A 57,671-nucleotide genomic window follows, 5' to 3' on the forward strand; every position below is an offset into this window, starting at 1 on the left:
TTGTCGGCGATCGGCGAACGGCGCGAGTAACGTTTTATCCTGTTTTTTCTCGGGTCGCCGGGCGCGTCGCTGAGCTCGTCACTGAGCGCGTTACCGGGCGCGCCGCGCCGATAAGGTGTTGGCCGAAGACCCAGGCTTTGTCAATCAAGAGGCACCATGTCACTCGAACCTTTCATCAACTCGGAGCCGTTCACCTTCGGCGTCGAACTCGAGATCCAGGTCGTCAATACCCACGACTACGACCTGACGAAGGCCGCCTCCGATCTCATGCGGCTCGTCAAGGACGAAAAAATCCCCGGCAACATCACGCCGGAGATCACCGAAAGCATGATCGAGCTGTCCACCGGCATCTGTACGACGCACGAACAGGCCGTAACGGACCTCCACGCCATTCGCGACACCTTGGTGGCCGCTGCTGACCACCTCAACGTGGGGCTGTGTGGCGGTGGCACGCACGCGTTCCAGCAGTGGAGCGACCGCCAGATCTTCGATACACCGCGCTTTCAGTACCTTTCCGAACTCTACGGTTACCTCGCGAAGCAGTTCACGGTGTTCGGCCAGCATGTGCACATTGGCTGCCCGGATCCGGACAGCGCGTTGTTCCTGCTGCATTCCATGTCGCGCTTCATTCCGCATTTCATCGCGTTGTCGGCTTCCTCGCCGTATGTGCAGGGCGTGGATACCGGCTTCCATTCCGCGCGCCTTAATTCTGTATTTGCATTCCCATTGTCCGGCCGCGCGCCGTTCACGCTGACATGGGACAGCTTTGAGGAATATTTCTCGAAGATGGTCAGCACCGGCGTGGTCAACAGCATGAAAGACTTCTACTGGGACATCCGGCCAAAACCAGGATTTGGGACGATCGAAGTCCGTGTGATGGACACGCCGCTGTCCGTCGATCGCGCGGCGGCGATTGCTTGCTACATCCAGACGCTCGCGCGCTACCTGCTGCTCGACAAACCCCTTACGCTCAAGGAAGACGATTACCTCGTCTACACGTTCAACCGGTTCGAGGCATGCCGCTTCGGCCTGGAAGGCAGTTGCATTGATCCGCAGACGGGCGAGCGCCGCACGATCGCCGAAGATATCCTGGCAACGCTCGATGTGATCGCGCCTCACGCAGACGCGCTCGGCTCGAACGAAGCGCTGCGCCAGGTCGGCGATATCGCGCGCAGCAATATGAACGACGCGACCTGGCTGCGCGGCGTTTTCGACCGCGAGCGTTCGCTGCATGAAGCAGTTCGCCAGCAGTGTTTGCAGTGGCGCGAATGAACCGGACGACCGCGATTCGTGCGGTTTGAGCCGGTCGCAGAAAAAAAAGAAATCCGCTTACCGGCGGGTTTTTTTTCGTCACATTCTTTCTGACCGATGCCGATAACCTGTCTCCAAGGTTTACTGTTATGAAGTCGTATACATACGTAATAGTAGTTAACAAGCATCGCGCGATTCTGTGGACAACCGATAAAATCGTCGCAAACTCAATGATTTGGAGTGCGCATAACCGTGGTGCCGGGCCTTGCATCGAGCGGGGCAACGCGGGACAACAAGCGGGCTGTTTTTGACGCGGGGGGGTTATCAAGAATCGGCGCACATCGAATAATGCGGTTATCCACCCCCTTATCCACAATGTTTTGTGAATAACTAAGGTGTACGTTTGTTCCGGGTCGCTTAGAATGTCGGTTTTACCGGTAGGGAGAAGCAGAGCCGGTGAACAAACGAAGCGCTCGACGGTCTAGAACAGGCGCCACGGAGAAACATAGATGTCCTGATCCGGACGACGAACTAGCCGCATCGGTTCGATCGCCTGAATTTTGAGACGGTAGTTGATACGAAAGGATTCGTCGGTCGGATACGTCGGCGATTAAGCCTGCAGCGACTTGGGTAAAACGAGCGGGGTCTGACGTTTTACCGGTTTCAAGCCGTTGCTGAACCATCAGATAAGCATCAAGAAAGACGAAGCGAACGACTATGAGCGAAGGCGTATATGGAGAGCAGGCCACAGGGCGGGTGACCCACGGCTTGCTGCGGTTGAGCACGGCGATGCGTAGCCAGGCATGGGAATGGGCTGAGGGTGCGGGCTTGACGCCGACCCAGGGCGAAATTCTCGTGTTGCTGATGCAGCGACGCGGTCCAATGCGGCTTGGCGAGATCGCACGGGAAACGGCCTTGACTGCCGCGACCACCAGCGATGCCGTCAGCACGCTGGAAGGCAAGGGTCTGGTCGAAAAGCGCCGGGCGCTTGACGACGGCCGAGCGCTGGCAGTGCGCCTGACCGCGCGCGGAAAGACGGCGGCCAAGAAGGCGCTGGTCTGGCCGGAGTTTTTGTCGAAGGCAGTCGGGACGTTGAAAGCCGATGAGCAGACGCAGTTGTACCGCAGCCTGCTCAAGACCATTCGACAGCTCGAAGTGGTGCAGCAGATTCCGCCGCATCGCATGTGCCTGAGCTGCACGCACCTCGAAGCGAGCAAGAACCCGAAGAAAACGCCGCATCACTGCACGTTGCTGAACATCGACATGGCCGATACCGATCTGCGCCTCGATTGTTCGGTATACGAAGAAGGCGATCTGTCCAAGCAGAAGAAGAACTGGAAGATTTTCGCGCAGCTCGCATAAGCGCCGCTGCGTAAATCTCTTCTTTCGCCGCTCGTGCTTCGCGTTCTGAACGCGAAGCACGCGAGTGTCGGTTAGACTATTCGAGCCGCGCGCCCGTTGGCGGTGCGCTGGCTGCTCGACTGTGCCTCCGCTTTCCGTGCGCCGCTTGATGCCGCGCGCTCCGACCTCAGCTTGCCGGCTATCCTGGATGACCGCCGATGAAACGTGAAGTCCTGGCGATACGCCACGTCTATTTCGAAGATCTCGGCAGCCTGGAACTGGTGCTGGGCGATCGTGGCCAACTGGTGCGTTATCTCGACGTGGGCCGTGCTCGCATCGACGCTCCCAATCCACTCGACACTTCATTAATGGTTGTCCTCGGCGGCCCGATCGGCGCCTATGACGACGCGCTTTTTCCCCATTTGAATCCATTGCTTGCGATGCTGGAAAAGCGCATTGCGGCCGGCTTGCCGACTATCGGCATCTGCCTGGGTGCGCAGTTGATTGCCCGCGCGCTGGGTGCGAAGGTTTATCCGGCGCCGCAAAAGGAAATCGGCTGGAAGGCGCTGACGCTGACCGAGGCGGGACGGGCATCGGCATTGCGGCATTTTGAAGCCGATGGTCAGCCGACACCGGTTCTTCACTGGCACGGCGATACCTTCGATCTCCCCGATGGCGCCACCCGGCTGGCTTCCACAGACCTTTGCGAGAATCAGGCTTTCAGTTGGGGCGATCACGTTCTAGCGCTGCAATGCCACCCTGAAGTTCTCGTCGACCGGTTCGAAACCTGGCTGATAGCGTACCCCGGCGAAGTGGCGGCAAGCGGCACCGACGTGCCGACCTTACGCGCCGATACCGCCAAGCATGGCCCCGCGCTCGAACGTGCCGCGCGCAAGATGTTTGGCGAGTGGCTCGACCGCTTTGAGCCGGCTAAATAAAGGTTTAGAGAACGCACTGAAGGTAACGCACCATGAATCCTGTTATCGATGCCGTCCTTGCGGGCGTAGTCGCACCGCTTGGCACGCAGGGAAAATACAGCGCGATTCACAAGGTGCCGGTGGCGGTGCGGGTTCATGTCGGAGAAACCGGCATGGAAGGCGACCACCAATTCGAGCGCAAGCATCACGGTGGCCCCGAGAAAGCGCTGCATCACTACAGCCGCGACCACTACGCCGTCTGGCGCGACGAATGGCCTGAATCATCAACGGGTTTGACGCGCTTCGATACCCCCGGCGCATTCGGCGAAAACATCTCGACTCGCGGTTTGAATGAAGCAGATGTTTGTGTCGGCGATATGTATCGTCTTGGCACGGTGATCGTGCAGGTGTCGCAGCCGCGCCAGCCGTGCTGGAAACTGAACCTCCATTTTTCCCGCGATGACATGTCGCGGCGCGTGCAGGACACGCGTCGTACCGGCTGGTATTACCGCGTGCTGGAACCCGGTGAAATGGGCGCCGGCGATGTCATGGAGCGGCTCGCGCGACCGCATCCCGAATGGAGCGTCGAACGTCTGCTGCGGGTGCTTTACGTCGATCGCGACGATCAGGCATCGCTGGAAAAGATGGCGATGCTCGAGGCATTGACGCCGTCATGGAGAAGTACCGCGGCGAAGCGGCTCGATACCGGCAAGGTCGAGTCCTGGGCGTTGAGATTGAATACGCCGGAGGGCGAGAAGTAGGCGTTGATGTTATCGGTGGGGCAATCGCGCCGGCTATCAGCAGGGAGAAAACCGAAGTGCTATTCTAAAACGCCCTTTTCCCTCCCTCGGAAACTCTCCCATGAGCGCTCTGTTTTCGCCATTCACGCTGCGGAGCGTGACGATTCCGAACCGCATCGTCGTCTCGCCGATGTGCCAGTACTCAGCCGAACGCGGCGAGGCCACCGCGTGGCACATGATCCACCTCGGACACCTCGCGCTCTCTGGCGCCGGCATGCTCTGCCTCGAAGCCACCGCAGTCGAACCCGATGGCCGCATCACGCCTGGCGACCTCGGCCTCTGGGACGACGCCACTGAAGCGGCGCTCAAACCGGTCATTGGCGCAATCCGGAAGTATTCGCACGTTGCCATCACGATGCAACTTGGCCATGCAGGCCGCAAAGCGTCGAGCGCGGTGCCATGGGAAGGCGGTCAGCTGATCGCTGTGTCAGATGGTGGCTGGATGCCCTCGGCACCGTCGGCGATCCCGCATAAGGAAGGTGAAACGCCGCCGCTCGCACTTGATGCAGCCGGCTTGATCCGCGTGCGTGAAGCTTTCGTGGCAACGGCGAAACGCGCGGCGCGCCTGGGGTTGGATGGGCTCGAAGTGCATGCCGCCCACGGTTATCTGCTGCATCAGTTTCTTTCGCCGCTGGCAAACCAGCGCACCGACGAATACGGTGGTTCGCTCGAAAATCGCATGCGTTTTCCGCTCGAAGTCTTTGACGCCGTGCGCGCTGCTTTTCCCGCCGATAAACCCGTCGGCTTGCGGGTGTCGGCATCGGACTGGGTGGAGGGCGGCTGGGATCTCGAGCAGACCATCGCGTTCGTGAAGGAGTTGCAGAAACACAAGGTGGACTGGATCGATGTCTCGTCGGGCGGCGTATCGCCGTTGCAAAAAATCCCGCTGTCACCCGGTTATCAACTGCCGTTTGCAAAAGCCATCAAGGAAGCAACGGGCGTGAACACAATGGGCGTTGGCCTGATCACCGATCCGCAGCATGCCGAAGAGATCATTGAGTCCGGTCAGGCGGATATGGTCGCGCTCGCGCGTGCGCTGCTCTACAATCCGCGCTGGCCGTGGCACGCGGCCGCGCAGCTTGGTGCGACTGTCGAGGCGCCGCCGCAATACTGGCGCTCGCAGCCGCGTGACCAAAAAGCGTTGTTCGGCGATATCTCTTTCGGCCAACGCTGAAACACGCAGCATGAATAAAGAGAGCGGTTGAATTCGTGCGCGCCTAACGTGTACGATGCCGATGTTCGCCTGCGTGGTTTCAACCGTGCAGGCAGCAAAACGAAGGACAGCAACGCGGCGGCGCCTCGCATTCAGGCCGCCGCGTTTTTTTAATCCACGTTCCGGTTCGTCACCGTTCGCGTGAAACCGGGACGGGGCGAAGTTGAAGCGTCTGCCAAGCCAAACCGATTCGTTTTAAAGGATTCATTCGATGAGTTCACGGAGGGTCGCCGTCCGCCGTTCGGGCATACACGGCAAGGGCGTTTTCGCCGCGATGCCACTCGCCAAAGGCGAGCGGATTATCGAGTACAAGGGCGAACGCATTTCGTGGAAAGAGGCATTGCGCCGTCATCCGCACAACCCGGACGAGCCGAACCACACGTTCTATTTCGCGCTCGAAAACAGCAAGGTGATCGACGGCAAAGTCGATGGCAATAGCGCGCGCTACATCAACCATTCGTGCGCGCCGAATTGCGAAGCGGAAGAGAAGGAAGGGCGCGTGTTCATCCACGCGCTGCGTGCGATCAAAACCGATGAAGAGCTGTACTACGACTACGGTCTCGTCATCGACGGTCGCATCACGAAGAAGCTCAAGAAGGAATACGAGTGCCGTTGCGGCGCCAAAAAGTGCCGCGGCACGATGCTGGCGCTGAAGAAGAAAAAGTAAGGCTTTCGTACTGAAGTAAAAAAACGCCGCGGCAGGTCTCTGCCGTGGCGTTTTTCTATGCCACTTTCAAAGGCATCCGCACGATGAAACGCGCGCCGCCTTCGGGCGCTGGAGCATCTTCATAATGCACGCTGCCGTCGTGCAGCGCCATGATGTCGTGGACGATCGCCAGACCCAGTCCAGCGCCGCCTTCCACGCCGTGGCCGTCGCCGCGGAAGAAGCGTTTGAAGAGATCCTGCTGCTGTTCAAGCGGCACGCCGGGACCGTTATCTTCCACCACGATTTCGCCCATCCTGAGGCCATTTTCATCGACGGTTTGCGTCACCGTGACCGTCACACGTGCACCTTCGAGTCGCGACGTGGGCACGTATTTCAGGGCGTTATCGATGAGATTGCCGATCACCTCACGCACCAGCACGAGATTGCCGCGCACGATCAGGGGATGCTCATTATCGGGATCGTCGAGACGCTGAAAGCCCATGTCGACACCCGCGGCCAGCGCGCGCGGCACCCATTCGGCGCCGGTTTCGAACGCGAGCGCGGCGTAATCGAAATCGGTGAAACGCGCAGCCTGTTCGCCCGGCTCGGCGCGCGCGAGCGAAAGCAACTGGTTTGACAATCGCACAGCCCGATCTGCCGACGCCCGCAGCTCCTTAACCGCTTCCAGCACCTTCGCCGGATCCTTCGCGCTCGCCGCTTGCTCGGCGTGCAGCTTCACGGCGGTGAGCGGCGTGCGCAACTGATGCGCGGCATCGGCAATAAACTTGCGCTGGCCGTCCAGCGCCATCTTCAGGCGCTCGAGCAGGGCGTTCATCGCGCTCGTGAGCGGACGGATTTCGATGGGAACGAAGGATTCATCGACCGGTTCCAGCGACGTATGGGTCTGCCGGTTGAGGGTATCGGCGAGATCGGTCAGCGGGTTGAGTTGCTGGTTCACGACGCGCCACACGATGACCCAGCCCGCCAGCAGCAGGAGCAGCAGCGGCATCATGATCGCGACCATGAACTCGACGGCGATCCTGTAGCGCGAACCCACGCGCTGCGCCACTTCCACAACAATTGGATTGCCGTGCAATTGATCGACGCGCACCTGTGCCGCGCGCACGCTCGTGCCCTGGTAGTTGGTCTCGAAGACGTAGGCGTAATGAATCCGGCGCACGTTCGTGCCAGTCAGCGGCAGATCGGGTTCGCCGGCGATTTCGTTTTCACCGTCACTGATGCGGTAAATCAGTTGTTCGACGGGATCGGAAAACATCGCGCGGGCGAGCGGCGGCACGGTCAACGGTGCGTCGACGCCAGCGAGCTGGATCTGCTTCGAGATAGCCGTAGCGAGATCGGCAAGCGAGCGGTCGACCACATGCTGCGTGTATTGCCACGCGAGCCAGTACGCCATCAATCCGCTCATCAGCGCGAGCAGCGACAGCGGCGCAGCTAGGCGACGCAGCAGCGAGCGCCGCAGGCTGGGAGGCACGCGCTCAGACGTAGTTGCCGTCTGCGCCAGATGCAGCCAGTCGGCGCGATCGAAACGTTCGTCGGGTGTGCGCCGGGGAGGGAATCGCAAGGTGCTGGGTGACCGCTCGTCAGGCTGGTTAAGCCGTCGACAAACCGCTTACGCGGCCTGCCGGATTTCCTGCAGCAGGTAGCCGAAACCTCGCACTGTCACGATTTCCACGCGGCAGTTTTCGAGTTTCTTGCGTACCCGGTGCACATACACTTCGATGGCGGTGTCGCCGAGATCGCCGCCGAAGTGCGTCAGGTGATCCTGCAACTGCGCCTTGCTGACCACGCGGCCATGACGCAGCAACAGCATTTCGAGCACGGCGAATTCGCGCGGCGACAGTTCGAGCGGTTTTTCGTCGTTGAAAATGCGGCGATCCACACCCGACAGACGCAAGCCGCCCAGCGATACTTCCGGACGCGGTACATCGCCGTGCGGGCCGCTTCGGCGCATGACAGCGCGAATCCGGGCTTCGAGTTCGGTGGGTTCGAACGGCTTGAGCATGTAGTCGTCGGCGCCACTGTTCAGGCCCTGGACGCGGTCATGCAGTTCGTCACGTGCGGTCAGAATGATCACCGGCGTATGACGATTGCCCTGGCGGAAACGCGACAACAGCGTCATGCCGTCGATACCCGGCAAGCCGAGATCGAGAATCACCAGTTCATGGCGATTTTGCGTGAGCGCTTGCTCCGCGAAAATGCCGTCATGGACCATATCGACGGTAAAGCCGGCTTGTTCAAGGCTACTTTGAATGCCGCGCGCGATGGGGCGGTCGTCTTCGATCAGAAGGATTCGCATGGAAGTCGCTCTTATACGATGGGTTGGGCTCGATTGCGCGTCGCGGCCGCCAGCCGGAATTGCTCTACCTTTCTTTGCCGCGGCGCCGTCCGAGTCATATCAGCAATCCTTTTACGCCAAACGCTGCACCGCGCCTCGCCGTGCAGCGATTCTCCTGCGGCTGGACCTGCCCGAATTCCCAATCCACGGACGCCACGCCGAGATCGGGTTCTGGCATGCCCGCTCGCCCCGTGTGGCGACGAATTCAGTCGCGGCAAGGGGTTGATAGGCTGTCCAAACCGTATGCGCTGCTGATTGTACAGTGTCGGTCTGTCCCGCCAATGGACCGGCGGTACTGGAGTGCCCGAGTCGTTAAGAAAGCTTGCACATGTATTAATGGTTTGCTTTCCAGCTGAAAGGCTTTGTTGTCAAAGACTTGCAATTACCTTTGTTTCTGCTTTCGAACAAGCGCGTTCGGGCTGTTTCCGGGCAGCTTATTGCGATTTTTGAATGTTATTGTTTGTAATACGACTGTTACGCATTTGTCGCAGTAGTCAGCTTGGTAAGCGGATTTCATGCCGTTGATGTGATTGAATCGATGAATCTTGCGAGTCTCGCGTCGCGTTCCGTCAGGCCATTTGCCGCGTGCGTCGAGAGCGTGATTTCCACCTTGTCGTACACGTTCGACCATTCGGGATGGTGATCCATCTCCTGCGCTTTTATCGCCACTCGCGTCATGAAACCGAACGCTTCGTTGAAGTCCGCGAACTTGAAACTTCGGTGAATCGCATTGCCATCTTCGCTGAGTTGCCACTGCTTTAACTCGCCGAGAAGTTTGGATAGTTCGTCAGGTGCAAGTTTTTTGATCATGGCGGGATCTCCTTCCGTACGCTCGGACACCGCATGAGATTAGCCGAACACGCGGTAAACTTGCATCTCTCCGCTTTTTTCGCAGGATTCCCACATGGTTGACCTCGATCACTTCGATCTCGCGCTGCTCGACGTCTTACAACGGTTCGGCCGCGCGACGCATCAACAACTGGGTGAGGAAGTACCGCTGTCGCCGTCGCAGATTGGCCGGCGCCTGCAACGTCTGGAAGCAACCGGCGTGATCGAGGGTTATCGGGTCGTGCTGCGCCCCGAAAAGCTCGGGCTTGGCGTAACCGCGTTCACGAGCCTCAAGCTGAAACATCACGGCGATACGGTCATCGACCAGTTTCAGCAGCAGATCGACATGCTGCCAGAAGTGCTTGAATGCCACGCGACGGTTGGCGACGCCGATTATCTGCTGCGGATCGTCGCGCCAGATTTGAACGCGCTGTCCACGTTCGTCATGAAAAAGCTGATGCGCGTTCCCGGTGTAGACAGCGTGCGCTCCAACATCGTGCTGACTACGTTCAAGCGCAACGGACCGCTGCCGCTCGGACATCTCGCGGAAAATCTGAAGGATTAAGCCGGCTCGCTCAGCAGATCGACATACGCGACCGGCACCAGGTCGCTCGACACCACGCCAAGCCGCTCGAACCATTCCTCAGCTTCTTTTTCACCGTCGGCTTCGTCGTCATCCTCGGCGAGCAGCACTTCCAGTTCGATGAAATCGCCCAGGCCGTCCACGCGGTCCAGATTAATCCGCGTCCGCCCGACGATATACACGTGCCGCTCCTTATTCACGATACCGCGCGTGTCCAGCGCTTGTGCAAGCAGCGTGTGCATGGCTTCGGGGTTCGTTACCGGGCTGCGCGAATAGTACGAAACCTTCGGGCCGTCGCGGTCGTCACGTTGATAGAAGATCAGTTCGGCCGGCGTGTTGTCGTCGAATTGACGCAGTTTCAGGCGGCCGTTCGGCACATCGTAGAAAAAATCCTGCTGGCGGTAGATCAGCGGCGGTTCAGTCGCAAGCGCTGCCGCGCGCGCCAGAAGCTGGTCGAACTGATGCGCGCGAGCCTTGATTTCGATATTGCGTGCCATGTTGGAGTTTCCTGTTCACGTGGGCGCCAGATGCGCGACCCTCAGACTAACAAAATTTGATGACCGGAAGATTCATTGGCTTCGGTTCCTTGCCTTCCTTTCGCTGACTAGGTCGCCCATTGATCTTCAATCAGACGTAACGCTGCGGCGATGCCCGGTTCCTCGCGGCGCTCCGCGAGCACGATGAACGAAAGCTGCGTGGGCACCGTGACGCCTTCCACGATCGTCAGCGCATGCGCGTGTGCCTCGGCCAAAGCGATCGAATCGCGCACGAGTGTCAGGCCCACGCCAGACTTGACCAGATCGAGCATCGACGGCTCCTGATCCACTTCAGCCACCTTGATGGGCTGGACGCCGTGGGCATCGAAAATCCGCGTCAGCAAGCGGTTGTGCGCCGATTCCGGCGGCGTCCAGATCCATGGCAGACGCGCAAGCGCCACCCAGTTGAGTCCGCGGCTTTCCCCGTGCGTTATCCGGTTCACGCGGTCCTTCCATCCGGCCGGGGCCAGTACGCGATACAGATACGGCTTCAACTGCACGACGTGGAAGCGCTCGGCATCGCGCGGTTCATCGATTGCCGGATCGCCGATGTAAAACCCCACATCGAGATCGCGTGCCTTGATGCGCTCGCGCACCCAACCCGACATGCCATGCCGCAACGCGGTTTCAATGCGCGGATACGTCTCCACGAGCGCACGCAGAAAGCCGCCGAGCCGCAGGAATTCGGGATCGAGGATCGTACCGATAGTCAGGCGGCCGCTGACTTCTTGGCGAAGCGCGGCGGCGACCCGCTGGACCTCGCTCGCGGCATTCAGGGCGCGCTCCGCGTGCGGCAGCAGCGCTTCGCCGTCGCGCGTGAGGATCAAGCCGTGCGAGGTCCGCGAAAAGAGCGCGACGCCCAGCGTTTCCTGCAAGTTCTTGATTTGCAGGCTCACGGCAGGCTGCGACACGTGCAACCGCACGGCCGCACGCGTGAGATTGCCTTCGCGGGCAACGGTGACGAAGGCACGAAGAAGAGTCAGGTCCATGCCTGATATTAGCTCAGCTTATAACGCGGTTGAAGATATCTGATTGGATTGCTGCACTGCGTCCGCGGTAGCGTGTCCCCGTATACAAGAGCGTGATGCAGCGCTGGGCGCCGAATTCACGACGCCCATGGCGAAGTGAGCATTCCAGATAGAGTGAAAGCCGCGAGTAGCGGCTCCGGCAGGAGACACACATGAAACAGGACGCGCGCAAGCTCGAGGGCGAATTTGATTACATCATTGTCGGTGCGGGGACGGCGGGCTGTGTGCTCGCCAACCGCCTGACCGAAGATGCCGATGTAAGTGTGTTGCTGCTGGAAGCGGGTGGCAGGGACAACTATCACTGGATTCATGTGCCCGTCGGCTACCTGTATTGCATCGGCAATCCGCGCACGGACTGGCTTTATAAAACACAAGCGGAACCAGGACTCGATGGACGTTCGCTTTCGTATCCGCGAGGTCGCGTGCTGGGCGGCTGTTCGTCGATCAACGGCATGATCTACATGCGCGGCCAGCGCGAGGATTACGACGATTGGGCGCGCATCACCGGAGACCCCGACTGGTCCTGGGATTCAGTATTACCCGTGTTCAAACGCAGCGAAGATCATCATGGCGGTGCGAATGAGTGGCACGGCGCGGGAGGCGAATGGCGCGTCGAGAAGCAGCGGCTGAAATGGAAAGTACTGGAAACTTTCGCGCAGGCGGCGCAAGAAACCGGCCTTCCCGCCACCGACGATTTCAATCGTGGCGATAACACAGGTGTAGGTTATTTCGATGTGAACCAGCGCAGCGGGATTCGCTGGAATGCATCGAAGGCATTTTTGCGGCCCGCGATGAAGCGTTCCAATCTCACGATCATCACGGGTGCTTATACGCAGCGACTCGTGATGGAAGGCAAGCGTTGTGTGGGCGTGGAGTACCGCGGTGGCGACGCGGACTATCTCGCCAAGGCGCGTTGCGAAGTGATCCTGAGTGCGGGCGCGGTGAATTCACCGCAGTTGCTGGAGCTGTCCGGCATTGGCAACGGAGCGCGGCTGCAGCAAATGGGTATCGATGTGGTTAAGGATTTGCGCGGCGTCGGCGAGAATTTGCAGGATCATCTACAGCTTAGGATGGCTTATAAAGTGCGTGGCGTGCGCACCTTGAATACGTTGTCGGCGCATTGGTGGGGCAAGGCGTGGATCGGCTTGCAATATGCGTTGACGCGCAGTGGACCGATGTCGATGGCGCCATCGCAATTGGGGGCGTTCGCGAAGTCGAATCCCGATGACATGACCATTACGCGGCCCGACGTCGAGTATCACGTGCAGCCGTTGTCGCTGGATCGGTTCGGTGAGCCGCTGCATGCGTTTAACGCGTTCACGGCGTCGGTGTGCCCGTTGCGGCCGACATCGCGAGGGAGCGTTCACATTGCATCGCCGGAGGCGCGGGATGCGCCTATGATCGCGCCGAATTATCTGTCCACCGATCGCGATCGCGAAGTTGCGGTCAATGCATTGCGGTTGACGAGGCGGATTGCCGCTGCACCAGCGCTGGCCAAATATTCGCCGGAGGAGATCTTGCCGGGGACCGCGTTCCAGACCGATGCGGAGCTTGCCGTGGCCGCGGGGAAAGTCGGCACGACCATTTTTCATCCGGTAGGTACCTGCAGGATGGGGACGGATAACGATCCGGCTGCGGTGGTGGATGGGCGCTTGAGGGTCATCGGCGTAACAGGATTGCGCGTAGTCGATGCTTCCGTGATGCCTACGATCACCTCCGGCAACACGAACTCACCAACGTTGATGATCGCTGAAAGGGCCAGTGAAATGATTCGTGCCGACAGGCGATTTGTGGGCTCGCGCGCGAGGGTGGACGGGTCGGGCCCTGCTTGATTGATGAGGGCGTGAGGGGGTTATAACGCGCACCACGTTTGTAACCGCTCCTTTCAGGGTCACGCCAAGTGGGACAAAACTACTAGAAGATGTCCGGCGTTGCGAACGAGCAAGATATCTGCAAGTACGCGCAAAGTAGCGTGCGCACTGGAAATTCACCCGCCACTGCGAGAGAAAACAAACGGCGAAACTAAGTGCAAATCCCGATGATTGCGGTGCATCATTGGCGCGACAATACCTTCTCCGCGCTTGATGCGCCGCACGTCTGCACGACCGTTGTGCGGCACGCAAAAAGTGCAGAGGACTCGAACAAACGCAACGGCAGCAGCGCAACACAGCCCCAAGCAAAAGTACCCGCACGACCGCAGCGAACTACCGCCAGCAAAACCACGGGGCATGCGCCAAAAGCGCGCCGAGCTGAAGCTGAAACAAAGGCTCAAACAAAGCACGGAAGGGGACATGATTCTCGGCGATACGATTCTGGAAACCCGCGGCCTGACAAAAGAGTTCAAAGGCTTTACCGCCGTCAATGGCGTGAACCTGCGCGTGCGCCGTGGCTCGATCCACGCCTTGATCGGCCCCAACGGCGCAGGCAAAACCACCTGCTTCAATCTGCTCACCAAATTCCTCGAACCCACAGCGGGTCAGATCGTCTTCAACGGCATCGACATCACCGGTGAGCGTCCGGCCCAAATCGCACGGCGCGGCGTGATCCGCTCATTCCAGATTTCCGCTGTATTTCCACATTTGACAGTGATGCAGAATGTACGCATCGGCTTGCAGCGCTCGCTCGGGACATCGTTTAAATTCTGGAAGAGCGAACGTGTCCTTAACGCACTCAACGACCGCGCGATGGACCTGCTGACCCAGGTCGGCCTGACCGATTTCGCCGATACCACCACGGTCGAACTTTCCTATGGCCGCAAACGGGCACTGGAAATCGCGACCACGCTTTCAATGGAGCCCGAACTCATGCTCCTCGATGAACCCACGCAAGGCATGGGTCACGAAGATGTCGACCGGGTCACGGCGCTGATCAAGAAAGTATCGGCGGGACGCACGATCCTGATGGTTGAACACAACATGAACGTGATCGCGGGCATCTCCGACACCATCACCGTCCTTCAACGCGGTGAAGTGCTGGCCGAGGGCAGTTATGCAGAGGTATCGAAGAATGCGCTCGTGATGGAAGCCTACATGGGCAGCGCCGACGCAGCCCTCGCCGGAGCGCATGCATGAGCACGATCGTGGAAGAACGCCGCGCGGAACAGCGTGAAGCATCGACTCAGGAACCGGCGCTCGAACTCGTCGGCGCACAAGCCTGGTACGGCGAATCGCACATCCTGCATGGCGTGGATCTGACCGTGCATCGAGGCGAAGTCGTGACGCTGCTCGGACGTAACGGCGCAGGCCGCACGACTACGCTGCGCGCAATCATGGGACTGACCGGCCGGCGTACGGGATCGATTCGTATTGGCGGGCATGAAACTGTCAGCATGTCGACGCACAAGATCGCGCATTACGGCGTGGGCTATTGCCCGGAAGAACGCGGCATCTTTTCGAGCCTGTCGTGCGAAGAGAATCTGCTTTTGCCGCCGCTTGTGGGCAACGCGAAAGATGCAATGTCCATCGATGAAATCTATTCGATGTTCCCCAATCTCAAGGAGCGCCGCGCCAGTCAGGGCACCCGGCTCTCGGGTGGTGAACAGCAAATGCTGGCGGTCGCGCGCATCCTGCGCACCGGCGCCAATCTGCTGCTGCTCGATGAGATATCGGAAGGACTCGCGCCTGTCATCGTTCAGACGCTCGCGCGCATGATCTTGATGCTCAAGGCGCGCGGCTACACCATTGTGATGGTCGAACAAAATTTTCGCTTCGCCGCGCCGCTCGCCGATCGCTTCTATGTCATGGAGCACGGGAAGATCGTCGAGCACTTCAATGCCGGGGAACTCGAAACGAAAATGCCAGTGCTGCATGAACTGCTCGGGGTTTGAGAACGTCAAACGCAAGTTCAACGTAACAGCACGCGGCTAACCGCAAGAACAACAACTCAACGGAGACTGTAATGAAGAAGAAGACCCTCGCGCGCCTGTCGGGCATCTGCCTTGCGGTTGCCGCTGCCACAGCCTCGCTAATGGCGGGCAACGCACATGCAGCGCCCGGCGACACGGTGAAGATCGGCTATATCACGGACCTGTCAGGTCTTTATGCGGACATCGACGGTCAAGGCGGCCTCGAATCCATTCGCATGGCCATCGCGGATTTCGGCGGCAAGGTGAACGGCAAGCCGATCGAACTCGTCTATGCCGATCATCAGAACAAGGCGGATATTGCAGCATCGCGTGCACGGGAATGGATCGACCGCGACGGCGTGAATGTGATCATCGGCGGCACGAATTCGGCGACCGCGCTCTCGACGAATCAGGTCGCGGGCGAGAAGAAGATTCCGTACATCAACATTGGCGCAGGCGCGGATACCCTGACCAACGAGCAATGCACGCCGTACACGGTTCACTATGCGTACGACACCATGGCGCTCGCCAAAGGCACGGGCTCGGCGGTGACGAAGCAGGGCGGCAAGACGTGGTTCTTCCTCACGGCGGATTATGCGTTCGGCAAGGCGCTGGAGAAGAACACGTCGGACGTGGTGAAGGCGAACGGCGGTCAGGTGGTCGGCGTAGTCCGTCATCCGCTGTCGGCCTCTGACTTCTCCTCCTTCCTGTTGCAGGCCCAAGGATCGAAGGCGCAGGTGCTGGGTCTGGCGAATGCAGGCGGGGATACGATCAACTCGATCAAGGCGGCGAAAGAATTCGGCATCACCAAGTCGATGAAAATCGCTGCGCTGCTGATCTTCCTCACCGACATCCACAGCCTGGGTCTCGAAACCACGCAGGGCCTGGTCGCAACGGATAGCTGGTACTGGAACAAGGATGCCGAGACACGTAAATGGGCGCAGCGTTACTTCGCCAAGATGAAGAAGATGCCGACCAGTTTGCAGGCCGCGGACTATTCGGCCGCGACCACGTATCTGAAGGCGGTGCAGACCGCTGGATCGACCGATAGCGACAAGGTGATGGACCAGTTGCACAAGATGAAGGTCAACGACTTCTACGCGCAGAACGGCTACATCCGTGCGGACGGAAGCATGATCCACGACATGTATCTGATGGAAGTGAAGAAGCCGTCGGAGTCGAAAGAACCTTGGGATTACTACAAGATCACGGCAACCATTCCGGGCGACCAGGCGTTCGGCACGAAGGCGGAGTCGCGCTGCGCGTTGTGGAAATAAGCGGCCGGGTTATAGCGGCACTGCGGATTCAAGCATGACGTCGGGGGTTTCATTGCATCCGGGTGTCACGCAATCTGCATGATCGATCGACGCATGGCGGCTTGCTCATATCGAGCTAAGGCGGCATGCGTCGAAACTACTCTGACGGCAGATTCAATGGAAATTTTCGGCATTCCGCTCGCGGCGATGATGAGCCAGTTGCTGCTCGGGCTGGTGAACGGATCGTTCTACGCCATCTTGAGCCTGGGCCTCGCGGTGATCTTCGGCCTGCTCAACGTGATCAACTTCGCCCACGGCGCGTTGTTCATGCTGGGCGCGATGCTCACATGGATGGGTTTCTCCTACTTCAATGTGCCGTACTGGGCAATGCTCGTGTTCGCGCCGCTGATCGTGGGCGTATTCGGCGTTGTGATCGAACGGACGATGTTGCGCTGGCTTTACAAGCTCGACCATCTCTACGGCTTGCTGCTCACGTTCGGCATCACGCTTGTGATAGAAGGCGTGTTCCGCTCGATCTACGGATCGTCGGGCCAGCCGTACGACGTCCCCGAACTGCTCTCGGGCGCGACGAATCTCGGCTTCATGTACCTGCCGAACTATCGGGCGTGGGTGGTGCTGGCATCGCTGATCGTGTGCTTCGCGACGTGGTTCGTGATCGAGAAAACGCGGCTGGGCGCGTACCTTCGCGCGGGCACTGAGAACCCGAAGATGGTCGAGGCGTTCGGCATCAATGTACCGTTGATGGTCACGCTAACCTACGGTTTCGGCGTCGCGCTCGCGGCCTTCGCCGGCGTGCTTGCCGCGCCTGTGATCCAGGTGTCGCCGCTGATGGGACAGTCGATGATCATCACCGTGTTCGCCGTGGTCGTTATCGGCGGAATGGGGTCGATCATGGGCTCGATCCTCACCGGGCTCGGGCTCGGCGTGATCGAAGGCCTGACACGCGTGTTCTATCCGGAAGCCTCCGCGACGGTCGTTTTCGTGATCATGGCGCTGGTGCTGCTGGTGCGCCCGGCGGGACTTTTCGGCAAGGAAAAATGATGGTTAGGAAAGTGCTCTACGGCGTGTTGCTTGCCGGCCTGATCGCAGCGCCGTTTCTCGGCGTGTACCCGGTCTTCATGATGAAAGTGCTGTGTTTCGCGCTGTTCGCCGCTGCCTTCAATTTACTGATCGGCTACACGGGCCTGCTCTCGTTCGGCCACGCGATGTTTCTCGCCAGCGCGGGTTATTCGGCCGGTTATGCCATCCAGACGCTTGGTTTTACGCCGGAACTCGGCGTGATCGCGGGCACGGCCGTCGCGACATTGCTCGGCCTGATCGTGGGCTTGTTTGCTATTCGCCGCCAAGGCATCTACTTCGCGATGGTCACGCTGGCGCTCGCGCAGATGGTCTACTTCGTGTTCCTGCAGGCGCCGTTCACGCACGGCGAGGACGGTCTGCAAGGCGTGCCGCGCGGCAAACTGTTCGGCGCAATCAGTCTGAGCTCCGATCTGACGCTCTATTACATCGTGCTCCTGGTGATGGTGCTGGCGTTCGGATTTATCGTGCGCATCGTGCATTCGCCGTTCGGGCAAGTGCTGATCGCGATCAAGGAGAATGAGCCGCGCGCGATCTCGCTCGGTTATGACACGTCGCGTTTCAAGTTGCTGGCGTTCGTGTTGTCGGCGGGATTGGCGGGGCTGGCCGGCGCGCTTCAAACACTGGTGCTCGGCTTCGAGACGCTCGGCGACGCGTACTGGACCATGTCCGGCCTGGTCGTGCTGATGACCCTGGTTGGCGGCATGAGCACCATGTTCGGGCCTTTGCTCGGCGCGTTCATTATCGTGGCGCTGGAAAATCGTCTCGGCGATATCGGCAGTGCGCTGTCTTCGCTTACCGGAATAGATTGGTTTAACTCGCTCGGAGAGTCGGTGACGATCGTGACGGGGCTGATCTTTATTGCGTGCGTGCTGCTGTTCCGGCGTGGCATTGTGGGAGAAATCATTGCGCGGGTTCGTCCCTTGCGCGGTTAAAGGAATTCAAGCGGAAGCAGTGCGATTTAGTTTGCGATCCGAACTATATGCGAGCATGAGCGATGGTTTTCCCTCGGATAATCGCGCTATTTAACGGGGCGTAGATGAGCAATTGCCCAATAAAGGTGCTAACGTGCACCACTAGGGTAAATGCTAGGTTGTCGGTATTCGTTGCGCAATCTAATATCCGTTTCAGTTCTGTTGCACCCCGAATTTTGAGGTGGAGAACGAGGAGACAACGAGGCATCAAGTGCCCGACCGAAAGCGCTGTTGGATGATTCCAACAGCGCTTTTTATTTGTGCTTCACGTTTATCGGTTACCTCATTCAACTCTATTTTTCTCCTCGCATTAAGGGGCCAGATATGGTCTCCGAACGCTGCCCGATTCACATTAATTTATCCATTTTCGTACGGGTTTTCCCGGGCATTTTTCAATGCGTGGCTTAGCGCGCATTGGTGCGTTCAAATCCCCTCAAAACGCTTGCCCCATGCGGTTCTCGTCCGCTACACTCCCGATTCACCGACCGCGTGGTCGGGATATAGAAATCGTAAAATCGCGCTAGTGAACACAACACATTTACGGGGCATATCGATGAAGTTGGTTTTACGCTGGATCTCGACGGCGGTATTCGTCGCGAGCGTTTCCTCAGTAGTCAGTTCGCAGGCTTTCGCAGACGTAAAGATCGGTGTGACTTTATCTGCCACCGGCCCGGCCGCATCGTTGGGAATTCCTGAGAAAAACACGATTGCGTTGCTGCCGAAGGAGATTGCTGGCCAGAAGATGCAGTACATCGTCCTCGACGACGCGACCGATTCCACGCAAGCGGTAAAGAACGCGCGCAAGTTGACGAGTGAAGATCACGTTGATGCCCTGATCGGCTCAACGGTAGTTCCCAATTCGCTTGCAATGATCGACGTGGCTTCGGAAACTTCCACGCCGATGATCTCGATGGCCGCGGCAGCTACGATCGTCGAACCGATGGATGCGAAACGCGCGTGGGTATTCAAGACGCCGCAGAACGACATCCTGATGGCGACGGCGATCGCGCAGCACATGTCGAATCACGGCGTGAAGTCGGTGGCGTTTATCGGTTTCAGCGACGCTTACGGCGAAAGCTGGTTCAAGGAATTCACCAAAGCCGCCGATCTCGCGAAGATCAAGCTGGTCGCGAATGAACGCTTCGCGCGTAACGATGCATCGGTGACGGGACAGGTTCTTAAAGTCGTGTCGCAGAATCCGGATGCCGTGCTGATCGCGGGCGCGGGAACACCGGCCGCTTTGCCGCAAAAGACGCTGAAAGAGCGGGGCTACAAGGGCAAGATCTATCAGACGCACGGCGTCGCGAACAACGATTTCCTGCGTGTGTGCGGCAAGGATTGTGAAGGCACGTTCCTGCCCGCCGGGCCGTTGCTGGTCGCGGCGCAATTGCCCGATTCGAATCCGGTGAAGAAGTCGGCGCTGACGTATAAGCAGGCTTATGAAGGTGCGAACGGCGCGGGTTCCGTGTCCACGTTCGGCGGGCACGCGTGGGATGCGGGCTTGCTGCTGCAACGTGCAATTCCGATTGCGTTGAAGAAGGGACAACCCGGCTCGCAGGCATTTCGCGAAGCGTTGCGCGCGGCGCTCGAAAGCACCCAGGACTTGCCCGGCTCGCACGGGATCTTCAACATGAGCGCGAACGATCACTCGGGACTCGATCAACGCGCGCGGGTGATGGTGGAGATCGTCGGCGGCCAGTGGAAGCTCGCCAAAGATTGATGGCGGCCGACACGACGATATGAACCGATCAAAGGCGCGTTGCTTCGAACGCGCCTTTTTTTCGGGGTTTATCGCTACGTCGTTTTGGATGGGCTCGGCAGCGTAGACCTGACGGTTAACGCTGAGGGAAAACGAGTCCAGGCGCATGCGATGACCGAAAATAGATTGAGCGGCTAAACGAAGACCGCACGACAAAGATTCATAACAACTCGCAGTAGCGCACAGGGCGTGCGCGATGGCATAGCGTCTGGAGACGATGCAATGGAAAAGACCAACCGTTGGAAGTGGCAGGGACACCTCACGAGCGCGGCGCTCGGAGTGACGCTCGCCTTTGGTGCGAGCGCGGTCGTCGCACAGGTGAAGATCGGGGTGACGTTATCGGCGACAGGACCGGCGGCATCGCTTGGGATTCCCGAGAAAAACACGATCGCGTTGTTGCCGAAGGAGATCGGCGGGAAGTCAGTGGAGTACATCGTGCTCGACGACGGTTCCGACACCAGCCGTGCCGTGCAGAACACGCGCAAGCTGATCGATGAAGATCATGTCGACGCCATCGTGGGCTCCACGGTGACGCCCAATTCGCTCGCCATGCTCGATGCCGCGAGCCAAGGCAAGACGCCGATGATCTCGATGGCCGCTTCCGCCGCCATCATCTCGCCGATGGACGCAAAACGTACGTGGGCGTTCAAGACGCCGCAGAACGACAGCCTGATGGCCGACGCTATCGCTGAGTACATGGAGAAGCACGGCGTGAAGACGGTCGGTTTCATCGGCTTCGCGGACGCGTATGGCGACGGCTGGTACAGCGTGTTTAACACGGCCGCCACGGCGCACAACCTGAAGATTGTCGCGAACGAACGCTTTGCCCGCACCGATACCTCGGTTACGGGCCAGGTGCTGAAGACCATGGGCGCGAATCCCGATGCGGTGTTGATCGCGGGCGCCGGCACACCGTCGGCGTTGCCGGCCAAGGCGCTGAAGGAGCGTGGTTACAAAGGCAAGGTCTATCAGACGCATGGCGTGGCGAACAACGACTTCCTGCGTGTGTGCGGCAAGGATTGCGATGGCGAATTGCTGCCGGCCGGGCCAATCCTCGTCACGGATCAATTGCCGGAGGGCAATCCGGTGAAGAAGTCGTCGCAGGCTTATAAGGCGGCGTATGAGAAGGCGTACGGCGCGGGATCGATATCTACATTTGGCGGCCATGCATGGGACGCCGGGCAGATGCTGCAGCAAGCGATTCCCGAAGCGCTCAAGACGGCTCAGCCGGGCACCGAAGCGTTTCGTGTGGCGCTGCGCGCAGCGCTTGAAAACGTGAAAGACCAGCCGCTCGCGCACGGCGTGATGAACACCACGCCGGCCGATCACAACGGCCTCGACAAGCGCGCACGCGTGATGGTGCAGATCGTCGATGGCAAGTGGAAGCTGCAAAATGATTAGCACTGGCGTCGACTGCTTGCGCGCTGGCAATTTGGCGCGTTAGCGTTCCGGAGTTTCAACCATGGCCTGGGGCTGCGTTTCTTTCGCGGCGCCAGGCCATGTTTTCGATGGGCTGACCCGGCAGCCCCAGTGGCAGGACGCTCCTAAAGAGGAAGTATGGACTTATCGATTGCGGCGATTCTCGCGCAAGACGGCATCACCACGGGCGCGATCTACGCATTGCTGGCGCTCGCGCTGGTCCTCGTGTTTTCGGTGACGCGTGTCATCTTCATCCCGCAGGGTGAGTTCGTCGCCTACGGCGCGCTGACGCTCGCCGCGCTGCAAACGCAGAAGCTGCCGGCAACGTGCTGGCTGCTCATCGCGATGGGCGTGGGGTGCTTTGTCGCGGAGATTGCGGGCATCGTGCGGCATCCTTCCCGGCACAGGCAGATTGGTCGCACGCTCGCTGTGCTCGCCGGCAAATATCTGCTATTCCCCGTCGCCGTGTACGCGCTGACGCAAAGCGTGCTGATGCAGCCGCTGCCGATGATCGCGCAGGTTGCGCTCGCGCTGCTGATCGTGATTCCGATGGGTCCATTCGTCTATCGGTTGGCCTACGAGCCAATCGCCGAAGCCAGCACGCTGCTGCTGCTGATCGTGGCGGTAGCCGTCCATTTCGCGATGGTCGGCCTCGGCCTCGTCATGTTCGGCGCGGAAGGGTCGCGCACGACCGCGTTCTCCGACACCACCTTCAACCTCGGCAGCGTTTCCATCTCCGGGCAGAGTCTGTGGGTCGTCGGGACGGCCGTGGTGCTGATCGTCGCGCTGTATCTGTACTTCGACCGCACGATCTCCGGCAAGGCGCTGCGCGCGACCTCGGTGAACCGGCTTGGCGCGCGGCTGGTGGGCATCGGCACGACGCAGGCTGGACGGCTTGCCTTCACGCTCGCGGCCGGCTTAGGCGCGCTTTGCGGCGTCCTGGTGGCGCCGATCACAACCATCTACTACGACTCGGGTTTCCTGATCGGCTTGAAGGGGTTCGTGGGCGCGATCGTCGGCGGGTTGGTGAGTTATCCGCTTGCCGCAGCGGGGTCGCTGCTGGTCGGGCTGCTTGAGTCGTATTCGTCGTTCTGGGCGAGCGCGTACAAAGAGGTGATCGTCTTCACGCTGATCATTCCGGTGCTGCTGTGGCGGAGTCTGGCAAGCCCGCATTCGGACGAAGACGAGGAGTGACGCGATGAAATTCGTCATGCGAAACAAATTTTTCTGGGTATTCCTGCTGGTCGTATTCATGCTGCCGGTTCTGCCACAACCGGTCCGCATGCCCGAGTACTGGATCACGCTCCTGAATTACATCGGTTTGTATTCCATCGTCGCTATCGGGCTTGTGCTGCTGACGGGTATTGGCGGGATGACGAGCTTCGGTCAAGCGGCGTTTGTTGGTGTCGGCGCTTATTCGACGGCCTATCTGACGACGCAGTTCGGTCTGTCGCCGTGGCTCGCATTGATTGTCGGCGTGGTGCTGACGGCCCTGATCGCGCTGCTGCTCGGGATGGTGACCATGCGGCTGTCTGGCCACTTTCTACCGCTCGGAACGATCGCTTGGGGGCTGTCGCTGTTCTTTCTGTTCGGAAATCTGGAGTTTCTCGGCAAATACGACGGCATCAACGGCATTCCGGTGCTCAACCTGTTCGGCTGGCATCTGGAGTCCGGGCGATCGATCTATTACCTGATCTGGGTGGTCGTGTTGCTGTCAGTGGTGTCTGTTCAGAATTTGCTTAATAGTCGCCCTGGGCGTGCAATACGCGCGCTGCGCGGCGGCGGCACGATGGCCGAAGCCATGGGTGTGAATACCGCGTGGATGCGTGTGGTGATCTTCGTCTATGCCGCCGTGCTGGCTGCGATTTCAGGCTTTCTGTACGCGCATTTGCAGCGAGCGGTGAATCCGACGCCGTTCGGTTTGAATCACGGCATTGAGTTCTTGTTCATGGCAGTGGTCGGCGGCGTGTCTCATGTCTGGGGTGCGGTTTTAGGCGCCACGATCCTCACCGTTCTTCAGGATTATCTGCAAACGCTGTTGCCGAAGCTGCTGGGCTCGAATGGTAATTTTGAGATCATCGTGTTCGGGATCTTGATGGTGTTGCTGCTTCAGTACGCCCGGCAAGGGGTTTGGCCGTTCGTGGCGCGTCTTTTCCCCAGTGGACCGCGCGCCCGCGCCCCGGAGCATGCTGAAGCGCTGCCCCAGCGGCCGAAGCCAACTATGGGCGAACCGTTGCTGGTCGTCGATAAAGCCCGCAAGCAGTTCGGCGGTCTGGTCGCCGTCAACGACGTCAGTTTTCAGGTGCGGGCGGGCGAGATTATTGGCTTGATCGGACCGAACGGCGCGGGGAAATCGACGACGTTCAATCTGGTCACGGGCGTGCTGCAAGCAACGAGCGGCTCGATTACGTTCCAGGGTGAACGCATCGATTCGATGAGTTCACGTGAAATCGTCAAACGCGGCATTGGGCGGACGTTTCAGCACGTGCGCTTGCTATCGGGAATGACGGTTCTGGAGAACGTCGCGATCGGCGCTCATTTGCGTGGCAAGACTGGCGTATGGCGCAGCGTCGCCCGTCTGAACGCTGCCGAAGAAGCGCGGTTGATGGCCGAAGCGGCGAAACAGATCAAGCGGGTGGGTCTGGAAAAGCATCTCTACGACGAAGCGGGCAGTCTGGCGCTTGGGCAACAACGGATTCTGGAGATTGCTCGCGCGTTGTGCTGCGATCCGACTTTGCTATTACTGGACGAACCAGCTGCTGGTTTGCGCTATCAGGAAAAACAGCAGCTGGCGGATTTGCTGCGACGCCTGAAGGGTGAGGGCATGAGCATTCTGTTGGTTGAGCACGATATGGATTTCGTGATGAATCTCACCGATCGCCTGGTGGTGATGGAATTTGGCACACGGATTGCCGAGGGGTTGCCTGAGGATGTGCAGAAAGATCCGGCAGTTTTGGAAGCTTATCTAGGTGGAGTGGACTGATGGCCGATGCAATTCTCCAAGTCACCGGTTTGTCCGTTCGTTACGGCAAGGTCGAGGCACTCCATGATGGGAAACTCACCGTTGGCGCAGGGCAGATCGTTTCGGTAATTGGGCCGAACGGCGCGGGCAAGTCGACATTGCTCAACGCAATCATGGGCGCGCTGCCTTCCACAGGTTATGCGAAGGGAATAGTCCGATATCTGGGCGAGGATATCTCCGCGCTGCCAATCGAGAGACGTGTTTCACGTGGAATGTGCTTGGTGCCGGAAAAACGCGAATTGTTTGCCGGCATGACAGTGGAAGACAACCTGGTTTTGGGTGCGTATCGACGAAAGCGTGCTGGTGAGCGCAATTTCCTCGATCAACTCGATCATGTGTTCGATTTGTTCCCGCGGTTAAAAGAGCGGCGGAAGCAGGCAGCTGGAACGTTATCAGGCGGTGAGCGGCAGATGCTTGCGGTTGGCCGTGCGCTGATGGGAAAGCCGGATCTGCTGATGCTTGATGAACCTAGCCTCGGGCTTGCACCGTTAATCGTAAAAGAGATCTTCCATATCATTAGCGCGCTTCGACAAACGGGCGTCGCTACGCTGCTAATCGAGCAAAACGCACGTGCTGCGCTGCAGATCTCTGATTACGGCTATGTGCTGGAAACGGGTGAATTCGCAATGGAAGGTGCCGCTAGTGAGTTAGCTCACAATCCAAAAGTGATCGAAACGTACTTAGGATTAGCGAAGAAGATGGCCTAGCTCTTTCAAACTCGGCGAATTTCGATGGCGTGTTTCACGTGAAACATGCCATTTTTTTCGCGTTAGCCGTTCGGCCTGAATCGTGGCAAAAGCTAACCGGCTATAATTCTTCGATATCTCTTTCGAAGGTCCGCCAGTTCGCGCGGGAACCCATGCTTTATCCAACTGAATTCGATGTGATCGTCGTCGGCGGCGGTCACGCTGGAACTGAAGCCGCTTTAGCCTCGGCCAGAATGGGCGCGGCTACGCTTTTGCTGACACATAACATCGAGACGCTGGGCCAGATGAGTTGCAATCCCTCGATCGGCGGGATCGGGAAGGGGCATTTGGTCAAGGAAATCGATGCCCTTGGCGGCGCAATGGCTGCGGCAACCGATGAAGCGGGCATCCAGTTTCGGATTCTGAACTCATCGAAGGGTCCGGCTGTCCGCGCCACGCGGGCACAGGCGGATCGCGTTTTGTATAAGCAAGCGATCCGGCATCGACTTGAGAATCAGCCCAATCTTTGGCTGTTTCAGCAGGCTGTGGACGATTTGATAGTCGAAGGCGATCGAGTCGTGGGCGCCGTGACGCAGGTTGGTGTGAAATTTCGCGCAAGGGCAGTGGTGCTGACGGCCGGGACGTTCCTCGACGGCAAGATTCATGTCGGTTTGAACAACTACACGGGCGGAAGAGCGGGGGATCCGGCGGCTGTATCACTATCGGCGCGGCTTAAGGAGCTTCGACTTCCGCAGGGACGGCTCAAAACGGGCACGCCGCCGCGTATCGATGGCCGCACTATCGACTATTCGAAGCTTGAGGAACAACCTGGTGACCTCGATCCGGTCCCGGTGTTCTCATTCCTTGGCCGCGTTGAGCAACATCCGCGGCAGGTGCCGTGCTGGGTGACGCATACCAATGAACGGACGCACGACATTATTCGCGCTGGCCTCGACCGGTCGCCGATGTACACGGGCGTTATCGAAGGTGTCGGGCCGCGCTATTGCCCGTCGATCGAAGACAAGATTCACCGGTTCGCATCCAAGGATTCGCATCAAATCTTCCTGGAACCTGAAGGACTGACGACGAACGAGTTCTATCCGAACGGTATTTCGACGAGCTTGCCGTTTGATGTACAGCTTGAGCTGGTCCGTTCCATGAAGGGTTTGGAGCACGCGCACATCCTTCGGCCGGGCTATGCAATTGAATACGACTACTTCGATCCTCGAGCGCTCAAGGCGTCGTTGGAAACAAAGGCGATTGGAGGTCTGTTCTTCGCAGGGCAGATCAATGGCACGACCGGCTACGAGGAAGCCGCTGCGCAGGGCTTGCTGGCGGGTATTAACGCAGCGCTGCAGGTCAGCGGCAGGGATGCGTGGTGCCCGCGTCGCGATGAAGCCTATTTGGGTGTTCTAGTCGACGATCTGGTCACGCAAGGGGTGTCGGAGCCATATCGGATGTTCACTAGCCGCGCCGAATATCGCCTCTCGCTGCGTGAAGACAACGCCGATATGCGTTTGACCGAAGCCGGTAGGGCACTCGGCGTCGTGGACGACACGCGTTGGAACGTTTTCAACGAAAAGCGCGACGCTGTTTCACGTGAAACACAGCGGCTTAAATCGACTTGGGTTAACCCTAAAACGTTGCCCGCTGAGGAAGCCATCGCATTGCTCGGCAAGCCGATTGATCATGAATACAGTCTGGCGGACTTGCTGCGTCGGCCGAACATCACTTACGCCGATGTTTGCGCATTGCGCGGTCATACATCTGGTCCGGAAACACCGCTTGCACAAGATCCGATCCTGCTCGGTCAGATCGAAGAGCAGATTGAGATTGCGGTGAAGTATCAGGGCTACATTGATCGTCAAGCTGGCGAAATCGAGCGCAACGGAACGCACGAGAATACGCGCCTACCGGAAGCGTTCGATTACGCAGAAGTGCGCGGACTTTCGTTTGAGGCACGTCAAAAGCTTATGCAACACCGTCCGGAGACGATCGGCCAGGCATCGCGGATCTCGGGTATCACACCGGCCACCATTTCACTGCTCATGGTGCATCTCAAGCGAGCGATGGGCCGGCGCGACCAGGTAGCGGGGAATAGCAGGGACGGGCGTGGCAGCGCTCGCTCCGTCTCGTGATGCAGCGTGACGCCGGGGATACCGGACTACAAGCGCTTCTGGACGAAGGAATCGAGCAACTCGGCATTGCCGTCACGGACGCACAGCGCCAAAAGCTACTCGACTACGTGGCATTGCTGGGCAAGTGGAATGCGGTTTACAACCTGACCGCGATCCGCGATCCTCGCCAGATGCTGATTCAGCACATCCTCGATTCTCTCGCGATCATTCCCTTTATCACTCGCCGCACCGGGCCTCAATCAGCGCTAGACGTTGGCTCGGGCGGCGGTCTGCCGGGAATCGTCATGGCGATTGTCCTGCCCGACTGGCAAATCACGCTGAATGACATCGTTCACAAGAAAACGGCCTTCCAATCCCAGGCGAAGCTGCAACTTGGGTTGAGTAATCTGTCGGTTGTGACGGGGCGTGTCGAGAATCTTCGGCCGGGAATCGAAGTCCCAAGTCTTTTCGATGTAATCGTCTCGCGCGCGTTCGCAGAACTCTCTGACTTCGTTACACTGGCGCGTCATCTGGTTGCCGGCAATGGTCGCATCTGGGCGATGAAGGGAATCAAGCCGGATGCCGAGATTGCTCGCCTTCCGGCCAACACGAAAGTCTGCTCTATCGAACGCCTCCGCGTGCCCATGCTCGACGCCGAGCGCCACCTGATCGAAATTGAAATCGGAGCGGCCCTACATTGAACACTGCAGTCGACATCTCACGCGCGCCTGAAATCCAGACGGGAAAGAAGGGACACATCACGATGGCAAAAATCTTCTGCGTCGCGAACCAGAAGGGCGGCGTCGGAAAAACGACGACGGCAGTTAATCTCGCGGCGAGCCTGGCAGCGCTCGACCAGCGCGTCTTGCTGATCGACCTGGACCCGCAGGGCAACGCCACGATGGGCAGTGGCATCGACAAAGCCGCCGTCGAGAACACCGTGTATGAAGTGCTGGTCAACGGTGTGACGGTGCGCGAAGCGTGCACCCGCACAGACGCCGTTGGATATGACATCTTGCCGGCGAATCGCGAGCTGGCGGGCGCGGAAGTGGAACTGGTCGGCGTGGAGAATCGCGAGCGCGTGCTGCGCCGTGCGCTGGAGGAAGTCTCGGCTGACTACGATTTCATCCTCATCGATTGCCCACCGGCTTTATCGCTGCTCACGCTGAATGGTTTGTGCGCCGCCCACGGCGTCGTCATCCCGATGCAATGCGAATATTTCGCGCTCGAAGGCTTGTCCGACCTGGTCAACACGATCAAACAGGTCCACGCGAATTTGAACCGCGACCTGAAGGTGATCGGATTGTTGCGGGTCATGTTCGATCCGCGCATTACGTTGCAGCAACAGGTATCGGATCAATTGAAACAGCATTTCGGCGACAAACTCTTCGACGTCGTCATTCCCCGCAACGTCCGTCTGGCCGAAGCGCCTAGTTACGGTTTGCCGGGTGTCGTTTTTGATCGGGCATCGCGTGGCGCGCAGGCATATATCCAGTTCGGTACGGAAATGATCGAGCGCGTGCGCGCGCTTTAATGGACAAAGCGTCAAGATGGCAGAGCGAGGAAGCAAGATGAACGCGACGATGAAGAAGAAGGGCCTGGGACGCGGGCTGGAAGCCCTGCTGGGCGGCAGCTCGGATATCACCGAGGCTGTACGCAGCGAGGGCTTGCCGAACGTTTTGCGGCTCGACTCGATGCAGGCTGGCAAATACCAGCCGCGTACGCGCATGGACGAAGGCGCGCTGCAGGAACTCGCCGCCAGCATCCGGGCGCAGGGCGTCATGCAGCCGATCCTCGTGCGTTCAATTGGTGACGACCGGTACGAGATCATTGCCGGTGAGCGGCGTTTCCGCGCGGCGAAACTCGCGGGCCTGGAAGAAGTGCCGGTGCTGGTGAAAAACGTGCCGGATCAGGCTGCCGCGGCGATGGCGCTGATTGAAAACATCCAGCGCGAGGATTTGAATCCGCTGGAAGAGGCGCAAGGTATCCAGCGTCTACTCGATGAATTCGATTTCACGCACGAGCAAGCGGCGGAATCGGTCGGGCGTTCGCGCAGTGCCGTATCGAATCTGCTGCGCTTGCTGAACCTCGCTACGCCGGTTCAAACCATGCTGCTCGCCGGCGATCTCGACATGGGCCATGCGCGTGCGCTGCTTGCCGTCGATGCCGCCACGCAGATCCAGTTGGCCAACCAGGTGGTCAACAAGCGCATGTCGGTGCGTGAGACCGAAAAGCTGGTTTCATCGACGACTAAAGAAGTGCCCGCCACGAAAGCGCGCGCAGCAAATGACGGCGGCCGCGACACGCGCCGGCTTGAAGAGGAGTTGTCCGACCTGCTGTCGGCCAACGTGAAGATCAAGATGGGCGGGCGAGGGCGCGGCAAGTTGCAGATCGATTTCGGCGATCTCGATGCACTCGAAGGTATTCTGGGACGTTTGCGCTCGGGCGTCGTCAACGGTAAACAGGCAAACACGGACAACGTATCAGCGGCGCAAGCGTAAGCGGATGCACTCGCCCGCGGATGTGAAGCCGGCTCAGACGAGCCCGCTGTCGAAAGCGTGGGCGCTTGTCACGAAAGAGCCCGTGCTGGCGATTCTCGTTGCCGCGCTGATTGCGCTGCAGATCCTGCATTCCAAACCGTGGGCGTCGTTACCCGCGTTGATCGACTGGCAGACCGTGCTGACGCTCGCCGGCCTGTTGATAGTAACCAAGGCGGTGGAGTTGTCGGGCTTCCTCATGTGGATGGCCCACCGAGTCGTGCATCGGATTCACGGGGAACGCGGGCTTGCGTTTCTGTTGATCGGCCTTGCCGCCGTGCTTTCCACTTTGCTCACCAACGACGTCGCGCTGTTCGCCGTCGTGCCCTTGACCCTGTCGCTGCACAAACTCGCGCCGCTTCCCATCAAGCGCTTGGTGATCTTCATCGCGATCGCCGTGAATGCCGGTTCAATCCTTACACCGCTTGGGAATCCTCAGAATCTCTTCCTCTGGCAGACGAGCGGCGTGTCCTTCGGCCGCTTCGTGTGGGCGTTGCTGCCATTGTGCGCGGCGCTCATGGCGATGCTTTACGTGCTGGCCGCTGTGATGTTCCACAGCCGGCCGCTCGATCTTTCCGGCGATACTGAAGCGCATTCCGTCGATATCCCGCTTTGCACGGTAGCGGGCATTGCGTTCATCGCTTTTGTGATTCTCGCCGATGCCCGTTACGCCAGCATCGGACTGGCCGCCATCGCACTTGGCTTCTTGTTGTGGCGACGTCAGGTCGTGTTGAAGATCGACTGGTTGCTGCTGCTGATCTTCGTGTTGATGTTCATTGTCCTGCGCAGCGTAGCTGCGTTGCCGTCAGTGCATCACGCGATAGCAAGCCTTGGCCTCGATTCGCCGCTCAAAGCGTATGCGGCGGGCGCTGTGTTGTCTCAAGGAATCAGCAACGTGCCAGCTGCGATCATGCTCGCTGAGTTTTCGAAAGACTGGCGGGCGCTGGCATTCGGCGTGAGCGTCGGTGGATTTGGCATCGCGATTGGCTCGCTTGCGAATCTGATTGCCGTTCGACTCTCGGGCGAACGCGGCATGTGGGGCCCGTTTCACCTCATCTCCATTCCGTTCTGGATCGTTGCAGCGGCTGTTGGAGCGTGGCTCGTCTAGGCATCCAGAAAATGGTGCGGCGCACGCAACGCATTCCATGTCTTGCCGAAAAGCGACGTGAAACCGGCACGCATCCGGCGGTATTCAGACTCGTTGTCCACACAAGCGAAATCTCCATTCGGAGACGTGTTTTTAAGGCTCGTCCGCTTGATTTTTGATGGCCCTAAGCTATTGAATCTGTGACAACAATCGCTTACAATCCCCCGGATTTATCAGCTTGGCGACTCCGAAAGCGCAACGTAAGTATGAGGCTGAATCCAGCCACGAACGGACGGCAAATGCGCTGGCTGTAACTGACTTTAGTGAGATGTGTGATGGCGGTGCGAGAGCAGGATCGAGCGCCGGAAGGCGGGCAAGATGGGCGCGATTCACGCCCTGCCGCGGATTTGACCGGACACAAGACACCCGGTTCAACGCCCAGCATCATTTCTTCTTCTGGTCAGCCGGGCCACGCGTCGGATCATCCATTCGACGATTCGTGGGACGCTGAAGCACAAGATAACAAGACTGTTCCGCTCACGCGGGCAGAGGCGGAGACGCTGTTTGGTCCCGGAGTGAGTCGTCCATCGCGTGTCACGCCGTTCAAGGTTGTGGCGGCGCAAATGGTTTTGTCCCTGTGTGCGACGTTGGCATGGTGGCTGTTCTACAGTCCACCGGGCGCTGCTGCGCTGTCCGCGTTCCTCGGGGGAGCGATTTGCTGGGTGCCGAGCGGATTGTTCGCTGCACGGTTGAGAGCGAAGAGCGGCGCCGAAACCATCGCAAGCTGGGTGATCGGCGAAGCAATAAAGATGGGCGCGACGATTGCGATGTTCGTGGCCATTGCGTACGGTTTCAAAGGCGTGTTGTGGGTGCCGCTGCTGGTGACGTACCTCATCGCGTTGAAGACGTACTGGATCGCGATGGCTTGGAAATAAGGCGCGCGACATAGCGCACCCCGTAGCCTTGACGCGGCAGGTAAGTGACGTACCAACAGTATCAGAGCAAATTAATACGTGCGGAGTAGCTCTCCTGCACGCGGGCTCGTGCCCTGCGAACCGACCACTGAATGGCGGATCGAGGATCACACGGGCGGCGGAAGATTTTCGACAATTTGGGTGGCTTTAACGTTATGGCAGCTAGCGAAGGAACGCGCGCGATGGATCCGTCGGAGTACATCGCGCACCACTTGCAGAATCTTTCCACCTCGCAGCAGACGTCGATCTTCGATATCCACGTCTGGAATCTCGACACGCTTTTCTGGTCGATCCTGTGCGGACTTGTCACCATCCTGATCCTGGGTCTGGCGGCTCGCAAAGCAACGTCCGGCGTGCCGGGACGCTTCCAGTGCGCCATCGAGATGCTGGTCGAGATGGTGGAAGACCAGTCAAAGTCGATGATCCACGGCAGCCGCCGTTTCATCGCTCCGCTCGCACTCACCGTGTTCGTGTGGGTCGCGCTCATGAATTCGCTCGACTTCATCCCGGTTGACCTGCCTACGCGCGTGATTGGCTGGCTCGGTTTGTCCGAGACGTTCCCGCATATGCGGGTCGTCCCCACGGCTGACCTGAACGGCACGCTCGGCATTGCTATCGGCGTGTTCGTGCTGATGATTTACTACAACTTCAAGATCAAGGGCGCAGGCGGCTTCGTTCACGAACTGCTGTCCGCTCCGTTCGGCGCGCATCCGTTGCTGTGGATCCCGAACCTTGCACTCAACATCATCGAGTTCGTCGCCAAGACGGTTTCCCTCGGCATGCGGCTATTCGGCAACATGTACGCAGGCGAGCTGTTGTTCCTGCTGATCGCGTTGCTCGGCAGCATGTGGCATTTCGGCGCGGACGCCTCTGTGCTCGGCTTTTTGGGCCACGTAGTTGCAGGGACGGTTTGGGCGATCTTCCACATTCTGATCGTGCTGCTGCAGGCGTTTATTTTCATGATGCTGACGCTGGTGTATCTCGGCCAGGCGCATGACTCGCACTAAGCCGCACTAAGTAGCTAAATCAGGCAGCAGGGAAGGCTCACAGTAGTTCGGTGAAACGCTGCAGAACACCGCAGCGGCGAACCAAAAGTCAGCAGAATCGTATCGAGTTTCAATTTTATAAATCTAGTTCCAAAGTCTTTTTCACATAGGAGTAGTCATGAACGCTTTCATCGCCAACATCCAGGGTCTGACCGCCATCGGTATCGGCATCATCATCGGCCTGGGTGCAATCGGCGCCTGTATCGGTATCGGCCTGATGGGTGGCAAGTACATTGAAGCGTGCGCTCGCCAGCCGGAACTGATGAACCCGTTGCAAACCAAGATGTTCCTCTTGGCTGGTCTGATCGACGCGGCGTTCCTGATTGGCGTTGGTGTGGCAATGCTGTTTGCGTTCGCGAACCCGCTGCTGTCGAAGCTCGCCGCAGGCTGAGGTTCCTCGGAAGTGTGCGCTTGAGCTTTTAGCGATCAAGCGCAGGACGGAACGTGCGACGGCGCTTAATCGATGCGATTTTTTCGATGAGCGCCTTGCCGTTTCACTCTCCGGATTAGCAACGTTTAAGGAAACACCGTGAATCTCAACGCAACCCTGTTTGCGCAAATGGTCGTGTTTCTGATCCTCGCGTGGTTCACGATGAAGTTCGTGTGGCCGCCGTTGATCAACGCCCTCGACGAGCGCGCGAAGAAGATCGCCGACGGGCTGTCGGCTGCCGAAAAGGGCAAGGCCGAACTCGAAGCCGCACATAAGCGCGTCGACCAGGAACTCGCGCAAGCCCGTAACGACGGCCAGCAGCGTATTGCGGATGCTGAAAAGCGCGCCGCAGCTGTCGCCGACGAAATCAAGGCTAACGCCCAGGCTGAAGCTGCGCGCATCATTGCGCAAGCGAAGGCCGACGCAGACCAGCAAGTCGTGAAAGCGCGCGAAGCATTGCGCGGCGAAGTCGCGGCGCTGGCCGTGAAGGGCGCCGAGCAGATCCTGAAGCGCGAAGTCGATCAATCGGCTCACGCCGAGATGCTGAATCAACTCAAAACCGAGCTCTGATCATGGCCGAACTTGCAACCATCGCCCGACCGTACGCAGAAGCCATATTCCGCGTGGCCGAAGCGGGTGAGCTCGCCGCCTGGTCTGACTTCGTCGAGGAGCTGGCTCAGGTTGCGCGTCTGCCTGAAGTGCTGTCCATCGCGACGAGCCCGAAAGTGAGCCGCGATCAGGTCAGCGAGCTGTTGTTGACGGCGGTGAAATCGCCGCTCGCGAAACAGCCGGAGGCCAAGAACTTGGTGCAGATGCTGGTGGACAACCACCGGCTGACGCTGATGCCGGAAATTGCCGTGCAGTTCGACGAGCTGAAGAATTCCCGCGAAGGTGCGGCCGATGCGCTGATTGTCAGCGCATTCCCGCTGGAAGGCGCACAGTTGAGCGACCTTGTCGCGAATCTCGAACGCAAATTCCACTGCAAGCTCAAACCTACCGTTGAAGTCGATAAGTCGCTCATTGGCGGCGTGCGGGTGACGGTAGGCGACGAAGTACTCGATACCTCGGTCCGCGCGCGCCTCGCCAGCATGCAGACGGCTCTGTCCGCCTGACGCGCTTTTGCGCCGGCGCACGTAAAGAATTGACTATCAGGAGTGACTAATGCAACTCAATCCCTCTGAGATCAGCGAGCTGATCAAGAGCCGGATCCAGGGCCTGGAAGCGAGCGCCGATGTTCGCAACCAAGGCACTGTGATTTCCGTGACCGACGGTATCGTGCGTATTCACGGTTTGTCGGACGTGATGCAGGGCGAAATGCTCGAATTCCCGGGCAACACCTTCGGCCTCGCGCTGAACCTCGAGCGCGATTCGGTTGGCGCCGTGATTTTGGGCGAATACGAACACATTTCGGAAGGCGACGTCGTCAAGACGACGGGCCGCATTCTCGAAGTGCCGGTGGGTCCGGAACTGCTCGGCCGTGTGGTCGACGCACTGGGCGTGCCGATCGACGGCAAGGGTCCGGTCAACGCAAAGATGACCGACGCTGTCGAAAAGATTGCACCGGGCGTGATTTGGCGTAAGTCGGTGTCGGAGCCGGTTCAAACGGGTCTGAAGTCCATCGACGCAATGGTGCCGGTCGGCCGTGGCCAGCGCGAGCTGATCATTGGCGACCGCCAGTGCGGCAAGACGGCTGTTGCCATCGACACGATCATTAACCAGAAGGGTAAGAACCTCTTCTGTATTTACGTCGCGATCGGCCAGAAGGCTTCGTCGATCATGAACGTGGTGCGCAAGCTGGAAGAAACCGGCGCGATGGAATACACCATCGTGGTCGCGGCTTCTGCTTCGGAATCGGCTGCCATGCAATACCTGGCACCGTACGCCGGTTGCACGATGGGCGAATACTTCCGCGATCGCGGTCAAGACGCGCTGATCGTGTATGACGATTTGACCAAACAAGCATGGGCGTATCGTCAGATTTCGCTGCTGCTGCGTCGTCCGCCGGGTCGTGAAGCGTATCCGGGCGACGTGTTCTATCTGCACTCGCGTCTGTTGGAGCGTGCTGCTCGCGTGTCGGAAGACTACGTTGAGAAGTTCACGAACGGCGAAGTGAAGGGCAAGAGCGGTTCGCTGACGGCATTGCCGGTCATTGAAACGCAAGCCGGCGACGTGACCGCTTTCGTTCCGACGAATGTGATCTCGATTACCGACGGCCAGATCTTCCTGGAAACGGACTTGTTCAACGCCGGTATCCGTCCTGCTATTAACGCAGGCGTGTCCGTGTCGCGAGTGGGCGGTGCAGCGCAGACCAAGGTCATCAAGAAGCTGTCGGGCGGCATTCGTACCGACTTGGCGCAGTATCGTGAGTTGGCTGCGTTCTCGCAGTTCGCATCGGACCTGGACGAAGCGACCCGTAAGCAGCTTGAGCGCGGTCGTCGCGTTACCGAGTTGCTGAAGCAGCCTCAGTATCAGCCGCTTCAGGTTTGGGAACTGGCGGTTGCGCTGTTCGCCGCGAACAACGGTTATCTCGACGATCTCGAAGTCGCGCAAGTGTTGCCGTTCGAAAAGGGTCTTCGCGACTACTTGAAGACGAAGCACGCGGACATGATCAAGCGCATCGAAGATAACAAAGACTTGTCGAAGGACGACGACGGCGCATTGCATACCGCGCTGAAGGACTTCAAGAAGTCGGGCGCTTACTGATCTTCGGATTTGATCGAAATTTGAAGCGGCGCGGGCCGCTTCCTGGAAGAAAAGAAGCATCCCGCGCCACTTCGATAGCTTTGCATGGGCCCCGAGTAAGCGCTAAAGCGCTAACTCGGACCGACAAAGGAGTAAGCAATGGCTGGAATGAAGGAAATCCGCGGCAAGATCAAGAGCGTGCAAAACACGCGCAAGATCACCAAGGCGATGGAAATGGTGGCTGCGTCGAAAATGCGCCGCGCGCAGGAGCGCATGCGCTCTGCTCGCCCGTATGCCGACAAGATCCGCGACGTCGCGGCTCACATGAGCGCTGCCACGCCTGAGTATCGCCACCCGTTCATGGTTGAGAACAAGGGCGCGAAAGCGGCCGGCATGATCCTCGTCACGACCGATAAAGGTCTGTGCGGCGGCATGAACACGAACGTGCTGCGCGCGGCGCTCCTGAAGTTCAAGGAGCTCGAGCAGAAAGGTCAGACGATCGAAGCATCGGCAATCGGCAGCAAGGGTCTGGGCTTCCTGAACCGGTTGAAGGCCAAGACCGTGTCGCAAGTCACGCATCTGGGCGACACGCCGCATCTGGAAAAGCTGATCGGCGCGATCAAGGTTCAGCTCGACCTGTATTCGGAAGGCAAGATCAGCGCGGTGTATCTGGCATTCACGCGCTTCGTCAACACGATGAAGCAGGAAGCCGTGATCGAACAATTGCTGCCTTTGTCGGCAAGCGATTTCGCGCGCAAGGACGGCCTCGACTCGAAGAGCGAACTGGTCACACCGAAGACCTCGTGGGATTACATCTACGAGCCGGATGCGCAGACCGTGGTCGACGAGCTGCTCGTGCGTTATGTCGAAGCGCTCGTGTATCAGGCGGTGGCGGAAAACATGGCGTCGGAGCAATCGGCTCGCATGGTCGCCATGAAGGCCGCTTCGGATAACGCGAAGACCGTGATCGGTGAATTGCAGCTCGTGTACAACAAGAGCCGGCAAGCAGCGATTACGAAGGAATTGTCAGAAATCGTCGGTGGCGCAGCAGCGGTCGGTTGATCGCCCAAGCGTCGAATCGAACTGCGCCTGTCGCGCGAGTGAAGAATCAAGTATCTAAAGGAAATGCGATGAGTACTACTGCTTTGGTAGAAGGCAAGATCGTACAGTGCATCGGCGCGGTTATCGACGTGGAATTCCCGCGTTCCAACATGCCGAGAATTTACGACGCGCTCGTTTTGGAAGGTTCGGACCTGACGCTCGAAGTTCAGCAACAGCTGGGCGACGGCGTGGTTCGTACCATTTGTCTGGGTGCATCGGACGGATTGCGTCGCGGCACGGTGGTGAAGAACACCGGTTTGCCGATCAGCGTGCCAGTCGGCAAGCCGACGCTTGGCCGGATCATGGACGTGCTGGGTCGTCCTATCGATGAAGCGGGTCCGATCAACTCGGACATCACGCGCGGGATTCACCAGAAAGCGCCGAAGTTCGAAGAACTGTCGCCGTCGACGGAACTGCTCGAAACCGGCATCAAGGTGATTGACTTGATCTGCCCGTTTGCCAAGGGCGGTAAGGTCGGTCTGTTCGGTGGCGCCGGCGTGGGCAAGACCGTGAACATGATGGAACTGATCAACAACATCGCTAAAGAGCACGGTGGTTATTCCGTGTTCGCCGGTGTTGGCGAGCGTACCCGCGAAGGGAACGACTTCTATCATGAAATGAAGGATTCGAACGTTCTGGACAAGGTTGCGCTGGTGTATGGCCAGATGAACGAGCCGCCGGGCAACCGTCTGCGCGTGGCGCTGACCGGCCTGACGATGGCCGAGCATTTCCGCGACGAAGGTCTGGACGTGCTGTTCTTCGTGGACAACATCTACCGTTTCACGCTGGCTGGTACGGAAGTGTCGGCTCTGCTGGGACGTATGCCGTCGGCAGTGGGCTATCAGCCGACGCTGGCTGAAGAAATGGGCCGTCTGCAAGAGCGGATCACGTCGACGAAAACCGGCTCGATCACCTCGGTGCAAGCCGTGTACGTTCCTGCCGATGACTTGACCGACCCGTCGCCGGCGACCACCTTTGGTCACCTGGATGCAACCGTCGTGTTGTCGCGTGATATCGCTTCGCTGGGTATTTATCCGGCAGTGGATCCGCTTGATTCGACCTCGCGCCAGATCGACCCGAACGTGATTGGCGAAGAGCATTACGCCATCACGCGTGGCGTGCAGCAAACGCTGCAGCGCTACAAGGAATTGCGCGACATTATCGCGATTCTGGGCATGGACGAACTCGCGCCGGAAGACAAGCTCGCCGTTGCGCGCGCTCGTAAGATCCAGCGTTTCCTGTCGCAGCCGTTCCACGTCGCGGAAGTCTTCACGGGCTCGCCGGGCAAGTACGTGCCGCTGAAGGAAACCATCCGCGGCTTCAAGATGATCGTGGAAGGTGAGTGTGATCATCTGCCGGAGCAGGCGTTCTACATGGTCGGCACGATCGACGAAGCCTTCGAAAAGGCTAAGAAGATCCAGTAAGGGTCGGGTGTAACGCAGCAGGCGCTGGTTTCACTTGAGGCGAGCGCCTCGTAATACGCTCAAGGAGTCGATATGGCAACTATTCAAGTAGACGTCGTCAGCGCGGAAGAGCAGATCTTCTCGGGCCGGGCGAAGTTCGTCGCGCTGCCGGGCGAAGCGGGTGAACTCGGTATTCTGCCGGGCCACACGCCGCTCATCACGCGGATTCGTCCGGGTGCGGTGCGCATCGAAGCGGAAAACGGTGACGAAGAGTTCGTGTTCGTCGCGGGTGGGATTCTCGAGATTCAACCGGGCGTGGTGACGGTTCTCGCCGATACCGCGATCCGTGGTCAGGATCTCGATGAAGCCAAGGCGATCGAAGCGAAGAAACGCGCGGAAGAAGCGCTGCAGAACACGGGTTCGAACCTCGAGTACGCAACCGCGCAAGCGGAATTGGCGTACGCGACGGCTCAGATCGCGGCGATTCAGCGGCTGCGGAAATTGCGCGGTCAGCACTAAGTTTTCGCGAGTTTGACGAAATGAAAAAGCAGCCTTCGGGCTGCTTTTTTTATGGGTCTTACGAAGAGCGTCCACGCATTTCCGCATATCGGACAGGCGCGCATTCAGGCGGTTTTTGCGGGTAAGACTCAATGCCCCAACTCCCCCTCGCGATGCACAATTAGCCTTCCGAAACGCTTTCATGGCGCGGTGTCCCGCAGCGCGCCATCCCACGGAGGAGACCTTCGATATGCCTACCCAACCGATGCACGCCGGGCCGCAGATCGAACCACGCGACGGCCTGTCCTACGTTCGCGGCTCAACGGACATTCCTTTGAGCGATGCCACCGTTTCCCGTTTCCTGCGCGATACCGCCGCGAGATTTCCCGCGCGCTCGGCCGTGATCTTCCGCGAGCAGAACATCCGCTGGACCTGGCGTGAATTCGCCGACGAAGTCGATGTCCTCGCATCCGGCCTGTTATCGCTCGGTGTAGAAGTCGGTGACCGCGTGGGCATCTGGTCGCCGAATCGATCGGAATGGCTGCTCACGCAATTCGCCACCGCGCGGATCGGGGCGATTCTTGTGAACATCAACCCGGCGTATCGGCTGGCCGAGCTCGAATACGCGTTGAACAAGGTCGGCTGCAAGGCGCTGATCGCGGCGGAACAATTCAAGACATCGAAGTATCTGGAGATGCTTCAAACGCTCGCGCCGGAACTCGCTACCGCCGAACCCGGTTCACTCGATGCCGCGCGTTTCCCCGACCTTCGAGCTGTGATCCGGATGGGCGAAGGTGCGACGCCCGGCATGCTGCGTTTCCCCGATGTCATGTCCCGCGGCCGCGATCATCTAAACGCAGCACAACTCGATGCACTCGAATCGAAGCTCAGCGCTCACGATCCCATCAACATCCAGTTCACGAGCGGCACCACCGGCAATCCCAAGGGAGCCACGCTCACGCATCACAACGTGGTGAACAACGGCCGCTACATAGCGCATTCGATGTTGCTTACCGAGCTCGACTCGCTGTGCATCCCCGTGCCGCTGTATCACTGCTTCGGCATGGTGCTGGCGGTGCTTGCGTGCGTATCGGTGGGCGCGACCATGGTGTTCCCCGGCGAAGCCTTCGATCCTGCCGCCACGCTCGCCGCCGTCGATGAAGAACGCTGCACCGCGCTGCATGGCGTGCCGACGATGTTCATCGCGGAACTCGATCTTCCCAACTTCGATAGGTACGACCTGAGCCGTCTGCGCACCGGAATCATGGCCGGATCGCCGTGTCCGATCGAGACCATGAAGCGCGTGGTTGCCAAGATGAACCTGCGCGAGATCACCATCGCGTATGGGATGACCGAGACGAGCCCGGTGTCGTTTCAAAGCTCGACTACCGATCCTCTCGATAAACGCACCACGACCGTCGGCCAGATCCAGCCGCATCTGGAGGTGAAACTGGTCGACCCGCTCGGCGAAATCGTCCCGGTCGGCGAAACAGGCGAGCTCTGCACGCGCGGTTATTCGGTAATGAACGGCTACTGGGGCGACGAAGAAAAAACGCGCGAAGCGATCATCGATGGCTGGATGCACACCGGCGATCTGGCGACGCTCGACGCCGAAGGCTATTGCAATATCGTCGGACGCTTGAAGGACATGCTGATTCGCGGCGGCGAGAATATTTATCCGCGCGAGATTGAAGAATTCCTCTTCCGGCATCCGAAGATCCAATCGGCGCAGGTATTTGGTATTCCCGACCTCAAATACGGCGAGGAAGTCTGTGCCTGGATCGTTCTTCGACAAGGCGAGCACGCCACGCCCGAAGACATTCGCGAGTTCTGCCAAGGGCAGATCGCGCACTACAAGATTCCGCGGCACATTCGCTTCGTCGACGAGTTGCCGATGACCGTCACCGGTAAGGTCCAGAAGTTCATCATGCGGGCGAAGATGATCGAAGAACTGAAGCTATCGGAGGCTAAAACCGCGTAACTTCTGGGATCTACAACGAAAAATGGTCGCCGGGACAATCACGGCGACCATTTAAATTCTTACGCAAACGTTTGTACAGACGAAAAAAAAGCGGGCCTGGAGCCCGCTAAAAACCACACGCTACGGGGTTAGCGCGAGGAGACCAAGGGTGGGACATGGGCCGATCTATCTTCCACCGGCCAACGACCGCAACAAACATGTCCCTGAAGCTGGGATTCGGCACCGTGCCGACCGTCGAATGCAAATCAATACGTTGTAGATTTCCAACGCTGCATCCGATCACATCCGTGTTGAGACCGTTGAAGTGATTGTGGGCGAATAATCCGGGCATCGCCGTAACAAAGTGTTTCAGGTTGTAACCCTTGGCGCACAAGGCTCTGCGATTATTTCGTCGAGATTTTGCCGATTATTGTGATTAACAAGGCGATATTTCGGCGCACTTTAGAAATGGTTGCGCTGTCAAGCGCGATGCTTAGATTTTGACGACAATCAAAAGCCGTCGACCCGACCGGGCGGCGAATTGCACTGGAGACCCTCGCATGACCATCGATGTTGACCTTCTCGCCTATTACGCCAAGGTCGCCAAAGCTTTCCCGGAACTACCCGCCGACGCGGATCCGCTCGCGATCCGGCGGCAATTTCAGGACGTGGCGCGTGAGTTCGCCGCACCGCGTCCCGCTGGTGTGGATGTTGAAGATATGGTTCTGCCGCTCGATGGGCGTGCATTACGTACGCGTGTTTATCGGCCGGCGGACGCTAAGAAGCCGTTACCGCTCGTGGTTTATCTGCACGGTGGCGGCTGGGTGGTCGGCGATCTGGATACCCACGATCTGATGGTTGCGCGGTTGGCCGTGGATTCACATTGCGCGGTTGTGAGCGTGGATTACCGGATGGCGCCGGAGCATCCGTTCCCCGCGCCGGTTGATGATGCGCTCGACGCGCTGCTGTGGCTCGCGGAGCACCGTTCACGTCTGGGTTTCGCGACCAACAGGCTGGGCGTGGCCGGCGACAGCGCGGGCGGCCATCTCGCGGCCGTCGCGGCGCGCGCGGCAAACGATCGCGTAGCAGGTCTCGTCACCGCGCAATTGCTGATTTACCCGGTCGCGCGCTGTCGATTCGAGGGCGGCAGCTTTACGGCGAACGCCGAAGGGCCAGGCTTGAGCACTGAAGAAATGAAGTTCTACTGGGCGCAATTCCTGACGGCCGAACCGCCCGCCGACGACGATGTGCGCGCGTTTCCGCTCGCTCAGTCCTACGATCGGACGCCGGCGCGGGCGTTGATTGTCGCGGCGGCCTACGATCCGCTCTACGACGATGCCCACGAATTCGCGCGTTTTCTCGAAGCGAACGGCGGGCGCACCGAGGTTATCGACGCGCATGACATGACGCACGGATTCGGCCGAATCCAGGCGCATTCGAAAGCCGCGGCCGCCTGGATGAAGAAAACGTCGGAACGGTTCGGTGACTTGTTACACGCAACGCGTTGACTTTTCGATGCCGAGAGACGTCGACTTACGAATTGCTTGCGGTGAGCGGCCCAGCGCGTCGAACCGCCGCGCTTGAGCCGTTTAGCGAATAGGGCGACGTAACCCTAAACGTCGCCTTCATTTCAGCCATTTATCGAGGACCGCCTGGAACTCGCCTGTCGAGCGCGACAGGTGCAGCCACTGGTCGACGTACTGCTGAAACGCGGCATCGCCGCGTGGCAGCAGATACGCTTTCTCCCCGAACTGGAAGGGCTTGTCCGGATGCACCGAGCACAGGCCGGGATTCAGCTTTTGCTGGAGGAGCGTTTCGGAGGCGTCGGTGACCATCACGTCGGCTTGGCCGTCGAGGATCTGTTTGAAGATGGTCACGTTGTCGGGGTACTCGATCAGTTGCGAGTGCGTGAAGAACTGCTTCGCAAACTTCTCGTTCGTGCCGCCCGGATTGACGATGGTGCGCACGCCGGGTTGATCGATCTGCGCGACGGTCTGGTATTTGTCGACGTCGCCGCAGCGGGCGATCGGCGTCTTGCCGTCCACCATATACGGTTGCGTGAAGAACGCGCGTTTCTGGCGTTCGAGCGAGGTCGAAACGCCGCCGACCGCGATGTCGCACTTCGCGATGAAATCGTTCATCAGGTTTGACCACGACGTCTTGATGAATTCGGCTTTGACGTTCATCGACTGTGCGAGGTTTTGCGCCGTGTCGATGTCGATGCCTTCGAACTGGCCATCCGGTTTCAGGAATGAGTACGGTTTGTAGTCGCCCGTTGTGCAGACGCGCAGTGTGCCGCGCGCGAGGATTTCATCGAGTCTCGATGGTGCGTGCGTGGCGGCCGGAGCGCTGGCCGACGACGCGGCGCCGGACGCTGCCGTGATACTGCCGGCCTGCACGGTCTGCGCCCGCGCGCCGACGGCGAAGCCGAGCAGCAGGGTGCAAGCACCGGTGCCAAGGACGCCGCGAAGCGATGCACAACCAAGGGCAAAAACTCTCATCGATACTCCTCGAAAGATCAATTCAGCCGCCGATGATATCGAAGGAGATTTTCGTTCGCACCAGGGTTTTGGTTTTGGTTTTGGTTTTGGTTTTGGTTTGGGGCGGGGCGGGGCGGGCGGTGCTGGGGTGGTAGTTTCAGGGTTCGCGGTCGGAGTCGGTGCTGGGTTGGTGCTTTCGGACTATCTATAAAGGCCGAAAGCACCAACCCGGGCATAAACCCAGCCCCACGAGCGCAAGAACCCCAACCCCCGAGCGCGAGCGAAACCTCCCGCCCGAGTGCGAACGAAAACCCCCGTCCGGTAGAATGACCCTTTGCCCAACGCCCCAAGCCACGTGCCTTCCACACTCCTGAACGACACTTTCCTGCGCGCGCTGCAGCGCCAGCCCACCGACTACACGCCGATCTGGTTAATGCGACAGGCGGGCCGCTACTTGCCCGAGTACAACGCCACGCGTTCGCGCGCCGGCAGTTTCCTCGGTCTCGCGACGAATCCCGATTACGCGACGGAAGTCACGCTTCAGCCGCTCGAACGCTTTCCGCTCGACGCCGCCATCCTGTTCTCGGACATCCTGACCATCCCCGATGCAATGGGCCTCGGCCTGAATTTCGTCCAGGGCGAAGGTCCGCGATTCGAGCGCACGGTCCGCACGGAAGAAGACGTTGCCAAGCTGCACGTGCCGGATATCGACGCCACGCTGCGCTACGTGACCGACGCGGTATCGCAAATCCGCCGTGCACTCACCGACGCCCAAGGCCGCCAGAAAGTGCCGCTGATCGGTTTTTCAGGCAGCCCGTGGACGCTCGCCTGCTACATGGTGGAGGGCGGCGGATCGCCCGATCACCATACGGTCAAAGCAATGGCTTACACGCGGCCGGACCTGATGCATCGCATCCTCGATATCAACGCGCAGGCAGTCATCGCTTATCTGAACGCGCAGATCGAAGCAGGCGCACAAGCCGTGATGATCTTCGACACCTGGGGTGGCGCCCTGGCCGATGGCGCTTATCAACGCTTCTCGCTCGATTACATCGCGAAGGTGGTCGCGGGATTGAAGCGCGAGCACGACGGCGTCAAAGTGCCGGTGATCACGTTCACGAAGGGTGGCGGTTTGTGGCTCGAACAGATCGCGGCAATCGGCGTGGACGCAGTCGGTCTCGACTGGACCGTGAACCTGCGCCAGGCGCGCGAGAAAGTCGGAGACCGTGTTGCGCTGCAGGGAAACATCGATCCGTCGGTGCTGTTCGCGTCGCCCGCCGTGATTCGCACCGAGGCGCGCGCCGTGCTCGACAGCTTCGGCAACTTCCCGGGCCATGTCTTCAACCTGGGCCACGGTATTTCACAGTTCACGCGTCCGGAGAACGTGGCGGAGCTCGTCGATGAAGTGCATCGCCATAGTCGCGCCATTCGGGCAAAGAACTGACGTTTGGTCAAAAAAGATTGCTGCCATGCGTCATGAAAAGTTCACGTCAAACGTTTGACCGGTTAGACAAAAGTGGCTCGAAATGCCCGTAGATTGGCCGTTCCGCCAATGTCAAGAGTTGACTTATGCACATTTTGTACGTTGCGGCGCGCAATCTTCAATTCAGACCTAAGAGCCCTGATGAAGACATGTTTTGTGTCTTCAAATACATGATTAATAAGAGAAATTCAGTTTCAAAACTGAATGTGGGCTACCGCACACAACAAGCGAGATCGCCACTTTTTGTCCCTGTCAATCAAAGTTCTCAACAAAGTTATCCACAGGCCTGTGGAAAGCTTCGAAATCTCAAAAATAATCCGCAAGTTAGCGTCGATTGTGATGTTTCACTTTAACTACGCGCCGGACAGCCCGATGGTCAGGTGGAAGGGTTGCGGCAGCCCGGCTTGCAGCGGGTGCGGCAATTGAGCCTCTTTGTCCGGGTCGCGCTGGACCATCCTTTGCCGACGCTTTTCGACTATCGATACGACCTGGCACCCACGCCGCTTCCCGGCATGCTGGTGCGGATTCCGTTCGGCCGCCGCGATGCCGTTGGCATGATTTGCGAGGTGACGGATCGTAGCGACGTGCCGCTGGACAAGCTGCGCGATGTGGCAGCCATTTGCAGCACGCTCGCGCCGCTCGCCGATGAATGGCGCGCGCTGACGCTGTTTGCGGCCGAGTATTACCAGCGTGGTCTGGGCGAGGTGGCGCTACCTGCGCTGCCGCAGGTTTTGCGTGATGCTTCGCGCTGGGCGAAATTGCTGGCGCCGGAGGAGCGGTATCGGCTGATGCCGGAAGGGCGCGCGAGTTTGCCCGACGCGTTGCCGGCGCGCGCGACTGCACTGCGCCGTCTCGCCGATGCACTCGCCGCGAACCCTACATTGCCCGCCGCCGATGCTCGAGCACTGCATCCCAAAGCGCGCGCGACGCTCGATGAATGGCAAATGCGCGGATGGGTATCGCTGGAAACGGGTGAGGTCGCTGAGCAAGACATCGCGCTGGCGCCGGAGATCGAAAAGGCCGCGCTGCACGCCAGCGACGCGCTTTTGCCGCACCTGACCGCCGAACAGGCCGATGCCGTCGATGCGATAACCGGCGTGAAGGGTTTCGCCGCGTTCCTGCTGCACGGCGTGACCGGCAGCGGCAAAACCGAGGTTTATCTCCACGCGCTGGCCGACTTGCTGAGCGCGCGTCCCGACGCGCAAGCGCTCGTGCTTGTCCCGGAAATTAATCTCACGCCGCAATTCGAAGCCGCCTTCCGCACGCGCTTTGCCGCGCTGCCGGAAGGCGCCATCGTCACGATGCATAGCGGGCTGGCGGAAGGCGAGCGCGCGCGCAACTGGCTCGCCGCTCACACCGGGCGCGCACGGCTTGTGCTCGGGACGCGGCTGGCGATCCTCGCATCGCTGCCCAAGCTGTCACTGATTGTCGTCGATGAGGAACACGATCCCGCCTACAAGCAGCAAGAAGGCTTGCGATATTCGGCGCGCGATCTCGCCGTTTATCGCGCGAAGGAGCTTGGGATTCCGGTTGTGCTGGGGTCGGCGACACCGTCTTTAGAAAGCTGGTGGCAGGCAGAGCAGGGCCGATACACCAAGCTGACGCTGACGCGCCGCGCCGTGGCTACAGCGGTTTTGCCGAGCGTGCGGCTGATCGACCTGGAGGAAGAGCGGCAGCGTGGGCGGGCATCGGTGGAGGGGTTATCCGGGCCGCTCATCGCCGCGATGAAAACGCGCCTGGAACGCGGCGAACAAAGCCTCGTGTTCCTCAACCGGCGCGGTTACGCGCCCATCCTTTCCTGCGATGCCTGCGGCTGGGTTGCCGGCTGTCCGCGATGCAGCGCCTACGTTGTGCTCCACAAGCCAGAACGCGCGCTGCGTTGCCACCATTGCGGGTGGGAATCGCGGATTCCCAAATCCTGCCCGGACTGCGGCAACGTGGATATCGCGCCGATGGGACGCGGCACGCAGCGCGTGGAAGAAACGCTCGCGACGGCGGTGCCGGGCGCACGGGTGTTGCGTATCGATGCCGACAGCACGCGGCGCAAAGGCAGCGCACAAGCCCTTTTCTCCGATGTCCACGCGGGCGAGGTCGATATCCTCGTCGGCACGCAGATGATCGCGAAGGGGCACGACTTCCAGCGCGTGACGCTGGTCGGCGTGCTCAACGCCGATACCGCGCTTTTTTCTCACGATTTCCGGGCGAGCGAGCGGCTTTTTGCCCAGTTGATGCAGGTGAGCGGGCGGGCGGGGCGCGCCGGATTGCCGGGCGAAGTGATGATCCAGACGCGCTACGCGCGCCACGCGCTTTTTCACGCGCTGGCCCGGCATGACTATGTTGGTTTTGCCAACTCCACGCTGGCCGAACGCCGCGATGCGCATTTACCGCCGTTCGTCTATCAGGCGATGCTTCGCGCCGAAGGGCGCACGCTGGAGGCGGCGCTGGACTTTCTAGGAGCCGCGGCGGCGGAGTTCGCCGCGCTGGCCGGCGCCGAACGCGTGACCGTGTACGACGCGGTGCCGTTGACTATCGTGAAGGTGTTTAACGTGCATCGCGCACAGTTGCTGCTGGAATGCGCGTCGCGGGCGGTTTTGCAGAATGCGCTGCGGGCCTGGCAGCCGGCGTTGCGCAGCCTGAAGGTCAAGGGCGTGATCCGATGGAATGTCGAAGTCGATCCGCTCGATATCTAAGCGCTTCAGATTCAGCCAGCGCGCCCGCCATCCGTACCCTGCACGCGTGCAACCGCCAGGCCGCCGACCGTCATGTCGTGGCCATCGTCGCGGGTACCGCTCTCAGGACGCTCGACGTGCGGATGCGCGCCGCGGATGAACAACACCACACACAGCGCACACATCGCCCAAATACTGCAAAAAATCATCAAGGTGCTCATGTTCCCTTCTCCCCGAAACCGCGCGGCTGATTGTAAGACGGCCCGCAAAGTTTCATCGCTGGTATGGCCGTACCAGTTCTTATCGGCACCAGGCAGCAATTAATTAGGGGTAACTCGAAAAATTTATCAAACGCGAAATCCTAGAGCACACGGCGCCGGCGGCGCCATCCTCAATTACCCGTAATTCCTTGTTCCGAAAGGAGTTTCAAACGATTTCCAAAAGGTGCAACCCGTCTTGAAATGTTGGTTGCACCTTTTTTATGCGCGGGTTACGATTCGGCCACTTTTCAAGCTATCGCCGGTCCCGATTCCGGCAAGGAAGGATATATGGCGAGCACCACCCTGGGCGTCAAAGTCGACGATCTGCTGCGCACCCGCCTGAGAGACGCCGCCACGCGCCTCGAACGCACGCCGCACTGGCTGATCAAGCAAGCCATCTTCGCGTATCTCGAACGCATCGAACATGGACAGTTGCCACCCGAACTGTCCGGTGCAATCGGTTCAACCGATACGCTGGAATCCTCCGCGCATTCCGAGTCTGAAGAGGACGGCGCGCCTCATCCCTTCCTGGATTTCGCCCAGAACGTGCAACCGCAATCCGTGTTGCGCGCGGCGATTACGGCGGCGTACCGGCGTCCGGAGCCAGAATGCGTGCCGTTCTTGATCGGTCAGGCACAACTGTCGGCTGGTATTGCCAGTGAAACGAATGCAATGGCGACGAAGCTCGTCGAAGCGCTGCGCAAGAAGCAAACGGGCGGCGGTGTCGAAGGGCTGATCCACGAGTTTTCGCTCTCCAGCCAGGAAGGCGTCGCGCTGATGTGTCTCGCGGAAGCCCTGCTGCGCATTCCCGATCGCGCCACCCGCGACGCGCTTATCCGCGACAAGATCAGCAAAGGCGACTGGCGCTCGCATATGGGCCAGGCGCCGTCGCTGTTTGTAAATGCAGCGACGTGGGGCCTGATGATCACCGGCAAGCTGGTGACGACGAATAGCGAAGCCGGGTTGTCATCGGCGTTGACGCGTCTGATCGGCCGTGGCGGTGAGCCGCTGATCCGCAAGGGCGTCGATATGGCCATGCGGCTGATGGGCGAACAATTCGTCACCGGCGAGACGATTTCGGAAGCGCTCGCGAATAGCCGCAAGTTCGAAGCGCGCGGTTTCCGCTATTCCTACGACATGCTCGGCGAAGCAGCAACGACCGAAGAAGACGCTGTGCGCTATTACGCATCGTATGAACAAGCGATTCACGCGATCGGCAAGGCGGCGGGATCGCGCGGTATTTACGAAGGCCCGGGGATTTCGATCAAGCTGTCCGCGCTGCATCCGCGTTACTCGCGCTCGCAGCAAGAACGCACGATGACCGAGTTGCTGCCGCGCGCGAAAGCGCTGGCGCTGCTCGCGCGGCGTTATGACATCGGCTTGAACATCGATGCGGAAGAGGCCGATCGGCTCGAAATTTCGCTCGATCTGCTCGAAGCGCTTTGCTTCGATCCCGAACTGGCCGGCTGGAACGGCATCGGTTTCGTGGTGCAGGCGTACCAAAAGCGCTGCCCGTTTGTTATCGATTATTTGATCGATCTCGCGCGTCGTAGTCGTCACCGGATCATGGTTCGGCTGGTCAAAGGCGCGTACTGGGATTCGGAAATCAAGCGCGCACAAGTCGATGGCCTCGAAGGTTATCCGGTCTATACGCGCAAGATCTACACGGACATTTCGTATGTGGCGTGCGCGAAGAAATTGCTCAGCGCGCCCGATGCCGTGTATCCGCAATTCGCTACGCATAACGCGTTCACGTTGTCCGCTATCTATCACCTCGCCGGAGGGAATTATTACCCCGGTCAGTACGAGTTCCAGTGTCTGCACGGCATGGGCGAGCCGCTGTACGAAGAAGTCACTGGCCGCGACAAGCTGAACCGGCCGTGTCGCGTGTATGCGCCTGTTGGCACGCACGAAACGTTGCTCGCGTATCTCGTGCGGCGTCTGCTTGAGAACGGCGCGAATACGTCGTTCGTGAACCGCATCGCCGATAAAACCATTGCTGTCAGCGAGCTCGTGCAGGATCCCATCGACGAAGCGTCTAGGCTCACGCCGCTCGGTTTGCCGCACGCAAAGATCGCTCTGCCGCGTCAGTTGTACGGCAGCGAGCGCCCCAATTCGATGGGCTTCGATTTGTCGAATGAGCATCGGCTGGCGTCGTTGTCGTCGGCGTTGCTGGCGAGCGCGAATCATCCGTGGCGCGCGGCTCCGATGCTGGAAACAGGCGACGTGGTGGAAGGCGTAGCACGCGATGTCCGCAATCCCGCTGACCTGCGCGATCTGGTTGGAACGGTCGTCGAGGCAACGTCCGAGCAAGTCGCTTTGGCGATTTCCAACGCTGTCGCCGCCGCGCCGATCTGGCAATCGACGCCCGTCGATGAACGCGCCGATTGCCTCGCTCGCGCCGCTGACTTGCTCGAAGCGCAAATGCATACGCTGATGGGCCTGGTCGTGCGCGAAGCGGGAAAATCGCTGTCGAATGCGGTGTCGGAGATTCGCGAGGCTATCGACTTCTTGCGCTACTACTCGGCGCAAATCCGCAGCGAGTTTTCCAACGATACCCATCGTCCGCTGGGTCCCGTGGTCTGTATCAGCCCGTGGAACTTCCCGCTGGCGATCTTCATGGGACAAGTGGCCGCGGCGCTTGCTGCCGGTAATCCGGTGCTTGCAAAACCAGCGGAACAAACCCCGCTGATCGCCGCGCAAGCCGTGCGCATTCTGCGCGAAGCCGGCGTGCCGCCGGGCGCGGTGCAACTCCTGCCGGGCAATGGCGAGACCGTAGGCGCAGCGCTGGTCGCCGATCCACGCACGCGCGCCGTGATGTTCACCGGCTCGACCGAAGTCGCGCGCTTGATCAACAAGACCTTGTCCGAACGCCTCGATCCCGATGGCCGGCCGATTCCGCTGATCGCGGAGACGGGCGGGCAGAACGCGATGATCGTCGATTCGTCGGCGCTGGCCGAGCAAGTGGTCGCGGACGTGTTGCAGTCGTCCTTCGATTCCGCCGGTCAACGTTGTTCGGCGCTGCGTGTTTTGTGTCTGCAGGACGATGTCGCGGACCGCACGCTCGAGATGCTCACCGGCGCGATGCAACAACTCTCGATGGGCAATCCCGACCGCCTCTCCACCGATGTCGGCCCCGTGATCGATGCCGAAGCGAAGCAGAGCATCGACGCGCACGTGGCATCGATGCGCGAGAAGGGCCGCAACGTCGTGCAACTTCCCGTGCCCGATGGCTGCGCACAAGGCACGTTCGTCCCGCCGACGCTGATCGAACTGGATTCCATCGATGAGTTGAAGCGCGAAGTGTTCGGCCCGGTCCTGCATGTGGTTCGGTATCGCCGGGCGCATCTTGATAAACTGCTCGACCAAATTAAAGCGACGGGTTACGGGCTGACGTTGGGGATCCATACGCGTATCGATGAAACCATCGCGCATGTGGTGAGCCGGGCGCACGTGGGCAACATCTACGTGAACAGGAACGTGATTGGCGCCGTGGTCGGCGTGCAGCCGTTCGGCGGCGAAGGTCTGTCGGGCACGGGACCGAAAGCGGGCGGCGCGCTGTACTTGCAGCGGCTCCTTGCCAAGCGTCCGACAGGTTTGCCGAAGTCGCTGGAAAGCGCGCTGATCGTGGACGAGACAGCGTCGAACGAAACGCCGGCCGCACTGACCGCATTCCGCGACTGGGCCATCGCCGAGCGCGATCCGCAGACGGCAGCACGGTGCGAAAGCCATCTGCAACACGTGATGGCCGGCGCAACCGCCGTGCTGGCCGGCCCGACCGGCGAGCGCAACACGTACACGCTCGGCGCACGCGGAACGGTTCTTTGCGTGGCATCGACGGCAAGCGGCGCTCGCGCGCAACTCGCCGCCGTGCTGGCTACCGGCAACAAAGCGCTGTTTTCGGGCGCGGCGGGCGAACAACTCGTCGCCGCGTTGCCGGCGTCGCTGAAGGCGTATGCTTCGACGCGCAAGAACCAGGACGCGACCTTCGATGCGGTTTTGTTCGAAGGCGACAGCGACGAATTAATGGCGCTGGTGAAGGACGTTGCGAAACGCCCGGGACCGATCGTCTCGGTGCAGGGCGTGCCGGCGGGGGCATTCGCCGACAACGCTCACGACGGCGAGCAGGACTACGCGCTCGAACGGTTGCTGACGGAACGCTCGGTGAGCGTGAACACGGCGGCCGCAGGCGGCAATGCGAATTTGATGACGATCGGCTGAGCTGTATTCAGCATGGCCGGTCGGCTCAAACAAACGGCAGCAGGCACGGCGATCCCGGCACACGCTGCCACTTACATGGGAATCAGGAGAGTTTATGGATTACACGATGAAGAAGCTGGCAGCCGCGATGTTTATCGCCGGACTGTCGCTCGCGGGAACGGCTCAAGCGCAGACGGCCGAGGATGTGAAAGTAGGTTTCGCCGGCCCGATGACCGGCGCGCAAGCGCACTACGGCAAGGATTTCCAGAACGGCGTGGTGCTCGCGGTTGAAGACTTCAACGCGACCAAGCCCGTGATCGGCGGCAAGCCGGTTCGCATCGTGCTCGATTCCGCCGATGACCAGGCCGACCCGCGCACCGGCACGACCGTGGCGCAAAAGCTCGTGGACGACAACGTCAAGGGCATGCTCGGTCACTTCAATTCGGGCACGACGATCCCCGCTTCGCGCATCTACGCGAACGCCGGCATTCCCGAGATCGCGATGGCGACCGCGCCGGAATACACGACGCAAGGCTACAAGACCGCGTTCCGCATGATGACCTCCGATACGCAGCAAGGGTCGGTAGCCGGCGAGTTCGCGGTGAAGACGCTGAAGATGAAGAAGATCGCGATCGTCGATGACCGCACGGCTTATGGTCAGGGTCTCGCCGACCAGTTCGAGAAGGCAGCGAAAGCAGCGGGCGCGACCGTCGTGGACCGTGAATACGCGAACGACAAGGCCGTCGATTTCAAGGCAATCCTGACCAAGCTCAAGTCGATGAACCCGGACCTCGTGTACTACGGCGGCGCCGATTCGCAAGCTGGCCCGATGGTCAAGCAGATGAAGACGCTCGGCATGCGCGCGCCGTTGATGGCGGGCGAAATGGTTAAGACCGACACGTTCCTGAAGATCGCCGGCGATGCAGCCGACGGCACGGTGGCATCGCTTGCCGGTTTGCCGCTTGAAGAAATGCCGGGTGGCGCGGGTTATGTGGCCAAGTACAAGAAGCGCTTCAACGAAGACGTGCAAACGTACTCGCCGTACGCGTACGACGGCGCAATGGCAATGTTCATGGCGATGAAGACCGCGAACTCCACCGATCCGGCGAAGTATCTGCCGATGCTCGCTAAAACCGACATGGCAGGCGTGACCTCGAAGCAGCTCGCGTACGACTCGAAGGGCGATTTGAAGAACGGCGGGATTACGCTGTACAAGGTCGTTGGCGGGAAGTGGACGACGCTGCAGAGCGTGGGTGGCAAGTAAGTTTCAGGTTTGGTGTTAGTTTTGGAAGCCCCGCACGCGTTCTGCGCTGCGGGGCTTTTTTTTTGCGTACTACGCGCTGAAATCCTCTTCCCAGTATTCATTCTCGCGACGCGCATCGCTGCTTCGCGCTTCTTCGGTTTTCCTTAGTTCTACGCGACGAATCTTGCCCGAGATGGTCTTCGGCAATTCATAGAACTCGATGCGTCGAATGCGCTTGTAGGGCGCCAGTTTCTGCGCGGTGAACTTCAGGATTTCGCCGGCGGTCTCCTTCGTTGGTTCGTAACCGTTGCGCAATGCGACGAATGCTTTCGGCACCGATAACCGCAACGGGTCAGGACTCGGCACCACGGCCGCTTCGCCGACCGCCGGATGCTCGATCAGCACACTCTCCAACTCGAACGGACTGATGCGGTAATCCGCTGCTTTGAAGACGTCGTCGGAGCGGCCTACGTAGGTGAAGTAACCATCGGCGTCGATGGACGCAACATCGCCCGTGCGATAGTGGCCGCCGCGCATGGCCTGCTGCGACTTCGATGGATCGTCCACGTAACCGTCCATCAAGCCTAGCGGTTTGGGGTCGAGGATCAACGCGAGTTCGCCTTCTTGCGCGGGGTTGTCGTCGTGGTCGAGCAGCGTGATGCGATAGCCGGGCAACGGCCTTCCCATCGATCCCGGCTTCATCGGCTGACCCGGCGAGTTGGCGATTTGCGCTGTGGTTTCCGTCTGGCCGAAACCATCGCGTAACGTGAGGTTCCACGCCTTTTTCACACGCTCGATAATCTCGGGATTCAACGGTTCGCCCGCGCCGACGACTTCGCGCAAGTGCACCTTATACGCCGATAAATCTTCCTGGATCATCATCCGCCAGACGGTTGGCGGTGCGCACAGCGTCGTGATCTGGTGCTTGACGAGCGCCTCCAGCGTGGCCTTTGCGCTGAAGCGCGACGTGTTGTGGATGAACACGGTCGCGCCCGCGTTCCACGGAGCGAAGACGCAACTCCACGCGTGTTTTGCCCAGCCGGGCGAGCTGATGTTCAGATGGACATCGCCGGGTTTCAGGCCGATCCAATACATGGTCGACAAGTGGCCCACCGGGTAGCTTTGATGGCTATGCAAAACAAGCTTCGGGCGGCTCGTCGTGCCGCTCGTGAAATACAGCAGCAACGGATCGGTTGCCAGCGTCCTGCCTTCGGGCTCGAACGACGGGCTTTCGTTGAAGGCGTCGGCGAAATCCAGCCAGCCTTCGGGCAACGCGGCACTTTGCGGAATCGCTACTGCGATGCGGGTTTTGGTTTTATCGATGGAATCGAACTTCGCCGTTTCACTCGATGCCACGATCACATGCTTCACCTCGCCGCGCGTCATGCGATCGGCGATGTCGGCCGGGGTGAGCAACATGGTCGCCGGAATGGTGACTGCGCCAAGTTTCATCGCGGCGAGCATGGTTTCCCAAAGCGCCGGCTGGTTCGGCAGCATCAGCAAGATCCGCTCGCCTCGCTGGACGCCGTGCTGCCTCAGCCAGTTGGCCAACTGGTTCGATCTCGCGGATAACTCCGCATACGAAAGCTTTGTTTCTTCTCCGCTTTCCTCGACCACCCACAGCGCCGGTTCGAGGTTGCTGCGCGCGTATTCATCGAACCAGTCGAGCGCCCAGTTGAACTCCGTGAGCTCTGGCCACGAAAAGTCTTTATACGCGGTGGCGTAGTCGTCGCGATGACGTAGCAGGAAGTCTCTTGCCTGCAGAAATGCTTGCGATGCCATGGTCGTGCGTCTCCTGGATTTTGTTCGCTTTCGCTTTGGCCTTGTTCCGGCTCATTTGCGCAGGTCTTCGTGAAACCTGCTGCTTTGCGAGTGTTCATGGCCGCCACGGTACGTGGCCGGCGCTCACTTTTGCCGCAGCTTTTCTCCTTGTTCCCTTACCTGATCCAAGGTCGCGGCCGGGGTGCTTGCATCCTGTGGAATCCTTATTTCTATCACCGATGGCAATCCTGTTTTTACCGCACGCTCGAACGCCGGCATGAATTGCGCCGTCGATTCCACGAGCTCTCCATGCGCCCCGAACGCGCGCGCGTAGGCCGCGAAGTCGGGGTTCGTCAGCGCCGTTCCATGCACGCGATTCGGATAGTGGCGTTCCTGATGCATACGGATCGTGCCGTATTGCTGGTTGTTCACCACCACGAATATCACGGCGAGGTGGTACTGCATTGCCGTCGCCAATTCCTGGCTCGACATCATGAAACATCCATCGCCCGCAAAGGCCACTACCACGCGGTCCGGATACAGCGACTTCGCCGCAATCGCCGCGGGCACGCCGTAACCCATCGCGCCACTCGTCGGCGCAACCTGCGACCGGTAATGCCGATACGCATAGTGCCGATGCAACCACGTCGCATAATTCCCGGCGCCATTCGTCACGATGGCATCGGCGGGAAGGCGCTCGCTTAGCTGCTCCATGATCTCGCCAAGCTGGACATCGCCGAGCATGGGCCGCGGCTTGCGCCACGCCAGATATGCGTCATGTGCTGCTTCAATAGCGCCGCTCCATGGAATGACTGCGGGTGGGTTCAGTGCCACCAACGCCGACACCATCTCCGGCATGCCCGAAACAATCGGCAGATCCGCCGAATACACGCGCCCAAGTTCTTCCGCGCCTTGATGTACGTGAATCAGCGTTTGCTTCGTCTTGGGGATGTCGAGCAATGTGTAACCGCCCGTCGTCGATTCGCCCATTCGGGGACCTAACACGAAGAGCAAATCGGCTTCGCGAATGCGTGCGGCGAGCGCGGGGTTGATTCCGAGGCCGACATCGCCGGCATAGTTCGGATGGTTGTTATCCAAGGTGTCCTGAAAGCGGAACGCGCATCCCACGGGAAGTTGCCACGCCTCCACGAAGCGCGCGAAATCCGCTGTAGCTTCCGGCGTCCACCCGCTGCCGCCGGCAATCACAAATGGCTTCTTCGATACCGCCAGCAGCACGCGCAATCGTTCGATTTGCGCCGGCGCGGGCGCCGCTGCGACGCGCTGATAACGCGGCGCACCCGGCACGGCTTCGCATGCATCGCTCAGTACATCTTCGGGCAGCGCGAGTACAACCGGACCCGGACGACCCGAGGTCGCAACGTGGAACGCGTGACTCAGATATTCGGGAATACGGCGCGGATCGTCGATTTGCGCGACCCACTTCGCCATCTGCCCGAACATGCGCCGGTAGTCGATCTCCTGAAACGCCTCGCGATCCATGTGCTCGCGGGCGCACTGGCCGATTAACAGGATCATGGGCGTGGAATCCTGGAATGCCGTATGAACGCCGATCGATGCATGAGTGGCGCCTGGGCCGCGCGTAACGAGCGCCACGCCAGGGCGGCCGGTCAGTTTGCCTACTGCCTCGGCCATGTTTGCCGCTGCTGCCTCGTGACGGCACACGATGGTCTGGATGCGACTGGTTTCATCGTGGAGGGAATCGAGGATGGCGAGAAAGCTTTCGCCGGGCACGCAGAACACGCGTTCGACGCCGTGCGTCAACAGCGCATCGACGACCAGTCGTGCGCCGGTGGTGGAGAGGGAATGAGAAGACGTGACAGCAGATGCCATACGATGAAATCTCCCGGAAGGTTCGCGCGGGACGCGAACGGGCAATGGATTTCATAGCTTACGCTTGGGCGGGGCGCCGGCGCTAGGCCGGGGTTTTGCTGGGGCAACGATTCCATGGGCGCGTTGAACTTGCCCGAGAGCGTTGGGGGCGAAGCGTGTTCGTGTCAGGATTCGCGAGAAGGAGGGGTTCAAACATTGGTGAGTCTGGCGAGCACCGTGCTATCAGGTGCCAAAAACTTCTAGCCTGCACGCTAGGAACACTAACTTGCCGATGGTTGGAAAGCGCTTTCTTTGCTTCGTTTCTTTTTCGCCGCGTTGGACAAAGAAACGAC

Annotated in this window: 49 protein-coding genes (1 of these 49 only partly in view); 39 read left to right on the forward strand and 10 right to left on the reverse strand. The window is 59.7% G+C overall.

All coding sequences use genetic code 11. From position 1 onward, the window contains the following. From M0D69_RS11385 to M0D69_RS11415, 7 genes are all read left to right on the forward strand, one after another. Positions 1-30: the final stretch of a cation:proton antiporter gene (locus tag M0D69_RS11385; protein WP_301782125.1), read on the forward strand. 1,173 nt of this gene lie to the left of the window's left edge; 30 of the gene's 1,203 nt are visible here — the last part of the coding sequence; the start codon falls outside the window, past its left edge; its stop codon occupies positions 28-30. A gap of 126 nt (positions 31-156) precedes the next feature. Beyond that, positions 157-1,272 carry a YbdK family carboxylate-amine ligase gene (locus M0D69_RS11390; protein ID WP_301782126.1) on the forward strand — a complete coding sequence of 372 codons (1,116 nt, stop codon included), beginning with the start codon at positions 157-159 and terminating at the stop codon, positions 1,270-1,272. 696 nt (positions 1,273-1,968) lie between these two features. Further along, entirely contained in the window at positions 1,969-2,613 is a 645-nt protein-coding gene (locus tag M0D69_RS11395; RefSeq protein WP_301782127.1) for a MarR family winged helix-turn-helix transcriptional regulator, read from the forward strand. 197 nt (positions 2,614-2,810) lie between these two features. Beyond that, the gene (locus tag M0D69_RS11400) at positions 2,811-3,530 is read left to right on the forward strand and encodes a glutamine amidotransferase (protein WP_301782128.1); all 720 of its coding nucleotides are present in this window, start codon (positions 2,811-2,813) and stop codon (positions 3,528-3,530) included. Between the two features lie 32 nt (positions 3,531-3,562). Then, positions 3,563-4,270 carry an MOSC domain-containing protein gene (locus M0D69_RS11405; protein WP_301782129.1) on the forward strand — a complete coding sequence of 236 codons (708 nt, stop codon included), beginning with the start codon at positions 3,563-3,565 and terminating at the stop codon, positions 4,268-4,270. 100 nt (positions 4,271-4,370) lie between these two features. Then, positions 4,371-5,483: an NADH:flavin oxidoreductase/NADH oxidase gene (locus M0D69_RS11410; RefSeq protein WP_301782130.1), complete on the forward strand. Its 1,113-nt coding sequence runs from the start codon at positions 4,371-4,373 to the stop codon at positions 5,481-5,483. 250 nt (positions 5,484-5,733) lie between these two features. Further along, positions 5,734-6,189 (forward strand): SET domain-containing protein, encoded by a 456-nt coding sequence (locus M0D69_RS11415; protein WP_301782131.1) that lies wholly within the window; start codon positions 5,734-5,736, stop codon positions 6,187-6,189. Positions 6,190-6,244: 55 nt separating this feature from the next. Here M0D69_RS11415 and M0D69_RS11420 read toward each other — a convergent pair whose 3' ends face one another. The 4 genes from M0D69_RS11420 to M0D69_RS11435 form a co-directional block, all read right to left on the reverse strand. Then, positions 6,245-7,690: a sensor histidine kinase gene (locus M0D69_RS11420; protein ID WP_301782185.1), complete on the reverse strand. Its 1,446-nt coding sequence runs from the start codon at positions 7,688-7,690 to the stop codon at positions 6,245-6,247. 108 nt (positions 7,691-7,798) lie between these two features. Continuing rightward, positions 7,799-8,485, reverse strand: a complete 687-nt coding sequence (locus tag M0D69_RS11425; protein WP_301782132.1) for a response regulator transcription factor — start codon at positions 8,483-8,485, stop codon at positions 7,799-7,801. Positions 8,486-8,579: 94 nt separating this feature from the next. After that, entirely contained in the window at positions 8,580-8,702 is a 123-nt protein-coding gene (locus tag M0D69_RS11430) for a hypothetical protein (RefSeq protein ID WP_301782133.1), read from the reverse strand. Between the two features lie 335 nt (positions 8,703-9,037). Then, the gene (locus M0D69_RS11435; protein ID WP_301782134.1) at positions 9,038-9,334 is read right to left on the reverse strand and encodes a 4a-hydroxytetrahydrobiopterin dehydratase; all 297 of its coding nucleotides are present in this window, start codon (positions 9,332-9,334) and stop codon (positions 9,038-9,040) included. A gap of 94 nt (positions 9,335-9,428) precedes the next feature. On the opposite strand from M0D69_RS11435, the gene M0D69_RS11440 reads away from it, so the two are divergent. After that, the gene (locus M0D69_RS11440; protein WP_301782135.1) at positions 9,429-9,917 is read left to right on the forward strand and encodes an Lrp/AsnC family transcriptional regulator; all 489 of its coding nucleotides are present in this window, start codon (positions 9,429-9,431) and stop codon (positions 9,915-9,917) included. On the opposite strand, the gene M0D69_RS11445 is transcribed toward M0D69_RS11440, so the two are convergent. Both M0D69_RS11445 and M0D69_RS11450 read right to left on the reverse strand, forming a co-directional pair. Then, positions 9,914-10,432, reverse strand: coding sequence for a class IV adenylate cyclase (locus M0D69_RS11445; RefSeq protein ID WP_301782136.1), 519 nt, complete (start codon positions 10,430-10,432; stop codon positions 9,914-9,916). The two genes, M0D69_RS11440 and M0D69_RS11445, sit on opposite strands and share 4 nt — an antisense overlap. A 107-nt stretch (positions 10,433-10,539) precedes the next feature. After that, the gene (locus M0D69_RS11450; protein ID WP_301782137.1) at positions 10,540-11,460 is read right to left on the reverse strand and encodes a LysR family transcriptional regulator; all 921 of its coding nucleotides are present in this window, start codon (positions 11,458-11,460) and stop codon (positions 10,540-10,542) included. Between the two features lie 191 nt (positions 11,461-11,651). Between M0D69_RS11450 and M0D69_RS11455 the strand changes: the two genes are divergently transcribed. The 27 genes from M0D69_RS11455 (at position 11,652) to M0D69_RS11585 (ending at position 42,900) form a co-directional block, all read left to right on the forward strand. Further along, positions 11,652-13,331, forward strand: a complete 1,680-nt coding sequence (locus M0D69_RS11455) for a GMC family oxidoreductase (RefSeq protein WP_301782138.1) — start codon at positions 11,652-11,654, stop codon at positions 13,329-13,331. A 459-nt stretch (positions 13,332-13,790) separates the two neighbouring features. Continuing rightward, complete coding sequence (locus M0D69_RS11460; RefSeq protein WP_047895230.1) at positions 13,791-14,570, forward strand: ABC transporter ATP-binding protein; 780 nt, start codon at positions 13,791-13,793, stop codon at positions 14,568-14,570. Then, positions 14,567-15,325 (forward strand): ABC transporter ATP-binding protein, encoded by a 759-nt coding sequence (locus tag M0D69_RS11465; protein WP_301782139.1) that lies wholly within the window; start codon positions 14,567-14,569, stop codon positions 15,323-15,325. Before M0D69_RS11460 ends, M0D69_RS11465 begins: the two co-directional genes overlap by 4 nt. A gap of 71 nt (positions 15,326-15,396) precedes the next feature. Beyond that, complete coding sequence (locus M0D69_RS11470; RefSeq protein ID WP_301782140.1) at positions 15,397-16,620, forward strand: ABC transporter substrate-binding protein; 1,224 nt, start codon at positions 15,397-15,399, stop codon at positions 16,618-16,620. 156 nt (positions 16,621-16,776) lie between these two features. Further along, on the forward strand, positions 16,777-17,661 hold the full coding sequence (locus M0D69_RS11475) for a branched-chain amino acid ABC transporter permease (RefSeq protein WP_301782141.1): 885 nt from the start codon (positions 16,777-16,779) through the stop codon (positions 17,659-17,661). Beyond that, positions 17,661-18,632: a branched-chain amino acid ABC transporter permease gene (locus M0D69_RS11480; RefSeq protein ID WP_301782186.1), complete on the forward strand. Its 972-nt coding sequence runs from the start codon at positions 17,661-17,663 to the stop codon at positions 18,630-18,632. The genes M0D69_RS11475 and M0D69_RS11480 overlap by 1 nt, the downstream gene beginning before the upstream one ends. Before the next feature lie 592 nt (positions 18,633-19,224). Next, positions 19,225-20,391 carry an ABC transporter substrate-binding protein gene (locus M0D69_RS11485; protein ID WP_301782142.1) on the forward strand — a complete coding sequence of 389 codons (1,167 nt, stop codon included), beginning with the start codon at positions 19,225-19,227 and terminating at the stop codon, positions 20,389-20,391. Between the two features lie 261 nt (positions 20,392-20,652). Next, positions 20,653-21,831, forward strand: a complete 1,179-nt coding sequence (locus tag M0D69_RS11490) for an ABC transporter substrate-binding protein (RefSeq protein ID WP_301782143.1) — start codon at positions 20,653-20,655, stop codon at positions 21,829-21,831. 156 nt (positions 21,832-21,987) lie between these two features. Next, positions 21,988-23,043: a branched-chain amino acid ABC transporter permease gene (locus M0D69_RS11495; protein ID WP_301782144.1), complete on the forward strand. Its 1,056-nt coding sequence runs from the start codon at positions 21,988-21,990 to the stop codon at positions 23,041-23,043. 4 nt (positions 23,044-23,047) lie between these two features. Further along, positions 23,048-24,832 carry an ATP-binding cassette domain-containing protein gene (locus M0D69_RS11500; protein ID WP_301782145.1) on the forward strand — a complete coding sequence of 595 codons (1,785 nt, stop codon included), beginning with the start codon at positions 23,048-23,050 and terminating at the stop codon, positions 24,830-24,832. After that, positions 24,832-25,578 (forward strand): ABC transporter ATP-binding protein, encoded by a 747-nt coding sequence (locus tag M0D69_RS11505; RefSeq protein ID WP_301782146.1) that lies wholly within the window; start codon positions 24,832-24,834, stop codon positions 25,576-25,578. The genes M0D69_RS11500 and M0D69_RS11505 overlap by 1 nt, the downstream gene beginning before the upstream one ends. Positions 25,579-25,730: 152 nt before the next feature. After that, complete coding sequence (mnmG, locus tag M0D69_RS11510) at positions 25,731-27,695, forward strand: tRNA uridine-5-carboxymethylaminomethyl(34) synthesis enzyme MnmG (RefSeq protein WP_301782147.1); 1,965 nt, start codon at positions 25,731-25,733, stop codon at positions 27,693-27,695. After that, positions 27,695-28,375 carry a 16S rRNA (guanine(527)-N(7))-methyltransferase RsmG gene (gene rsmG, locus M0D69_RS11515; RefSeq protein ID WP_301782187.1) on the forward strand — a complete coding sequence of 227 codons (681 nt, stop codon included), beginning with the start codon at positions 27,695-27,697 and terminating at the stop codon, positions 28,373-28,375. Before mnmG ends, rsmG begins: the two co-directional genes overlap by 1 nt. A gap of 62 nt (positions 28,376-28,437) precedes the next feature. Then, positions 28,438-29,208 carry a ParA family protein gene (locus M0D69_RS11520; protein ID WP_301782188.1) on the forward strand — a complete coding sequence of 257 codons (771 nt, stop codon included), beginning with the start codon at positions 28,438-28,440 and terminating at the stop codon, positions 29,206-29,208. Between the two features lie 37 nt (positions 29,209-29,245). After that, complete coding sequence (locus M0D69_RS11525) at positions 29,246-30,175, forward strand: ParB/RepB/Spo0J family partition protein (protein WP_301782148.1); 930 nt, start codon at positions 29,246-29,248, stop codon at positions 30,173-30,175. Positions 30,176-30,179: 4 nt separating this feature from the next. Then, on the forward strand, positions 30,180-31,319 hold the full coding sequence (locus M0D69_RS11530) for an SLC13 family permease (protein ID WP_301782149.1): 1,140 nt from the start codon (positions 30,180-30,182) through the stop codon (positions 31,317-31,319). Positions 31,320-31,633: 314 nt separating this feature from the next. Further along, a complete protein-coding gene (locus M0D69_RS11535) occupies positions 31,634-32,233 on the forward strand; it encodes an ATP synthase subunit I (RefSeq protein ID WP_301782150.1) in 600 nt (199 codons plus the stop codon). Positions 32,234-32,427: 194 nt separating this feature from the next. Beyond that, positions 32,428-33,279 (forward strand): F0F1 ATP synthase subunit A, encoded by an 852-nt coding sequence (atpB, locus tag M0D69_RS11540; RefSeq protein ID WP_301782151.1) that lies wholly within the window; start codon positions 32,428-32,430, stop codon positions 33,277-33,279. Between the two features lie 157 nt (positions 33,280-33,436). Beyond that, positions 33,437-33,709: a F0F1 ATP synthase subunit C gene (gene atpE / locus M0D69_RS11545; RefSeq protein ID WP_047895197.1), complete on the forward strand. Its 273-nt coding sequence runs from the start codon at positions 33,437-33,439 to the stop codon at positions 33,707-33,709. Between the two features lie 138 nt (positions 33,710-33,847). Next, positions 33,848-34,318, forward strand: coding sequence for a F0F1 ATP synthase subunit B (locus M0D69_RS11550; protein ID WP_301782152.1), 471 nt, complete (start codon positions 33,848-33,850; stop codon positions 34,316-34,318). A 2-nt stretch (positions 34,319-34,320) separates the two neighbouring features. After that, complete coding sequence (locus M0D69_RS11555; RefSeq protein ID WP_301782153.1) at positions 34,321-34,860, forward strand: F0F1 ATP synthase subunit delta; 540 nt, start codon at positions 34,321-34,323, stop codon at positions 34,858-34,860. Positions 34,861-34,909: 49 nt separating this feature from the next. After that, positions 34,910-36,451: a F0F1 ATP synthase subunit alpha gene (atpA, locus tag M0D69_RS11560; RefSeq protein ID WP_301782154.1), complete on the forward strand. Its 1,542-nt coding sequence runs from the start codon at positions 34,910-34,912 to the stop codon at positions 36,449-36,451. Between the two features lie 138 nt (positions 36,452-36,589). Next, positions 36,590-37,492, forward strand: coding sequence for a F0F1 ATP synthase subunit gamma (atpG, locus tag M0D69_RS11565; protein ID WP_047895193.1), 903 nt, complete (start codon positions 36,590-36,592; stop codon positions 37,490-37,492). A 68-nt stretch (positions 37,493-37,560) separates the two neighbouring features. Beyond that, positions 37,561-38,955 carry a F0F1 ATP synthase subunit beta gene (gene atpD, locus M0D69_RS11570; protein WP_301782155.1) on the forward strand — a complete coding sequence of 465 codons (1,395 nt, stop codon included), beginning with the start codon at positions 37,561-37,563 and terminating at the stop codon, positions 38,953-38,955. Positions 38,956-39,027: 72 nt separating this feature from the next. Beyond that, entirely contained in the window at positions 39,028-39,453 is a 426-nt protein-coding gene (locus M0D69_RS11575; RefSeq protein ID WP_301782156.1) for a F0F1 ATP synthase subunit epsilon, read from the forward strand. 229 nt (positions 39,454-39,682) lie between these two features. Then, positions 39,683-41,413, forward strand: a complete 1,731-nt coding sequence (locus M0D69_RS11580; RefSeq protein ID WP_301782157.1) for an AMP-binding protein — start codon at positions 39,683-39,685, stop codon at positions 41,411-41,413. Between the two features lie 539 nt (positions 41,414-41,952). Further along, positions 41,953-42,900: an alpha/beta hydrolase gene (locus M0D69_RS11585; RefSeq protein ID WP_301782158.1), complete on the forward strand. Its 948-nt coding sequence runs from the start codon at positions 41,953-41,955 to the stop codon at positions 42,898-42,900. Positions 42,901-43,017: 117 nt separating this feature from the next. Here M0D69_RS11585 and M0D69_RS11590 read toward each other — a convergent pair whose 3' ends face one another. After that, positions 43,018-43,893, reverse strand: a complete 876-nt coding sequence (locus M0D69_RS11590; RefSeq protein ID WP_301782159.1) for a transporter substrate-binding domain-containing protein — start codon at positions 43,891-43,893, stop codon at positions 43,018-43,020. 334 nt (positions 43,894-44,227) lie between these two features. On the opposite strand from M0D69_RS11590, the gene hemE reads away from it, so the two are divergent. After that, complete coding sequence (hemE, locus tag M0D69_RS11595) at positions 44,228-45,316, forward strand: uroporphyrinogen decarboxylase (RefSeq protein ID WP_301782160.1); 1,089 nt, start codon at positions 44,228-44,230, stop codon at positions 45,314-45,316. Positions 45,317-45,735: 419 nt separating this feature from the next. Then, positions 45,736-48,045 carry a primosomal protein N' gene (locus M0D69_RS11600; RefSeq protein ID WP_301782161.1) on the forward strand — a complete coding sequence of 770 codons (2,310 nt, stop codon included), beginning with the start codon at positions 45,736-45,738 and terminating at the stop codon, positions 48,043-48,045. Between the two features lie 11 nt (positions 48,046-48,056). On the opposite strand, the gene M0D69_RS11605 is transcribed toward M0D69_RS11600, so the two are convergent. Continuing rightward, a complete protein-coding gene (locus M0D69_RS11605; RefSeq protein WP_301782162.1) occupies positions 48,057-48,245 on the reverse strand; it encodes a hypothetical protein in 189 nt (62 codons plus the stop codon). A gap of 327 nt (positions 48,246-48,572) precedes the next feature. Here M0D69_RS11605 and putA point away from each other — a divergent pair, with 327 nt between their 5' ends. Both putA and M0D69_RS11615 read left to right on the forward strand, forming a co-directional pair. Beyond that, a complete protein-coding gene (gene putA / locus M0D69_RS11610) occupies positions 48,573-52,505 on the forward strand; it encodes a trifunctional transcriptional regulator/proline dehydrogenase/L-glutamate gamma-semialdehyde dehydrogenase (protein ID WP_301782163.1) in 3,933 nt (1,310 codons plus the stop codon). 94 nt (positions 52,506-52,599) lie between these two features. Beyond that, the gene (locus M0D69_RS11615; protein ID WP_301782164.1) at positions 52,600-53,748 is read left to right on the forward strand and encodes a branched-chain amino acid ABC transporter substrate-binding protein; all 1,149 of its coding nucleotides are present in this window, start codon (positions 52,600-52,602) and stop codon (positions 53,746-53,748) included. Between the two features lie 69 nt (positions 53,749-53,817). Here M0D69_RS11615 and M0D69_RS11620 read toward each other — a convergent pair whose 3' ends face one another. Further along, positions 53,818-55,509 carry an AMP-binding protein gene (locus tag M0D69_RS11620; RefSeq protein ID WP_301782165.1) on the reverse strand — a complete coding sequence of 564 codons (1,692 nt, stop codon included), beginning with the start codon at positions 55,507-55,509 and terminating at the stop codon, positions 53,818-53,820. Between the two features lie 123 nt (positions 55,510-55,632). Further along, positions 55,633-57,339 (reverse strand): thiamine pyrophosphate-binding protein, encoded by a 1,707-nt coding sequence (locus M0D69_RS11625; RefSeq protein ID WP_301782166.1) that lies wholly within the window; start codon positions 57,337-57,339, stop codon positions 55,633-55,635. Positions 57,340-57,671: the final 332 nt, after the last annotated feature.

The organism is Caballeronia sp. SEWSISQ10-4 2 (assembly GCF_030464885.1).
GTDB lineage: Bacteria > Pseudomonadota > Gammaproteobacteria > Burkholderiales > Burkholderiaceae > Caballeronia.

What these genes read in the sequence shown, in the direction of transcription:
- M0D69_RS11390 (WP_301782126.1), top strand. Translation starts at nt 157, where the DNA reads ATGTCACTCGAACCTTTCATCAACTCGGAGCCGTTCACCTTCGGCGTC.
- M0D69_RS11395 (WP_301782127.1), top strand. Translation starts at nt 1,969, where the DNA reads ATGAGCGAAGGCGTATATGGAGAGCAGGCCACAGGGCGGGTGACCCAC.
- M0D69_RS11400 (WP_301782128.1), top strand. Translation starts at nt 2,811, where the DNA reads ATGAAACGTGAAGTCCTGGCGATACGCCACGTCTATTTCGAAGATCTC.
- M0D69_RS11405 (WP_301782129.1), top strand. Translation starts at nt 3,563, where the DNA reads ATGAATCCTGTTATCGATGCCGTCCTTGCGGGCGTAGTCGCACCGCTT.
- M0D69_RS11410 (WP_301782130.1), top strand. Translation starts at nt 4,371, where the DNA reads ATGAGCGCTCTGTTTTCGCCATTCACGCTGCGGAGCGTGACGATTCCG.
- M0D69_RS11415 (WP_301782131.1), top strand. Translation starts at nt 5,734, where the DNA reads ATGAGTTCACGGAGGGTCGCCGTCCGCCGTTCGGGCATACACGGCAAG.
- M0D69_RS11425 (WP_301782132.1), bottom strand. Translation starts at nt 8,485, where the DNA reads ATGCGAATCCTTCTGATCGAAGACGACCGCCCCATCGCGCGCGGCATT.
- M0D69_RS11430 (WP_301782133.1), bottom strand. Translation starts at nt 8,702, where the DNA reads ATGCCAGAACCCGATCTCGGCGTGGCGTCCGTGGATTGGGAATTCGGG.
- M0D69_RS11435 (WP_301782134.1), bottom strand. Translation starts at nt 9,334, where the DNA reads ATGATCAAAAAACTTGCACCTGACGAACTATCCAAACTTCTCGGCGAG.
- M0D69_RS11440 (WP_301782135.1), top strand. Translation starts at nt 9,429, where the DNA reads ATGGTTGACCTCGATCACTTCGATCTCGCGCTGCTCGACGTCTTACAA.
- M0D69_RS11445 (WP_301782136.1), bottom strand. Translation starts at nt 10,432, where the DNA reads ATGGCACGCAATATCGAAATCAAGGCTCGCGCGCATCAGTTCGACCAG.
- M0D69_RS11450 (WP_301782137.1), bottom strand. Translation starts at nt 11,460, where the DNA reads ATGGACCTGACTCTTCTTCGTGCCTTCGTCACCGTTGCCCGCGAAGGC.
- M0D69_RS11455 (WP_301782138.1), top strand. Translation starts at nt 11,652, where the DNA reads ATGAAACAGGACGCGCGCAAGCTCGAGGGCGAATTTGATTACATCATT.
- M0D69_RS11460 (WP_047895230.1), top strand. Translation starts at nt 13,791, where the DNA reads ATGATTCTCGGCGATACGATTCTGGAAACCCGCGGCCTGACAAAAGAG.
- M0D69_RS11465 (WP_301782139.1), top strand. Translation starts at nt 14,567, where the DNA reads ATGAGCACGATCGTGGAAGAACGCCGCGCGGAACAGCGTGAAGCATCG.
- M0D69_RS11470 (WP_301782140.1), top strand. Translation starts at nt 15,397, where the DNA reads ATGAAGAAGAAGACCCTCGCGCGCCTGTCGGGCATCTGCCTTGCGGTT.
- M0D69_RS11475 (WP_301782141.1), top strand. Translation starts at nt 16,777, where the DNA reads ATGGAAATTTTCGGCATTCCGCTCGCGGCGATGATGAGCCAGTTGCTG.
- M0D69_RS11480 (WP_301782186.1), top strand. Translation starts at nt 17,661, where the DNA reads ATGGTTAGGAAAGTGCTCTACGGCGTGTTGCTTGCCGGCCTGATCGCA.
- M0D69_RS11485 (WP_301782142.1), top strand. Translation starts at nt 19,225, where the DNA reads ATGAAGTTGGTTTTACGCTGGATCTCGACGGCGGTATTCGTCGCGAGC.
- M0D69_RS11490 (WP_301782143.1), top strand. Translation starts at nt 20,653, where the DNA reads ATGGAAAAGACCAACCGTTGGAAGTGGCAGGGACACCTCACGAGCGCG.
- M0D69_RS11495 (WP_301782144.1), top strand. Translation starts at nt 21,988, where the DNA reads ATGGACTTATCGATTGCGGCGATTCTCGCGCAAGACGGCATCACCACG.
- M0D69_RS11500 (WP_301782145.1), top strand. Translation starts at nt 23,048, where the DNA reads ATGAAATTCGTCATGCGAAACAAATTTTTCTGGGTATTCCTGCTGGTC.
- M0D69_RS11505 (WP_301782146.1), top strand. Translation starts at nt 24,832, where the DNA reads ATGGCCGATGCAATTCTCCAAGTCACCGGTTTGTCCGTTCGTTACGGC.
- mnmG (WP_301782147.1), top strand. Translation starts at nt 25,731, where the DNA reads ATGCTTTATCCAACTGAATTCGATGTGATCGTCGTCGGCGGCGGTCAC.
- rsmG (WP_301782187.1), top strand. Translation starts at nt 27,695, where the DNA reads ATGCAGCGTGACGCCGGGGATACCGGACTACAAGCGCTTCTGGACGAA.
- M0D69_RS11520 (WP_301782188.1), top strand. Translation starts at nt 28,438, where the DNA reads ATGGCAAAAATCTTCTGCGTCGCGAACCAGAAGGGCGGCGTCGGAAAA.
- M0D69_RS11525 (WP_301782148.1), top strand. Translation starts at nt 29,246, where the DNA reads ATGAACGCGACGATGAAGAAGAAGGGCCTGGGACGCGGGCTGGAAGCC.
- M0D69_RS11530 (WP_301782149.1), top strand. Translation starts at nt 30,180, where the DNA reads ATGCACTCGCCCGCGGATGTGAAGCCGGCTCAGACGAGCCCGCTGTCG.
- M0D69_RS11535 (WP_301782150.1), top strand. Translation starts at nt 31,634, where the DNA reads ATGGCGGTGCGAGAGCAGGATCGAGCGCCGGAAGGCGGGCAAGATGGG.
- atpB (WP_301782151.1), top strand. Translation starts at nt 32,428, where the DNA reads ATGGCAGCTAGCGAAGGAACGCGCGCGATGGATCCGTCGGAGTACATC.
- atpE (WP_047895197.1), top strand. Translation starts at nt 33,437, where the DNA reads ATGAACGCTTTCATCGCCAACATCCAGGGTCTGACCGCCATCGGTATC.
- M0D69_RS11555 (WP_301782153.1), top strand. Translation starts at nt 34,321, where the DNA reads ATGGCCGAACTTGCAACCATCGCCCGACCGTACGCAGAAGCCATATTC.
- atpA (WP_301782154.1), top strand. Translation starts at nt 34,910, where the DNA reads ATGCAACTCAATCCCTCTGAGATCAGCGAGCTGATCAAGAGCCGGATC.
- atpG (WP_047895193.1), top strand. Translation starts at nt 36,590, where the DNA reads ATGGCTGGAATGAAGGAAATCCGCGGCAAGATCAAGAGCGTGCAAAAC.
- atpD (WP_301782155.1), top strand. Translation starts at nt 37,561, where the DNA reads ATGAGTACTACTGCTTTGGTAGAAGGCAAGATCGTACAGTGCATCGGC.
- M0D69_RS11575 (WP_301782156.1), top strand. Translation starts at nt 39,028, where the DNA reads ATGGCAACTATTCAAGTAGACGTCGTCAGCGCGGAAGAGCAGATCTTC.
- M0D69_RS11580 (WP_301782157.1), top strand. Translation starts at nt 39,683, where the DNA reads ATGCCTACCCAACCGATGCACGCCGGGCCGCAGATCGAACCACGCGAC.
- M0D69_RS11585 (WP_301782158.1), top strand. Translation starts at nt 41,953, where the DNA reads ATGACCATCGATGTTGACCTTCTCGCCTATTACGCCAAGGTCGCCAAA.
- M0D69_RS11590 (WP_301782159.1), bottom strand. Translation starts at nt 43,893, where the DNA reads ATGAGAGTTTTTGCCCTTGGTTGTGCATCGCTTCGCGGCGTCCTTGGC.
- M0D69_RS11605 (WP_301782162.1), bottom strand. Translation starts at nt 48,245, where the DNA reads ATGAGCACCTTGATGATTTTTTGCAGTATTTGGGCGATGTGTGCGCTG.
- putA (WP_301782163.1), top strand. Translation starts at nt 48,573, where the DNA reads ATGGCGAGCACCACCCTGGGCGTCAAAGTCGACGATCTGCTGCGCACC.
- M0D69_RS11615 (WP_301782164.1), top strand. Translation starts at nt 52,600, where the DNA reads ATGGATTACACGATGAAGAAGCTGGCAGCCGCGATGTTTATCGCCGGA.
- M0D69_RS11620 (WP_301782165.1), bottom strand. Translation starts at nt 55,509, where the DNA reads ATGGCATCGCAAGCATTTCTGCAGGCAAGAGACTTCCTGCTACGTCAT.
- M0D69_RS11625 (WP_301782166.1), bottom strand. Translation starts at nt 57,339, where the DNA reads ATGGCATCTGCTGTCACGTCTTCTCATTCCCTCTCCACCACCGGCGCA.